Here is a 57,302-nt window from a genome sequence, read left to right as displayed (position 1 = left end):
GTCCTCGCGCGACCGCTCGCGCGAGCAGTATCTGCTCGCACGCGGATTCCGCGGCGCCTAGACTGCTGCTTGACCGACCCGGGCCGGCACGGCCGGGTCAAATGACGTTACAACCCGATCTGCCAGCAATCGGGTGGCTGTAGTAAGTTAGGTCGGTAAAGATCCGGCCGTCATGTGAAGCGGTTTCCAGGCGAGGCCGGTCAGCGAGGGTAGTCAATTGAACGACATGGCAAAGAACCTGATCCTGTGGCTGATCATCGCAGCCGTGCTGGTAACGGTGATGAACAACTTCTCCACTCCGAACGAGCCGCAGTCGCTCAACTACTCGCAGTTCATCCAGGAGGTCAAGGACGGCAAGGTCGAGCGTGTGACCGTCGACGGTTACATCATCACCGGCCGCCGTGTCGACGGCGAACCCTTCCGCACCGTGCGCCCGGCGATCCAGGACAACGGTCTGATCGGTGATCTGATCGACAGCAAGGTGGTGATCGAGGGCAAGCAGCCCGAGCAGCAGAGCATCTGGAGCCAGCTGCTGGTGGCCAGCTTCCCGATTCTGGTGATCATCGCCGTGTTCATGTTCTTCATGCGCCAGATGCAGGGCGGCGGCGGTGGCCGTGGCGGGCCGATGAGCTTCGGCAAGAGCAAGGCGCGGCTGCTGTCCGAGGACCAGGTGAAGACCACCCTGGCCGACGTCGCCGGCTGCGACGAGGCCAAGGAGGAGGTCGGCGAGCTGGTCGACTTCCTGCGCGATCCGGGCAAGTTCCAGCGCCTCGGTGGCCACATCCCCCGCGGCGTGCTGATGGTCGGCCCGCCCGGTACCGGCAAGACCCTGCTGGCCAAGGCCATCGCCGGCGAGGCCAAGGTGCCGTTCTTTACCATTTCCGGCTCCGACTTCGTCGAGATGTTCGTCGGTGTCGGCGCCTCGCGCGTGCGTGACATGTTCGAGCAGGCCAAGAAGCACGCGCCATGCATCATCTTCATCGACGAGATCGACGCCGTCGGTCGCCATCGCGGCGCCGGTCTCGGCGGCGGGCATGACGAGCGCGAGCAGACCCTCAACCAGTTGCTGGTGGAGATGGACGGTTTCGAGATGAACGACGGCATCATCGTCATCGCCGCCACCAACCGTCCGGACGTGCTCGACCCGGCGCTGCTGCGCCCGGGGCGCTTCGACCGCCAGGTGGTGGTCGGCCTGCCGGACGTGCGCGGTCGCGAACAGATCCTCAAGGTGCACATGCGCAAGGTGCCGCTGGGTGACGACGTCGAGCCTTCGGTGATCGCCCGCGGTACGCCCGGCTTCTCCGGTGCCGACCTGGCCAACCTGGTCAACGAGGCCTCGCTGTTCGCCGCGCGCAACGGTAAGCGCATCGTCGAGATGAAGGAGTTCGAGCTGGCCAAGGACAAGATCATGATGGGCGCCGAGCGCCGCTCCATGGTCATGACCGAGGACGAGAAGCTGATGACCGCCTACCACGAGTCCGGTCACGCCATCCTCGGCTGCCTGTTCCCCTCCGACCCGGTGCACAAGGTCACCATCATCCCGCGCGGCCGTGCCCTGGGGGTGACCATCTCCCTGCCCGAGCGCGATCACCACGGCTACAGCCGCATCTGGCTGCACAACAAGCTGAAGATGATCTTCGGCGGGCGGATCGCCGAGGAAGTCATCTTCGGTCACGATAAGGTCACCAACGGCGCCACCGGCGACATCGGTCAGGCCACCCGCATCGCGCGGACCATGGTCACCCAGTGGGGCATGTCCGACAAGCTGGGCTTCCTGTCCTACGCCGATGAAGAGGAAGAGGTTTTCCTCGGTCGCTCGTCCGGGCGCGGCAGCAGCGTGTCGGCGGAAACCGCCCGGCTGATCGATGAAGAAGTGCGCGCGGTGATCGACGGCAACTACGAGCAGGCCGAGCAGGCCTTGCGCGACAACCTCGACAAGCTGCATGCCATGGCCCAGGCGCTGATGAAGTTCGAGACCATCGACTCCGAGCAGGTCGCCGACATCATGGACGGTCGCGAGCCGCGCGAGCCCAAGGGCTGGAACGATTCCGGCAGCGGCTCCTCGGGCAGCAGTGCCCGGCCGCAGGCGGAGGCCGAGCCGCGTGCCGACAAGCCGCTCGGCGGCCCGGCCGGAGAGCATTGATCCCCCGATGACTACGCGTTCCTTTCGCGGCCGGCTGCCCTGTGGCAGCCGGCCGCTCGATCTGTCCCGCCCGCAGGTGATGGGCATCCTCAACGTCACCCCCGACTCGTTCTCCGACGGCGGCCGCTTCGATCACCTGGATGCCGCGCTGCGCCATGCCGAGGCGATGGTGCGCGCCGGCGCCACGCTGATCGACATCGGTGGCGAATCGACCCGTCCCGGCGCGCCGCCGGTCTCCGAGGCCGAGGAGCTTGAGCGGGTCTGTCCGGCCGTCGAGGCGATTGCCCGCGAGCTGGACGTGATCATCTCGGTGGATACCTCCACGGCGGCGGTGATGCGCGAGTCGGCGCGTCTCGGCGCCGGGCTGATCAACGACGTGCGCTCGCTGCAGCGCCCCGGTGCCCTGCAGGCGGCGACGGACAGCGGCTTGCCGGTGTGTCTGATGCACATGCGCGGCGAGCCGGGCAACATGCAGGATGACCCGCAGTACCCGGACATCTACAGCGAAGTGCACGACTTTCTCGCCGAACGCCTGGCCGCCTGCGCGCAGGCCGGCATCGCGCGCGAGCGTATCGTGCTGGATCCGGGCTTCGGCTTTGCCAAGACCCAGGCGCACAACCTGCGCCTGTTCCGGCAGCTGGAGCGGTTGCACGAGTTCGGTTTGCCGCTGCTGGTCGGCGTGTCGCGCAAGAGTATGATCGGTCGGGCGCTGGATCGCCCGGTCGGTGAGCGGCTGTACGGCAGTCTGGCGCTGGCCGCGCTGGCCGTGGCCAAGGGCGCCCAGATCGTGCGGGTGCACGACGTGGCCGAGACGGTGGATGTGGTGCGCATGATTGCCGCCGTGGAATGGGCGGATTGACAGCAGGATGATGGAATGAGCAGAAAATATTTTGGTACCGACGGCATTCGCGGACGGGTCGGCGAATTTCCGATCACCCCGGAGTTCATGCTCAAGCTGGGCTGGGCCGCGGGCATGGCGTTCCGTCGCCAGGGCCACTGCAAGGTGCTGATCGGCAAGGACACGCGGATCTCCGGCTACATGTTCGAGTCGGCCCTGCAGGCCGGGCTGATTGCCGCGGGAGCGGACGTGATGCTGCTCGGGCCGATGCCTACCCCGGCGGTGGCCTACCTGACCCGCACCTTCCATGCCGACGCCGGCATCGTCATCAGTGCCTCGCACAATCCGCACGACGACAACGGCATCAAGTTCTTCTCCGGCAAGGGGACCAAGCTGCCGGACGAGGTCGAGCTGATGATCGAGGAGCTGCTCGATGCGCCGATGGGTGTGGTCGAGTCGGCGCAACTGGGCAAGGCGGCGCGGATCAACGACGCCGCCGGCCGCTACATCGAGTTCTGCAAGAGCAGCGTGCCGACCAGCACCGATTTCGCCGGCCTCAAGCTGGTGCTCGACTGCGCCCATGGCGCCACCTACAAGGTGGCGCCCAGCGTGTTCCGCGAATTGGGTGCCGAGGTGGCGGTGATCGCCGCGCAGCCGGATGGTCTCAATATCAACGCCGGGGTCGGCTCCACCCATGTCGAGGCGCTGCAGAAGGCGGTACTCGAGCAGGGCGCCGACATGGGCATCGCCTTCGACGGTGACGGCGACCGCGTGCTGATGGTGGATCACACCGGCGCCGTGGTCGATGGCGACGAGCTGCTGTACATCATCGCCACCGATCTCCAGGAGCGCGATCGTCTGCCCGAGGGCACCGGGGTGGTCGGCACGCTGATGAGCAACCTGGGGCTGGAGCTGGCTCTCGCCGCGCGCAGCATCCCCTTCGTGCGCGCCAAGGTCGGTGACCGCTACGTGATGGCCGAGATGCTCGAGCGGGGCTGGGTGCTGGGGGGCGAGAACTCCGGGCACATCGTCTGCAAGCAGCACGTCACCACCGGCGATGCGATCATCGCCGCGCTGCAGGTGCTGCTGGCCCTGCGCCGCCGCGAGCAGAGCCTGGCCGAAGCGCGTCACGGTCTGCACAAGTGTCCGCAGGTGCTGATCAACGTGCGCTTCGGTGGCGGCCAGGATCCGGTGGCGCATCCGGCCGTGCAGGAGGCCTGTGCGCGGGTGACCGAGCAGATGGCCGGCCGTGGCCGTGTGCTGCTGCGCAAGTCGGGTACCGAGCCGCTGGTGCGGGTGATGGTCGAGGGCGATGACGAAACCGTGGTGCGCGCGCACGCGGAAACCCTGGCTGCGCTGGTGAGAGAGCTATGTGCTTGATTTCGCTTGCCAGTTCCTCGGCGCTTGAGTAACATCTGCGCCCACTTTGCACGACGAGGTTTTGCATGCGCCGCCCCCTGGTCGCTGGTAACTGGAAGATGCATGGCACCATTGCCAGCGTCTCCGAGCTGATCAAAGGTTTGCGCTTGCTGGCTCTGCCGGGCGGTGTGGACGTGGCGGTGATGCCGCCGTGCCTCTACATCACGCAGGCGATTGCCGGGCTGGCGGGCAAGAATGTTGCGGTGGGTGCGCAGGACTGTGCGGTCGAGCCGATGCAGGGTGCGCTGACTGGCGAGATTGCCGCCAGTCAGCTGGCTGATGCCGGTTGCCGCTATGTGCTGGTTGGTCACTCCGAGCGTCGGCAGCTGCTGGGTGAGAGTGATGGTGTGATCAGTCGCAAGTTCGCTGCGGCGCAGTCCTGCGGGTTGATACCGCTGCTGTGCGTGGGTGAGACCCGCGAGCAGTACGAGGCCGGCGAGACGCTTGCAGTGGTGATGCGGCAGATCGGTGCGGTGATCGAAGCGCTCGGTGTGGGCGCTTTCGCCAAGGCGGTGATCGCCTACGAGCCGGTCTGGGCCATTGGTACCGGGCTCACGGCAACGCCGGAGCAGGCCCAGCAGGTGCATGGTGCGATTCGTGCGCTGCTGGCGGCAGAAAATGCCGCGGTTGCCGAGGGTGTAAGAATTCTTTATGGCGGCAGTGTCAAGGCCGCCAGTGCGGCCGAGTTGTTCGGCATGCCGGATATCGATGGGGGGCTGATTGGTGGTGCCTCCCTCAATGCGGACGAGTTCGGTGCGATTTGTCGTGCCGCAGGAAGCTGAAGATGCTCGAGACTGTGATTATTGTGGTGCATCTGCTGGTGGCGCTGGGCCTGGTTGCCCTGGTTTTGCTGCAGCAGGGCAAGGGTGCTGATGCTGGGGCGTCCTTCGGTGCTGGAGCTTCGGGTACCGTGTTCGGTAGCCAAGGTTCGGCCACCTTCCTGAGTCGTTTTACTGCTACACTCGCTGCCGTTTTTTTTGCTACCAGCCTCGGTTTGGCCTTTTTTGCTAAAGACAAAGCTGATATGCTTAAAACAGATGGATTGCCGGATCCGGCAGTACTAGAAGTTCCAAGCAAGCCCGCTGCAGAAGATGTTCCGGTGCTTGAAGTGCAAAAGCCGGCTTCTTCGGATGTGCCGGCAGGCGTAGAGCAGAAGCAGTAACAGGCGGTTTGCAGTAAAGAGTTTGCCGAGGTGGTGGAATTGGTAGACACGCTACCTTGAGGTGGTAGTGGCCATAGGCTGTAGGGGTTCGAGTCCCCTCCTCGGTACCATACAAGAAGGCCCGCGCAATGCGGGCCTTGTTGTTTCTGGAAGGTTATGGTTGACCGTTCGGTGACAAGTCTGTATAGTTTTTCAACTCAGACGCGGGGTGGAGCAGTCTGGTAGCTCGTCGGGCTCATAACCCGAAGGTCGTAGGTTCAAATCCTGCCCCCGCAACCAGTTTTACAAAAAGCCCCTTTTTAGGGGCTTTTTGCTAGTTGGAAGATTTGTACCATTCTTTATGGCTAAGAGTGGTTACCTACGGGATGGGCGTTTCGCCCATTTTTTGTTTGTACAGCATGCGGAGGCGACCAGGTGTCGAGCAAGCTAGAACAGTTGCAGGCCTTGCTGGCCCCGGTGGTCGAGGCTCTCGGGTACCAGTGCTGGGGCGTCGAATTCATTTCTCAAGGCCGGCATTCCCTGCTGCGGGTCTATATCGATAATCCCGACGGTGTCCTGATCGACGACTGCGAAAAGGTCAGTCGGCAGATCAGTGGCGTGCTGGATGTCGAGGATCCGATCAGCGGCGAATACACCCTGGAGGTTTCTTCTCCGGGGATGGATCGCCCGCTGTTCACTCTCGAGCAGTTCGCTGCCCACGTCGGTGAACAGGTGAAGATCCGGCTGCGCTCTCCCTACGAGGGACGACGCAATTTCCAGGGCTTGCTGCGTGGCGTGGAAGAGCAGGATGTGGTCGTTCAGGTGGACGAGCATGAATACCTGCTGCCGATCGATTCGATCGACAAGGCCAACATCATTCCCCGTTTTGACTGAGGCGCGGATCCAGCGGGTCCCAATGGATTGCGAAAGGCGAGGCGTACGATGAGCAAAGAAGTACTGCTGGTAGTAGAGTCGGTGTCCAATGAAAAGGGCGTACCGGCCAGCGTGATTTTCGAAGCGCTGGAGTTGGCTCTGGCCACTGCCACCAAAAAACGTTTCGAGGACGAGGTCGAACTGCGTGTGTCGATCAATCGTCAGACTGGCAATTATGAAACCTTCCGCTGCTGGACCGTGGTCGACGAAGACGACCTGGAGAATCCGGCGGCCGAGCTGACCCTCGCCGACGCGCAGGAGAAGCAGGCGGGCGCCAAGCTGGGTGACGTGGTCGAGGAGAAGATCGACTCCATCGAGTTCGGTCGCATCGCCGCGCAGACCGCCAAGCAGGTGATCGTGCAGAAGGTTCGCGAGGCCGAGCGCGCCCAGGTGGTCGATGCCTACCGCGAGCGCGTCGGCGAGATCATCTCCGGCACGGTGAAGAAGGCCACCCGCGACAGCGTGATCGTCGATCTGGGCAACAACGCCGAGGCCCTGCTGGCCCGCGAGCACATCATTCCCCGCGAGTCCTTCCGCGTCGGCGCGCGCATGCGCGCCCTGCTCAAGGAAATCCGCAGCGAGAACCGCGGTCCGCAGCTGATCCTCTCGCGCACCGCGCCGGAAATGATCATCGAGCTGTTCCGCATCGAGGTGCCGGAGATCGCCGAGGGGCTGATCGAGATCATGGCCGCGGCCCGCGACCCGGGTTCACGCGCCAAGATCGCGGTGCGCTCCAAGGACAAGCGCATCGATCCGCAGGGTGCCTGCATCGGCATGCGCGGTTCGCGCGTGCAGGCGGTTTCCGGCGAACTGGGTGGCGAACGCGTCGACATCGTGCTGTGGGACGACAACCCGGCGCAGTTCGTCATCAACGCGATGTCCCCTGCCGAAGTGGCGGCGATCATCGTCGATGAAGACACCCACACCATGGACATCGCCGTGGCCGCCGACAACCTGGCCCAGGCCATCGGCCGCAGCGGACAGAACGTGCGTCTGGCCAGCCAGCTGACCGGCTGGACCCTCAACGTGATGACCGAGGCCGATATCCAGGCCAAGCAGCAAGCCGAAACCGGCGACATCCTGCAGCGGTTCATCGACGACCTGGGAGTGGACGAGGAGCTGGCCGAGGTGTTGGTGGAAGAAGGCTTCACCACCCTGGAAGAGATTGCCTACGTGCCCATGGAGGAGATGCTCAGCATCGAGGGCTTTGATGAAGAGATCGTCAATGAGCTGCGTGCCCGGGCCAAGGACCGTCTCCTGACCAAGGCGATCGCCACTGAAGAGAAGCTCGCGGACATCCATCCGGCAGACGATCTGCTGGAACTGGACGGCATGACCAAGGAGCTGGCTATCGAGCTGGCCCTGCGTGGCGTGCCGACCCGCGAAGACCTGGCCGAGCAGTCGATTGACGACCTGCTCGAGATCGACGGCATGACTGAAGAACGTGCCGGCAAGCTGATCATGGCCGCCCGAGCCCATTGGTTCGAGTAAGTGGTCGCGGCCTGAGGAGAGAAGTGCATGACGCAAGTCACGGTGAAAGAACTGGCCCTGGTGGTCGATACACCGGTAGAGCGCCTGCTGCAGCAAATGCGTGAGGCAGGTCTGCCGCACAACCGCGCCGAGCAAGTAGTGACCGATGAAGAGAAGCAGAAACTATTGGCGCATTTGAAGAGCAGCCACGGTGAGAAGCTGGAAGAACCCAGCAAGATCACCCTGAAGCGCAAGACCACCAGCACCCTGCGGGTGGCTGGCAGCAAGACCATCAGCGTCGAAGTGCGCAAGAAGAAGACCTTCGTCAAGCAGGAGCCGGCCGAAGTCGCCGCCGAGCAGAAGCGCGAGCAGGACGAGAAGCGCGCGGCCGAAGCGGCGGCGCGTCCGGCGCCCGAAGCCAAGCCCGAGGTCCGCCCCGAGGTGGCAGCGCCGCGCCGTAGCGCCGATGCCGAAGACGCGCGGATTCGTGCCGTGGCTGCCGGCCGCCAGGCCAGTGCCGCCCAGGTGGCCGCTGCCGTGGCCGCTCCGGTCGCGGTGGAAGCGGCCCAGCCGGGTGCCGCCGAGCGTGCCCGTGACGAAGCCCGTCGCGCGGCGCCCAAGCGCAACGAGGATGACGAGCGCCGCGAGCGCAAGCAGGCCCAGCCGCGTCCGTCGCTGAAGGAAAAGGCGCCGACGCCGCGTGTTGCTCCGCGCAGCACCGAGGAAGAGAGCGATCGCTTCCGGCGTGGCGGCCGTGGCGGCAAGAGCAAGCTGAAGAAGCGCAACCAGCACGGCTTCCAGAGCCCGAGCGGCCCGATCATTCGCGAAGTGAACATCGGCGAGACCATCACCGTGGCCGAACTGGCCGCGCAGATGTCGGTGAAAGGCGCCGAGGTGGTCAAGTTCATGTTCAAGATGGGCACCCCGGTGACCATCAACCAGGTGCTCGACCAGGAAACCGCGCAGCTGGTGGCCGAAGAGCTGGGCCACAAGGTCACGCTGGTCAGCGAGAACGCCCTGGAAGAGCAACTGGCCGAATCCCTCAAGTTCGAGGGCGAGGCCGAGTCGCGCGCGCCGGTGGTCACCGTCATGGGTCACGTCGACCATGGCAAGACCTCGCTGCTCGACTACATTCGTCGCACCAAGGTGGCGACCGGTGAAGCGGGTGGCATCACCCAGCACATCGGTGCCTACCACGTGGAAACCGACCGCGGCATGGTCACCTTCCTCGACACTCCCGGTCACGCCGCGTTCACCGCGATGCGTGCCCGTGGTGCCAAGGCGACCGACATCGTCATCCTGGTGGTGGCGGCCGACGACGGCGTGATGCCGCAGACCGAGGAAGCCATCCAGCACGCCAAGGCGGCGGGTGTGCCGATCGTCGTGGCGGTCAACAAGATCGACAAGCCGGGCGCCGATCTCGACCGGATCAAGCATGATCTGGCCGCGCGTGAAGTGATCCCGGAAGAGTGGGGCGGTACCACCCAGTTCATCCCGGTTTCGGCCAAGGTCGGCACCGGCATCGACGAACTGCTGGAGGCCGTGCTGCTGCAGGCCGAGGTTCTCGAGCTGACCGCCACGCCGAGTGCTCCGGGTCGTGGTGTGGTGATCGAATCGCGCCTCGACAAGGGTCGCGGTCCGGTGGCTACCGTGCTGGTACAGAACGGTACCCTGCGCCAGGGCGACATCGTCCTCGCCGGCGTCAACTATGGCCGCGTGCGCGCCATGCTTGACGAGAACGGCCAGCCGATCAAGGAAGCCGGCCCGTCGATTCCGGTCGAGATCCTCGGCCTGGACGGCACTCCGGATGCGGGTGACGATCTGACCGTGCTCTCCGACGAGAAGAAGGCGCGCGAAGTCGCCCTGTTCCGTCAAGGCAAGTTCCGTGAGGTCAAGCTGGCCCGTGCCCACGCCGGCAAGCTGGAAAACATCTTCGAGACCATGGGTCAGGAAGAGAAGAAGACCCTCAACATCGTCCTCAAGTCCGACGTGCGCGGCTCGCTGGAGGCGCTGCAGGGCTCGCTGGCCGGTCTGGGCAACGAGGAAGTGCAGGTGCGTGTGGTCGGCGGCGGTGTCGGTGGCATCACCGAAAGCGACGCCAACCTGGCGCTGGCCTCCAATGCGGTGATCTTCGGCTTCAACGTGCGTGCCGACGCCGGTGCGCGCAAGATCGTCGAGCAGGAAGGTCTGGACCTGCGCTACTACAACGTCATCTACGACATCATCGAGGACGTCAAGAAGGCGCTCACCGGTATGCTCGGCAGCGACGTGCGCGAGAACATCCTCGGCATCGCCGAAGTGCGTGACGTGTTCCGCTCGCCGAAGTTCGGCGCTGTTGCCGGCTGCATGGTGGTGGAAGGCAACGTCCACCGCAACCGTCCGATCCGCGTGCTGCGCGACGACGTGGTGGTCTTCGAGGGCGAGCTGGAATCCCTGCGCCGCTTCAAGGACGACGTCGCCGAAGTACGTGCCGGCATGGAATGCGGTATTGCGGTGAAGAGCTACAACGACGTGCGCGTCGGCGACAAGATCGAAGTGTTCGAGAAGGTCCAGGTGGCTCGCAGCCTCTAAGCATCAGCGAGTGCTGCAAACACAAGCCGGAGGCTCCATCAGGAGGCTTCCGGCTTGCGTTTTTCAGCTTCAGGCTTTTTTTCCACGGATAACTGTCATGGCCAAAGAATACAGCCGTACCCAGCGTATCGGTGACCAGATGCAGCGCGAACTGGCTCAGCTGATCCAGCGCGAGATCAAGGATCCGCGCCTGGGTCTGGTGACCCTGACCGGCACCGAAGTCAGCCGCGATCTGTCCCATGCCAAGGTGTTCTTCACCATCATGGGCCAGGACGACGACGAGCAGAAGATCGCCCTCAACCAGAGCATTCTCAAGGATGCCGCCGGCTACCTGCGCATGCTGCTCGGCAAGTCGCTCAAGCTGCGTACCGTGCCGCAACTGCATTTCCTCTACGACGAGAGCGTGCGCCGCGGCGCCCATCTGTCGGCGCTGATCGAGCGTGCGGTGGCCGAGGATCGTCACCAGCACGACGATCCGGACGCAGGCAAGGAGTAAGGCGTGGCCCAGGTGAAACGAATCCGCCGCGCGGTCAGCGGCATCCTGATCCTCGACAAGCCGCACGGCTTCAGTTCCAACGCCGCACTGCAGAAGGTGCGCTGGCTGCTCAATGCCGAGAAGGCCGGGCATACCGGTAGTCTCGACCCGCTGGCGACCGGCGTACTGCCGCTGTGCTTCGGCGAGGCGACCAAGTTCTCCCAGTACCTGCTGGATGCCGAGAAGGGCTACGCCACGGTCATGCATCTGGGCGTCACCACCACCACCGGCGACGCCGAGGGCGAGGTACTCGAGCGTCGCGAGGTGACCGTCGGTCGGGAGCAGCTGGAAGCCCTGCTGCCGCGTTTCCGTGGTCCGATCCAGCAGGTGCCGCCGATGTACTCGGCGCTCAAGCGCGACGGCCAGCCGCTGTACAAGCTGGCGCGTGCCGGCGAGGTGGTGGAGCGCGAGGCGCGTTCTGTTACTATTGAACGTCTTGAGCTGACCCGTTTCGAGCCGCCGTTTGCCGACCTGTCGGTAACCTGCAGCAAGGGCACCTACATTCGGACCCTGGTCGAGGATCTCGGCCAGGCGCTGGGCTGCGGGGCGCATGTCGCCGAACTGCGCCGTACCCAGGCCGGGCCGTTCAGCCTGGCCCAGGCGGTCAGCCTGGACACGCTGCTGCAGGCGCACGAAGAAGGCGGGGCCGAGGCCCTCGACCGCTTCCTGCTGCCGGTGGACAGCGGCCTGGAGCACTGGCCGCTGCTGCAGCTGTCGGAGCACAGCGCGTACTACTGGCTGCACGGGCAGCCGGTGCGAGCCCCCGAAGCGCCGAAATTCGGCATGCTGCGGGTGCAGGATCACGAAGGGCGCTTCATCGGTATCGGTGAAGTGACCGACGACGGGCGCATTGCGCCGCGTCGACTGATTCGGTCCTGAGGACCGAACGAGGGTGGCTGTCAGCAGGCACGGTCATACCTCCATCATGAAAACGGGGATATTCCCCGGCCTGTTACCTCAGAGGAAAGCCCACCATGGCACTGAGCGTTCAAGATAAAGCCCAGATCGTTAGCGAGTACCAGCAAGCTGAAGGCGATACCGGTTCTCCGGAAGTGCAGGTTGCCCTGCTGACCGCCAACATCAACAAGCTGCAGGGTCACTTCAAGGCCAACGCCAAGGACCACCACAGCCGTCGTGGTCTGATCCGCATGGTCAACCAGCGCCGCAAGCTGCTGGATTACCTGAAGGGCAAGGATGCAACTCGTTACAGCGCGCTGATCGCGCGTCTGGGCCTGCGTCGCTAAGACGTAGCTGAGCTGGAAGCTGGGAGCTGGGAGTTCGAAGTTGAAAGTAAGGGCGATGCCCACTTGCAGCTTCGGGCTTCCAGCTTTTGACTTTCCGAAGGGGTGATCCGGGTCCGACTCCCGCCACTCCACCGATTTCCCCAAAGGCAACACAGAGAAGGAAAACACCGTGAATCCGGTTATCAAGCAGTTCCAGTTCGGTCAGACCACCTTCACCCTCGAGACCGGCCGCATCGCCCGTCAGGCCAGCGGCGCCGTGCTGGTCAGCACCGACGACGTCAGCGTGCTGGTCACCGTGGTCGGCGCCAAGCAGGCCGATCCGGGCAAGGGCTTCTTCCCGCTGTCCGTGCACTACCAGGAAAAGACCTACGCCGCCGGCCGCATCCCGGGCGGCTTCTTCAAGCGTGAAGGCCGTCCGAGCGAGAAGGAAACCCTGACCTCGCGCCTGATCGACCGCCCGATCCGCCCGCTGTTCCCCGAAGGCTTCATGAACGAAGTGCAGGTCGTCTGCACCGTCGTGTCGACCAACAAGAAGTCCGATCCGGACATCGCCGCGATGATCGGCACCTCGGCTGCCCTGGCCGTGTCCGGCATTCCGTTCGACGGCCCGATCGGCGCCGCCCGCGTCGGCTACCATGACGAGCTGGGCTACATCCTCAACCCGAGCTACGAGCAGCTGCAGAGCTCGCGTCTGGACATGGTGGTGGCCGGTACCGAAGAAGCCGTGCTGATGGTCGAATCGCAGGCCGAAGAGCTGACCGAAGACCAGATGCTGGGCGCCGTGCTGTTCGCCCACGAGGAATTCCAGAACGCCATCCGCGCCATCAAGGAATTCGCTGCCGAAGCCGGCAAGCCGCGCTGGGACTGGCAGGCTCCGCAGGCCAATACCGCGCTGATCGAAGCGGTCAAGGCCGAGTTCGGCGAGGCGATCTCCAACGCCTACACCATCATCGTCAAGCAGGACCGCTACGCGGCCCTCGGCGCCCTGCGCGAGCAGGTGATGGCCAAGTTCGCCGGCGAAGGCGAAGGCCAGTTCCCGGCCGGCGAGGTCAAGGAAGTCTTCGGCCTGATCGAATACCGCACCGTGCGCGAGAACATCGTCAACGGCAAGCCGCGCATCGACGGCCGCGACACCCGCACCGTGCGTGCGCTGGACATCGAAGTCGGCGTGCTGGGCAAGACCCACGGCTCGGCGCTGTTCACCCGCGGCGAGACCCAGGCCCTGGTCGTGGCCACCCTCGGCACCGCCCGCGACGCGCAGCTGCTGGACACCCTGGAAGGCGAGCGCAAGGACGCCTTCATGCTGCACTACAACTTCCCGCCGTTCTCGGTCGGCGAGTGCGGCCGCATGGGCAGCCCGGGCCGTCGCGAAATCGGCCACGGCCGTCTGGCCCGTCGTGGCGTCGCCGCCATGCTGCCGACCCAGGCCGAGTTCCCCTACACCATCCGCGTGGTGTCGGAAATCACCGAATCCAACGGCTCCAGCTCGATGGCTTCCGTGTGCGGCGCTTCCCTGGCGCTGATGGACGCCGGTGTGCCGGTCAAGGCGCCGGTGGCCGGCATCGCCATGGGTCTGGTCAAGGAAGGCGACAAGTTCGCCGTACTGACCGACATCCTCGGTGACGAAGACCACCTCGGTGACATGGACTTCAAGGTAGCCGGTACCGACAAGGGCGTCACCGCCCTGCAGATGGACATCAAGATCCAGGGCATCACCGAAGAGATCATGGAGATCGCGCTGAACCAGGCTCTGGAAGCGCGTCTGAACATCCTCGGCCAGATGAACCAGATCATCGCCAAGCCGCGTGCCGAGCTGTCGGAAAACGCGCCGACCATGATCCAGATGAAGATCGACTCGGACAAGATCCGCGACGTCATCGGCAAGGGCGGCGCCACCATCCGCGGCATCTGCGAAGAGACCAAGGCCTCGATCGACATCGAGGACGACGGCAGCGTGAAGATCTACGGCGAGACCAAGGAAGCCGCCGAGGCTGCCCGTCAGCGCGTGCTGGGCATCACCGCCGAAGCCGAGATCGGCAAGATCTACGTCGGCAAGGTCGAGCGCATCGTCGACTTCGGCGCCTTCGTCAACATCCTGCCGGGCAAGGACGGTCTGGTGCACATCTCGCAGCTCAGCGACAAGCGCATCGAGAAGGTCACCGACGTGCTCAAGGAAGGCGAAGAGGTCAAGGTGCTGGTGCTGGACGTGGACAACCGCGGCCGCATCAAGCTGTCGATCAAGGACGTGGCGGCGGCTGAAGCCTCCGGCGTCTGATCGATTTGATCGCGTGACAGGAAAGGCCCTTCGGGGCCTTTTTTGTTGTTCGCGATTTGGCTCGGCGGCTGCGCTACCGCCGGCGCTGACTGTCGATCGTGGTCAGGCGGTTGCCTTCGAAGCGCAGGAAGTAGTACATGCCGCTGCGCGGGCCGTAGACCCATTCCTCGATGCGCACTTCCTCGTAGTTGCCCCAGTCGTCGCCGCGCCGCCGATAGCCGATGGTGTCGCGGCTGTTCGGCTCGCCGCACTTGTCCAGCACCTCGCTGGCGTGGTCGCCGGTGCTGACCAGGTCGCGGTCGCAGCGCAGGGTGGAGGCGCTGAGCGGGGCACTCAGGGCCACCAGCAGCAGGCAGAGGAAAGCTTTCACGACTGAACCCTCGCGACGGGGAAGAGGCCGGTGCGGGGGGCGCCGGCAGAGGTATTGATTGGACCCTCGTGGTGGTCAGTTTACTCGCTGTCCAGGTGCAGGGGCACGGCGATCCGCTGCTCTCCGGCGCCGGCCGCGGCGCTGCCGACTTCCAGCAGATAGATGCGCTCGTCGGCCAGTTGACCCTGCTCGACCAGCCAGGCCTTGATCGCCCGCGCGCGATCCTGGGCCAGTTGGCGCAGCAGCGCCTGGCTCTGTGCCCAGGACTCGAGCACCGCCTGCTCCAGCTGTGCGGCCCGTTCGGGCTTCTTCAGCTCGCGCCATTCGGCGGGCGGCTGCTGCTTGAGGCGGGCGCGGTAGATGCCTTCGAGCAGGATCGCCTGCATGTCGTCCGGAACCTCGAGCTGGCTGGCGTCGGCCGGCACCTTGTCGCCGCGCCGCTGCAGCATGCGGTACCAGACCTCGCGGTACTCGCGATCCAGGCGCTGCCTGGCCAGCAGCGGGCCGTCGGTGGCCTGCTGGCTCATCCCCTCCACTTCCAGGCGCAGGGCGGGGCGCTGCTGCAGGGCCTTGGCCAGCTTGCCGAGGTTGTCGCGGGCCGGCTCGTCCAGTGCGCTGGAGCCGGCGGCGAAGATCACGCTGTCGAGGGACTCCTCGCCGCCGTCGACCAGTCCGGCGATCAGCTTGAACGGCGCCTGCACCGCGCGCAGCACCAGGTTGCGCAGGGTCTGCCAGACGATCGGCACCACGCTGAACTCGGGGTTGTTCAGATCGCCCTGTACCGGCAGGGCGATGTCGATGTTGCCGTGACTGTCCTTGAGCAGCGCCACCGCCAGGCGAACCGGCAGGTCGGTGGCGCTGGGGCTGTCGACCCGCTCGCCCAGCTGCAGGTCTTCGAGCAGCACCTTGTTGTCGGCGTCCAGCCGGCCCTTCTCGATGCGGTAGTGCAGGTCGAGGTTGAGGCGGCCCTTGCGGATCTTGTAACCGGCGAACTTGCCGGCGTAGGGCGTCAGGGTGGTCAGCTCCACCCGTTGGAAGCGGGTGGCGATGTCGAGCTGCTCCAGTGGCGAGAAGGGTGTCAGGTGGCCCTTGATGGTCACCGGCGCGTAGCGGTCGACCTTGCCGCGGATATCCACCGTGGCGGGCTTGCCGGACTGGTTGTCGAGCGTGCCGATGCGACCGTTGAGCTGCTGGATGGCGGTGGCGAAATCGGGGGTCAGCGAGAAGTCGGCGAAGTTGGCCGAGCCGTCGCTGATCTCCACCCCGCCGACCCGCACATGCAGTGGCTTGCCCGGCGTCGCCGGCGGTGCCTTGGGCGGCTGCACAACCAGCAGCTCCTTGACGTTGGTGCTGAGGTCCTCGTTGATGATGAAGCGTGCGTAGGGCTGCTGCAGGCGGACCTTGCCGATCTGCAGCTGCTCGCCATGGCGGTAGTCGAGATCGTCGAGATCGATTTTCTGCCAGCGCACGAAGTCGCGACCCTTGAGGGTGTCGAGGGTATGCAGCTGGCTGACCTCGGCGTGGCCGCTGACCGTGAAGGCTAGCGGGGCGATGTTCTGCAGGTCGACGACCAGATCGCCGCCGAGCATGCCGCTGCGCAGTTCCAGGTGGACGAACGGGCTGATATAGGCCTGGGCCGGGCGCAGGTCGAGGTCGCGGGCGAGCACCTTGAGCTGGCTGCCCAGCGGCTTGAGGCGCACCGCGCCGCTGGCCTCGAGGTGGCCCTGCGCCCCGATGCCGCTGGCCAGCCGGAGGTTGAAGGGCTGTTCGCCGCTGCTGGCGAAGCCCTGCAGGTCGAGATCCAGCGGGCCGATCTCCAGCGGCACCGGCGGCTGCGCGACGCGATCCTCGAGATGGGCGCGCCAGCCGCGCAGTTGCACGTCATTGAGCGCCACCTGCCAGGGGCCGCTACTGGCCGGTGCGGCGGCCTGGACGGATGGCTCCGCGGGAGCGGCGGCGGTTGCTGTATCGGCCTGGGGCTCGGCCTCCTCTGCGCTGCGCCCGGCTGTTGCCGGTTCCGTCGTGGGCGCCGGGGACGGGACGCCGGTTGCGCGATGTTCCTGGAGCGCGGCCAGCTGGCGCTCGAGCAGCGCCTGCCAGTCGAGGCGGCCGTCGGCCTCGCGGGCTGCCCAGGTTTCCAGGCCCTGGCTGCGCAGTTGGCCGATGACCACCCGGCGCCCGGCCAGGTCCAGCGCGGTGTCGGCGATCGCCAGGCTGGCCAGGGTGAGCTGTGGTTGCTCCGTGAGTCCGTGCAGCGTCAAGGCGGTCAGCTGCAGCCGGCCGCCGTCCAGTTGCAGCTGCGGACCAGGGGTGAACTCCAGGCGCTCGGCGGCGACGTGCAGCTGGTCCAGGCCGAGCAGCGGCCTGCCGCCCGCCTCATGCAGTTGCAGGCTGTCCAGCTGCAGCTGGCTGTTGCCCAGCTGCAGGCGCAGGCCCTCGGTCAACTCCAGGCGGTAGTCGCTGGCCAGGCTGGCCACCCCCTGTTGCAGCTGCAGCGGCACAAGTCGGCGCAGGTAGGGCCACCAGGTCGTCAGGCCGATCTCGCTGATGTTCAACTGGCCCTCGGCGCGCAGCGGTTGCAGGCCCAGGCGGCCCTGCAGGTCGAGGCGTGCCCCGCTCGAACCGCTGGCCTTGAGGGCGAACTCGCCGTTGTCCTGGGCGCGGGTGCCGAAGTGCTGCAGTTCGAGGTCGAGGGCGTCGTAATGGAGTTCGACCGGCGGCTGCGGGCGCTCGTCGAGCAGATGCAGACTGCCGCCGCTCAGCGTGAGGCGGTCGACATACAGCGGCAAGGGGGCGCCGGCTGGCGGTGCCGGCTCGTCGCGCGGCGCCGGCAGCTTGAACAGCTGCAGCAGGTTGAACGGCCGGTCCGCGGCGAACAGCAGCTCGACATGGGGTTGCTCCAGCTGCAGTTCCAGCAGGTGCAGCGCCCCCTGCCACAGGCTGTCGACCTGCAGGTTGGCGTACAGGCGGGCAAAGGCCAGCTGCTCGGCGCCGGGTTCGCCGATGCGCAGGTTGTGCAGGGTCAGTTCGAGGCTGAACGGATTGAGCTCGATGCGCTCGAGGCTGGCCGGCACCGTGGCGTATTCGGTCAGCTTCTGGTTGGCCAGCTTGAGCCCCAGCCAAGGCAGCAGGAAAAAGCCGAGCAGGGCATACAGGAGGGGAACTAGCACCACAGCGGCAAGGCCGCGCTTCAATCCTTTGGGCATGGCAAGACGCTTCGATCAAGACGTGGAGTGCCTTGGAGTATGGCATGCCTGCAGGGCCGTGAAGGGTGCAGCCCCGGCAGTTTGGCGCTGTCGCCCCGATCTGCCGGGGCGCCAGCGCACCCGCCCGCGCTTCAGAGGTGCAGGATCAGGGTCTTCAGCGGGTGGTGGCCATCGGTGGAGGGGAAGTCGGCGGCCGGGGGCAGCACTTCGACTTCGCGCACCGGCCGGCCGCTCTTGCTGGCGCAGCGCAGTACCTGGTCGCGCCATTCGTCCAGCTCGACCCTGGCCAGGTTGTTGCAACACACCAGCGTGCCGCCCTCGGCGGTGGCCAGCAGGGCCGGCTTGAGCAGGCTCTGGTAGTCGCGCAGCAGGTCGACGGTGCCGAAGGCGCTGCGCGCCCAGGCCGGCGGATCGAGGAACACCAGGTCGAACTGCTCGGCGGCCAGGCGCGGGTAGTCCGGCAGGCGCTGGCCGTGGCGGCGGGCCACCGGCAGACCGGCGAGCTGGCGGATGGCCGGGAAGTAGTCGGAGGTGATGAAGCGCATGGCCGGCAGCTCGGGATTGAGAGCGGCATTCTCGCGGCCAACCGCCAGATTGCCTTCGGCGAAGTCGAGGTTGGTCACCGCGCGGGCAGCGCCGGCCGCGGCGCACAGGCCGACGCCGCAGGTATAGGCGAACAGGTTGAGCACCGACTTGCCGGCACTGTGGCGCTTGACCCAACCACGGGCGTTGCGCAGGTCGAGGAACAGCAGCGGATCCTGGCCAGCATGGCGGGCGCGCACCCGGTAGTTGAGGCCCCACTCGTGGCCGATCAGGTCGGCCAGGGCCTCGGGCTCGGCGCGGTACAGCGGATCCGTGCGGTCGATCCGCGAGTTGGCCTGCGAGCGGTCGTTGTAGACCGGCAGCAGGGCCTCGCCGAGGAACTCCTGGCAGGTGGCGAACAGCTCCAGCAGGGCGTCGCGCTCGAGCGGATGGTGGAAGCTCTGCACCAGCAGTTGCGCGCCGTAGCGGTCGACGGTCAGGCCCGGCGCGCCTTCCTGGCTGCCGTGGAACAGCCGGTAACAGTCGGTGCCCTGGCTGTGCAGTTCGGCGATCAGGGCCTGGCGGGCGGAGAGGGCGGCGCGCAGCGCCTGGTTCAAGGCGGACATGCGCGTCTCCTCTGAGTGTTGGGCGCTTATTCTATCAGCGGTCCGCACGCCGGCCTGCGGGTTTTTCCGTGGTCACGGTTCAGTGGTTCAGGCGGGCGGTGATCAATTGCTCGACCACCGCAGGGTCGGCCAGGGTCGAGAGGTCGCCGAGGTTGTCCAGTTCGTTGCAGGCGATCTTGCGCAGGATGCGCCGCATGATCTTGCCCGAGCGGGTCTTCGGCAGCCCGGGCGCCCACTGGATCAGGTCGGGGCGGGCGAAGCTGCCGATTTCCCGGGCCACCAGTTCGCACAGCTCCTGTCTGAGCGTCTCGCTGGGCTGGGCATCGACCATCAGGCTGACGAAGGCATACACGCCCTGGCCCTTGAGGTCGTGGGGATAGCCGACTACCGCGGCTTCGGCCACCGCGTCGTGCAGCACCAGGGCGCTCTCCACCTCGGCGCTGCCCAGGCGGTGGCCGGAGACGTTGAGCACGTCGTCGACCCGGCCGGTGATCCAGTAGTAGCCGTCCTCGTCGCGGCGCGCACCGTCACCGGTGAAGTAGTAGCCGGGATAGGGTTTGAAGTAGGTGTCGAGCATGCGTTGGTGGTCGCCGTACACGCTGCGGATCTGGCTCGGCCAGCTGGCCTTGATCGCCAGCAGGCCGGCGCCCGGGCCATCGATCTCGTGGCCCTGCTCGTCGAGCAGCACCGGCTGTACGCCGAAGAACGGCAGGGTCGCCGAGCCGGGCTTGAGCAGGGTGGCGCCGGGCAGCGGGCTGATCATGATCGCCCCGGTCTCGGTCTGCCACCAGGTGTCGACGATCGGGCAGCGGCTGTCGCCGACCACGTGGTAGTACCACTCCCAGGCTTCCGGATTGATCGGCTCGCCCACCGAGCCGAGCAGGCGCAGGCTGGCGCGCGAGGTGCGCTGCACCGGCGCGTCGCCCTCGCGCATCAGCGCGCGCAGGGCGGTCGGCGCGGTGTAGAAGATGTTCACCTGGTGCTTGTCGACCACCTGCCAGGGGCGCGAGGCGTCGGGATAGTTGGGCACTCCCTCGAACATCAGGGTGATCGCCCCGTTGGCCAGCGGGCCGTAGATGCCGTAGCTGTGGCCGGTGATCCAGCCGATGTCGGCGGTGCACCAGAAGACTTCGCCGTCCTGGTAGTCGAACACGTACTTGTGGGTCATGGCGGCGGCGAGCAGGTAGCCGCCGCTGCAGTGCAGCACGCCCTTGGGTTTGCCGGTGCTGCCCGAGGTGTAGAGGATGAACAGCGGATCCTCGGCGTCCATCGGTTCGGCGGGGCAGTCGGCGTCCACCTGACCGAGGATCTCGTGGTACCAGTGGTCGCGGCCCGCCTCCCAGACGATGCCGTCGTGGCTGCGGGCGACCACGATCACGTGGGCGACCTGCGGACATTCGCGCAGGGCCTGGTCGACGTTGGCCTTCAGCGCGATGTGCTTGCCGCCGCGCAGGCTGGCATCGGCGGTGATCACCAGGCGACAGTCGGCGTCGAGGATGCGGTCGCGCAGGGCATCCGCGGCGAAGCCGCCGAACACCACCGAGTGCACGGCGCCGATGCGCGCGCAGGCCAGCATGGCGCAGGCGGCTTCGGGGATCATCGGCAGGTAGATGCACACCCGGTCGCCCTTGTTCACGCCCAGGTGCTTGAGCGCATTGGCCAGGCGGCAGACCTGCTCGTGCAGCTCGCGGTAGCTGAGGTGGCGCGATTCGGCGGGATCGTCGCCCTCCCAGATGATCGCGGTCTGTTCACCGCGCCGGGCCAGGTGGCGGTCGAGGCAGTTGTAGGCGACATTCAGCTGGCCGCCCCTGAACCAGCTGGCCTGGCCCTTGGCGAAGTCGCCGTGGTGCACGCTGCGCCAGGGTTTGAACCAGTCGAGGAACAGGCGCGCCTGCTCGGCCCAGAACGGCTCGGGTTGCTCGATGGATTGCCGGTACAGCCGCTGGTAGTCGTCGGCATGCACGGCGGCGTGGCGGTAGGCCGCGGCCGCGACGGGGTGGACACGGATCTCGAACATGGCGGCGATCCTGCGTGGTCGTGCGCGATGCCCTTTAGCGTGGACCCGGATGGGGTGGCTTTCAAGTGACGGCCCGCCGTGGGGCGGCGGGCCGCAGACGCGGGATCAGCCGCGATGGCGGGCGCGGAAGAACTCGATCAGGCCCTGGGTCGAGCCATCCTCGGCCGGACTCTGCTCCAGGCCGGTGAGACGTCCGTAGAGGTTCTTGCCCAGCTCCTTGCCCAGTTCCACGCCCCACTGGTCGAAGGCGTTGATGCCCCAGATCACGCTCTGCACGAACACCTTGTGTTCGTAGAGGGCGATCAGTGCGCCGAGGCGCTGCGGGCTGACGCGCTCGAGGACCAGGGTGTTGCTCGGCCGGTTGCCGGGGATCGCCTTGTGCGGCGCCAGGCGCTGCACTTCCTCCTCGCTCAGGCCCTGGGCGCGCAACTCCGCCTCGGCCTCGGCGTGGGTCTTGCCGCGCATCAGCGCCTGGCTCTGCGACAGGCAGTTGGCGTACAGCCACTGGTGATGGTCGGCCAGCGGGTTGTAGCTGGTCACCGGGACGATGAAGTCGGCGGGAATCAGCCGGGTGCCCTGGTGCAGCAACTGGTGGTAGGCGTGCTGGCCGTTGCAGCCGACGCCGCCCCAGATCACCGGGCCGGTGCCGCAGCTGACCGGACTGCCGTCCTGGCGCACGCGCTTGCCGTTGGATTCCATGTCCAGCTGCTGCAGGTGCTGGTTGAAATTGCGCAGGTGGTGGTCGTAGGGCAGGATCGCGTGGCTGTGGGCATCCCAGAAGTCGCTGTACCAGACGCCCAGCAGGCCCAGCAGCACCGGCATGTTCTCGGCGAACGGCGCGCTCTGGAAGTGCTGGTCCATCTGGTAGGCGCCGGACAGCAGTTCCTTGAAGTTGCCCATGCCGATGGCCAGGGCGATCGGCAGGCCGATGGCCGACCACAGCGAGTAGCGCCCACCGACCCAGTCCCACATCGGGAAGATGTTTTCTTCGGCGATGCCGAACGCCACGGCGGCCTGGCGATTGCTCGATACGGCGATGAAGTGGCGGTGCAGGTCGCTCTCGCGGGCGCCCTGGGCGAGCACCCAGCGGCGCGCGGCCTGGGCGTTCTTCAGCGTCTCGAGGGTGCCGAAGGACTTCGAGGAGACGATGAACAGGGTGGTTTCCGCGCGCAGCCCGGTGGTCAGCTCGTGGAACTCGCTGCCGTCGATGTTGGCCAGGTAGTGGCAGCGTACGCCGCGCTGGGCGAACGGCAGCAACGCTTCGGAGACCAGCTGCGGGCCGAGGAACGAGCCGCCGATGCCGATGTTGACCACGTCGGTGATCGGCTTCTCGGTGAAGCCACGCCACAGGCCGTTGTGGATGCGCTGCACCAGTTCGGTCATCTGGCCGAGCACGCGGTGCACCTCGGGCATCACGTCGACGCCGTTGACCATTACCTGCTCGCCGATCGGTCGGCGCAGCGCGGTATGCAGGGCCGGGCGGTTTTCCGAGGCATTCAGCGGGGCGCCGGCGAACAGCTGCTCGATGGCCTGGCGCAGGTTCATCTGCTCGGCCAGCTCGACCAGCAGCGCGTGGCTGCGCGCGTCGATCAGGTTCTTCGAATAGTCGAGAAACAGCCCGCCGCTGTTCAGCGAGTAGCGCTGGAAGCGTTGCGGGTCGGCGGCGAAGGCCTCGCGCAGGTTGAACGTCTGCATCTGCCCGCGCTGGGCGCGCAGGGCCTGCCAGGCCGGTTGTTGGGTGGCATCCAGCGGCTTGAGGTAGTGGGGCATCGACTGATCCGGTGTCTGGGCGTGGGGCGTGGAAAGTGACAAGCCCGGAGCGGGTCCGGGCTTGTCGGTGCTGCGTGCCGCGCGGTCAGGCGACCTGGACGGGGATCGCGTGGCTGGTGTGGCTGAGCGCGTTGCCCGGGGTGAAATACAGCATGCGCGGCTTGTGCTGGGCCAGCTCGGCCTCGCTGTAGTGGGCGAAGGCGCAGACGATCACCCGATGACCGACGTCGGCCTTGTGCGCGGCGGCGCCGTTCACCGAGATCATCTTCGAGCCTTCCTCGGCGCGGATGGCGTAGGTGGTGAAGCGCTCGCCGTTGTCGATGTTGTAGATCTGGATCTGCTCGTATTCGCGGATGCCGGCCAGATCCAGCCATTCGCCATCGATGGCACAGGAGCCTTCGTAGTCCAGTACGGAATGGGTCACTTCGGCGCGGTGCAGCTTGGCTTTGAGCATGATGCTATGCATGGCGGGTTCCTCGTCAGGCCGTGGCGTCGAGATCCACGAACAGGTTGTCGATCAGCCGGGGAGCACCGAGGCGGGCTGCGGCGAGAATCACCAGCTGGCGGTCGGCCGGTGTGGCCGGGCACAGGGTGAGCGGGTTGCGGATTTCCAGGTAGTCCGGCACGAAGCCGGCGGCAGTCAGCCGGGCGCGGGCGCCGTCGAGCAGGGCGGCATGGTCGCTCTCGCCGCGCCGCAGGGCGGCAGCGATATCGCTGAGGGTCTGGTACAGCTGCGGCGCGATGGCGCGCTGCTCCTCGTTGAGGTAGCCGTTGCGCGAGGACAGCGCCAGGCCGTCGGCGGCGCGCACGGTGGGCTCGCCGATGATCTGGATCGGCAGGTTGAGATCGCGCACCAGCTTGCGGATCACCGCCAGCTGCTGGAAGTCCTTCTCGCCGAAGATCGCCAGGTCGGGCTGGACCATGTGGAACAGCTTGGTGACCACCGTGGCGACGCCGTCGAAATGGCCGGGGCGGCTGCCACCGCACAGGCCCGCGGAGACGCCCGGGACGCTGACCAGCGTCTGCCCGGCCATGCCGTCGGGGTACATTTCCTCGACGGTGGGCGCGAACAGCAGCTGGCAACCGGCTTCGAGGAGCCTTTCCTGGTCGGCGGCGAGGGTGCGCGGGTAGCTGTCGAGGTCTTCGCCGGCGCCGAACTGCAGCGGGTTGACGAAGATGCTGGCTACCACGAAGTCGCAGCGCTGGGCGGCCTTGGTCACCAGGGCGGCGTGGCCGGCATGCAGGTTGCCCATGGTCGGCACCAGGCCGATGCGCTTGCCTTCGCTGCGCGCGCGGGCGACGGCGGCGCGCAGTTCGCGAACGGTCTTGACGGTGATCATGCGGAGAAACCGTGTTCTGGAGCGGGGAATTGGGCGGTCTTGACGGCCTGGGTGTAGGCAGCCAGGGCATCCTGGATGCTGGCCTGGCCGGCCATGAAGTTGCGCACGAACTTCGCCGGGCGCGGGTTGAGGCCGAGCATGTCGTGCAGCACCAGTACCTGGCCGTCGGTGTCGACGCCGGCGCCGATGCCGATCACCGGAATGCGTACCGAACGGCTGATCTCGGCGGCCAGGGCACTGGGCACGCATTCGAGCAGGAGCATGGCCGCGCCGGCCTGCTCGAGGGCAAGCGCCGCCTCGCGCATCTCGCGGGCGCGGGCCGCGTCGCGGCCCTGCACCTTGTAGCCGCCGAACACGTTGACCGACTGCGGGGTGAGACCCAGATGCACGCAGGCCGGGATGCCGTTCTCGGCCAGACGGCGCACGCTGTCGGCCAGCCAGGCGCCGCCTTCGAGCTTGACCATGTGCGCGCCGGCGCGCATCAGTGCGGCGCTGCTGTCCAGCGCCTGCTCGAGGGTGGCGTAGCTCATGAACGGCAGGTCGGCGAGGATCAGCGCGCCCTGGTTGCCGCGCTTGACGCAGGCGGTGTGGTAGGCCATGTCGGCCACGCTGACCGGCAGGGTGCTGTCGTGGCCCTGCAGGACATTGCCGAGCGAATCGCCGATCAGCAGCACCTCGACGCCGGCCGCGCAGGCGGCGGCGGCGAAGGTCGCGTCGTAGCAGGTCAACATGACGATCTTCTCGCCGTTCTGCTTGAGACCGCGCAGAGTGGTGAGGGTGACATCAGCCATCAAGAAATCCTCGTTGGCGCACAGAAAGCGGGCGCGGGCAAACGGTGCCTATAGTCCCGATGGGGGGCGGTGAAGTCAATGTGCGCTGTTACCCATTCACCCGGCCGTTACCGCCGGCTTGTCACCGTCGCCCAGGCGCTCGAGGCCCTCGAACGGGCAGTTGGCCAGCAGTGTCTGCAGCGCCTGGCCGTCGGGCAGCACCAGGTCGGCGGCGATCTCCGCCAGCGGGTAGAGCACGAAGGCCCGCGCGTGCATATGGTAGTGCGGCACGCAGAGGCGCTCCTCGTCCAGTTGCAGGTCGCCGAACAGCAGGATGTCCAGATCGAGGGTGCGCGGCCCCCAGCGCTCGGTCTTGCGCACGCGGCCCTGTTCGCGCTCGATGGCCTGCAGTGCGTCGAGCAGTTCGAGCGGGGCCAGCTCGCAGTCCAGTGCCGCCACGGCGTTGACGTAGCGCGGCTGGTCGGGCGGGCCGAGCGGGTCGCTGGCATACAGCGAGGACACCGCAGCCAGCCGGCAGCGCGGCAGCTGGCCGATGGCGGCGAGGGCCGCCTGCAGCTGCTGAACCGGCTCGGCCAGGTTGCTGCCCAGGCCGATATAGACGCGTGGCATCGCGTGGTTACTCCTGCGACTGGCCGCTCGGCGCGCGCTTGCGCGGATTGCGCCGGCGCTTGCGCGGGGCCTTGGCGCCGTCGGGGCCGCTGCTCAGCTCGCGGATCATGTTGCGTCGCTCGCCGTCACTGACTTCCTGGTAGCGGGTCCACCAGTCGCCGAGGTCGCCGGTTTCTTCGCCGGCGCTTTCGCGCAGCAGCAGGAAGTCGTAGCCGGCGCGGAAGCGCGGGTTTTCCAGCAGCAGGTCGGCGCGGCGGCCCTGGCGGCGCGGCAGGCGTTCCTGCATGTCCCAGATTTCGCGCAGCGGCAGGGAGAAGCGCTTGGGAATAGCGGTGCGCCGGCACTGCTCGCCGATCACCTCGTGGGCGGCTTCCTGCAGCGCCGGAATCGGCGGCAGGCCGCTGGCCTGCAGGGCGGCGGCACGCGCGGGCAGCGCCGGCCAGAGCAGCGCGGCGAACAGGAACGCGGGGGTGACCGGCTTGCCGAGGCGGATGCGTTCGTCGGTATTGGCCAGCGCCTGACGGATCAGGCTGCCGACATACTCCGGCTCGCGCTTGAGCGCGGCGGCACTGGCCGGGAACAGCGGCGCGAACAGGCCGTACTCGCAGAGCAGGTCGAAGGTGCGCTCGCCCTGGCCGGCGAGAAACAGCTTGAGGACCTCGTCGAACAGGCGCGAGGCGGGAATGTCGTTGAGCAGGTGCGCCAGCTGGCGGATCGGTGCGGCGCTGTGCTTCTCGATGTCGAAGTCGAGTTTGGCGGCAAAGCGCACCGCGCGCAGCATGCGCACCGGGTCTTCCTGGTAGCGCTGGGTGGGATCGCCGATCAGACGCACCAGGCGGTTGCGGATGTCGTGCATGCCGTGGGCGTAGTCGAGGATGCGCTCGCTGGCCGGATCGTAGTACAGCGCGTTGATGGTGAAGTCGCGGCGCTGGGCGTCGTCTTCCTGGCTGCCATAGACGTTGTCGCGCAGGATGCGCCCGCTCTCGTTGCGCGCCGCCAGATGGCTGTCCTCGTCGTCCTCGCCCTGCGGGTGATTGGTACGGAAGGTGGCGACCTCGATGATCTCGCGGCCGAAGTGCACATGCACCAGCTTGAAGCGCCGGCCGATCACCCGGGCGTTGCGGAACTCGGCACGCACCTGTTCGGGCGTGGCGCTGGTGGCCACGTCGAAGTCCTTGGGCTCGACCCCCAGCAGCAGGTCGCGCACGCAGCCACCGACCAGGTAGGCCTGGTAGCCGGCTCGCTGCAGGCGATCGACCACGCCGACGGCATTGCGGCTGATCTGTTCGTGGCGCAGCGGGTGCTGGCTGCTGCCGAGAACTTCCGGCGTCGTGCGGACGGCGCGCGCGCGGCGCAGGGGGGAGCGGATGGACTGGAACAGCTTTTTCAGCATGGGCTACTGGTTACCGGATAGGGCGGGGGCAGGATCGGCCCCGCGCAATGGAGGCGAATTCTAGCACTGGCCGGTGGCGATGGTGAACGCGGGAGGGGCAAACGCGGAGGAGGTCGCGCCCGCGAAGGCGCACTTCGCGGCGCAAAGCACAAGGGGGAGCCTAGGCTCCCCCTTCAAGTCGGTCGTGCTTTGTTCTTTTTATGGCTACAGGCTTGTTGTTTTTGTTGATGGCCTGTCCGGACCTCGCGGTCCGCTGGCAGTCCCAAGTCGGGACCCAAGAACAAACGGATTACTTTGGACGCTGATGTTGCCACTCCCCTCGCGGGGTCAACCGGTTGCGGACGCTGCCTCGGGGCAGTTTTATTGTTCTCGTGCCGGTCGAGGGAGAACCCGTCGGGCAATTCCTCTCCAAAAGAATCAGTTTGCTGCGCCTCCACCCTGTTGTTCTTGTTGTGTTGGAGCCGTTACGTCTTGTTTTTGTTGTGTTGGTTCAGCGTTGTTGTTTTTGTTGTGCGATTACTAAAGCAGATGCTGTGCCAACTTTTAAAATTCCTTTTAAATCAATGGTTTGTGATTTTCAGGGGCTGCCGGCGGGGTGAAAAAAACCGGGTTCCCGTTACCGATGAACCCGGTGGCTGTTACGTGGCGGAGGCGGGGTAACACCTCGGAGCCTGTTCACGATCTGCTGCGCGTCGGTCATGCTGCGTTGCGATCGGTTTCGGAATGCTCATTTACCACTCGTAAACTCCGCTTCCTCAACCGATTTCGCCTTGCCTGGCGCTAGCTCGCGCGGTCGTGAGCGGGCTCTCAGGAGTCGGCCGAGGCCCCCGACTTGCGCCGCGGGATGCCCAGGCGCTGACGGCGTTCCCACAGGCATTTGCGGCTGATGCCGAGCTTGCGGGCCAGTTCGGTCTCGGTCATGTGGTCCTGGTGCTCGAGGACGAAGTGCTGGAAGTAGTCCTCCAGCGACAGGTTCTCCGCCGGTTCGCTGGCGCTGCTGGCGGAGGGCAGGGGATGCAGGTCGTCGACGAAGTTGTCCAGCAGGTCTCCCAGCTCGACATCGATGCCCAGCAGGTCGAGCGGGATGCTCGGGCTCTCGCAGAGGATCACCGCGCGCTCGATGGCGTTTTCCAGTTCGCGCACGTTGCCCGGCCAGTTGTAGTAGCGGATCGCCTTGAGCGCCTCGGCGGAGAACTGCAGCGGCTCGCGGCCCATGCGCGCGCACTGGCGGGCCAGGAACACCCGGGCGATCTCCAGCACGTCGTCCTCGCGCTCGCGCAGCGCCGGCAGGCGCAGCGAGATGACGTGCAGGCGGTAGTAGAGGTCCTCGCGGAACTGGCCGTTCTTGGCCAGGTTCTTCAGGTCGCGGTGGGTCGCGGCGATCAGGCGCACGTCGACCTTCTGTGACTGCACCGCGCCGACCCGGCGGATCTCGCCTTCCTGGAGGACGCGCAGCAGGCGGGCCTGGGCCTCCAATGGCAGCTCGCCGATCTCGTCGAGGAACAGGGTGCCGCCGTCGGCAGCCTCGACCAGGCCGGCACGCCCGGCGGTGGCGCCGGTGAAGGCGCCCTTCTCGTGGCCGAACAGCTCCGACTCGATCAGGGTTTCCGGGATCGCCGCGCAGTTCACCGAGATCAGCGGCGCCTTGGCGCGTTTCGACAGGTTGTGCAGGGCGCGCGCCACCAGCTCCTTGCCGGTGCCGGACTCGCCTTGGATCAGCACGGTGGAGTCGGTCGGCGCGACCTTGCGGATCTTGCCGTAGAGATCCTGCATGGCTGCACAGTTGCCGATGATGCCGATCTCGCCGCCCGCCGCGACCGGTCCATCGGCGGGCTCGGTCGTGGCACTGGCGGTCGCCGGCTCGGCGCTGCGGGCTTGCTGGCGCTCGCGCAGGATGCGCGCGACGGCCTGGAGCATTTCGTCGTGGTCGAAGGGCTTGGCGATGTAGTCGATCGCGCCGAGCTTCATCGAGTCGACCGCCGAGCGCAGGCTGGCGTAGCTGGTCATGATCAGCACCGGGGTACCGGCAGCCAGGCCGATCAGCTCGGTGCCCGGGGCGCCGGGCAGGCGCAGGTCGCTGAGCACCAGATCGAAGCTGGGGATGCTGTAGCGCTCCTGGGCCTCCTGCACCGAGCCGGCCTCGCTGACCTGGTACTGGTTGCGCTCAAGCAGGCGGCGCAATGCCGAGCGGATGATGGTTTCGTCTTCGACGATAAGGATATGTGCCATGTCTGTTCAGCTCTCGCGGCGTGCTCGGAAGCGGCTGGAAACTGTCTGTGCCGGTCTCTGCGGACGGCTTCGCGGGGGCGCCTGGCGGGGGCGGCGGGCTGACCGCCCGGTTGCACCTCGCCGGAGCGGTACGCTTGCAGTATCCATCGGCTTCACGGGTTCTCGGGGGCCGTCGGGCCGCCATAGCGCGGCAGGGTGATCCGGATGCGCGTGCCAAGCTGGCGCTGCGGATCTGCCGGGCTGTCGATGGTTATCAGTCCATAATGCTCCTCGATGATCGAATAGACCAGTGCGAGGCCCAAGCCGGTCCCTTTGCCGGGGTCTTTGGTGGTGAAGAAGGGCTCGAACAGGCGGTCGACGATCGACTTGGGAATCCCCGAACCCTCGTCCTCGACAGTCAGCTCGATGGTCTGCTCGCTGGCCTCGGTGCGCACGCGGATGGCGCCGCCGGGGGGCGAGGCGTCGCGGGCGTTGGACAGCAGGTTGATCAGCACCTGGGCCAGGCGCTGCGGGTCACCCTCGATCCAGTGTTGCGGGTCGCACAGGTTGAAGTACTGCACGTCGTAGTCGCGGTTGAGCGACAGCAGGCTGATCGCCTCGCGGGCCACTTCGGCCAGGCACACCGGTTCGCTGGCCTGCTGGCGGCCGCCGGCGTGGGCGAAGCTCATCAGCGACTGGACGATGCGGGTGATGCGCTTGGTCTGTTCGATGATCTGCTGGCTGGTCTCGATGATCTCGGCGTCGCCCTCGCGCTCCTCGCGCAGGTTCTGCGCCAGGCAGGCGATGCCGGTGACCGGGTTGCCGATCTCGTGGGCCACCCCGGCGGCTAGGCGACCGATCGAGGCCAGGCGCTCGGAGTGGATCAGCCGATCCTCGAGCAGCTGGGTTTCGGTGAGGTCCTCGACCAGCAGCACCAGGCCGCTGTTGCCGGGGGCCAGCGGCTCGTCGATGGCCGCCTTGTGCAGGTTGAGCCAGCGGGTCTGGCCGTCGAGGGCCAGGCGCTGCTTGTGAAGGTGCTCGTCGGGGGCATCGATGAAGGTGCTCAGCAGCTCGCGCCACGGCTCGGGCAGCGTATCCAGACGCGAGCCGACCACGCGCTGCGCCTCGATCCCGGTGAGCTCTTCCATGGCCCGGTTCCACTTGAGGATCTCCCGGTCCTTGGCCAGCGAGCAGACGCCCATCGGCAGCTCCTGCAGGGTCTGCCGGTGGTAGCGGCGCAGGGCGTCGAGCTCGGCGGCCAGGCCGGTGAGGCGCGACTGGTAGTCTTCCAGGCGGCTCTCGATGAAGTGGATGTCCTCGGTGACGTAGCTCTCGCTGCCCGACTTGTAGGGCAGGAAGTTCTCGACGATGTCCTGGGCCACGCTCGGCCCCATCAGCCCGGACAGGTTGGCCTCGAGACGGTCGCGCAGGCGGCGCAGGGCGTAGGGGCGCTGTTCGTCGAAGGGCAGCTGCAGATCGCGCAGGGCCTGCTCCACCTCGCGCTGGGCGGTGCGTGCGCCGAGCGGCTTGGCCAGTTCGGCGGCGAACTCCTGCGGCGAGGTGGCGACCAGGTCGCGGCGCTGCGGACGGCGCACGTTGTCCACCGCGCAGGCCTCGGCGGCGCTCTGCTCCTCGCTGCTGGGTTCGGTGAACAGCGAAACCAGGGTGAACGCCAGCACGTTGGCGGCCAGCGAGGCGATCGCCGCCAGGTGCCAGCTGGTGTCGTCGAGCACGTAGACCAGGTCCAGCAGCGGCAGGTAGAAGCCCGGCACCTCGCCGATCAGCGGCAGCAGCATGGTCAGCAGCCAGACGCTGGTGCCGGCGATCAGCCCGGCGATGTAGCCGCGGCGGTTGGCGGTCGGCCAGTACAGTACCGACAGCGCGCCGGGCAGGAACTGCAGGGTGGCGACGAAGGACACGGTACCCAGGTGCGAGAGGTTCTGGCCCGAGGCGATCAGCTGGTAGAAGCCGTAGCTGGCGGCGATGATCGCGACGATCAGGCCGCGGCGGGTCCACTTCAGCCAGCGGTAGATGTTGCCCTCGGCCGGCGGCTGGTACAGCGGCAGCACGAGGTGGTTGAGCACCATGCCCGACAGGGCGAGGGTGACGACGATGACCAGGCCGCTGGCGGCGGACAGGCCGCCGACATAGGCGGCGAGCACCAGCCAGGGATTCTCCACGGCCAGACCGATGCCGAGGGTGAAGTATTGCGGTTCGGTGGCGACGCCGAGCCTGAGGCCGCTCCACAGGATCGGCGGCACCGCCAGGCTCATCAGCAGCAGGAACAGCGGCAGGGCCCAGCTGGCGGTGACCAGGCCGCGCGGGTTGAGGTTCTCGGTGAAGGCCATGTGGAACATGTGCGGCATGACGATGGCCGAGGCGAAGAACACCAGCAGCAGGGTGCGCCAGGGGCCTTCCTGCAGCGGCGTGTGCAGGGTGGTCAGGGCGGTCTGGTTCTGCAGCAGCCACTGCTCGAGGTCGTTCGGTCCGCCGAACACGCCGAACAGCGCGTACAGGCCGATGGCGGTCATGGCGCACAGCTTGACCAGCGACTCGAAGGCGATGGCCATCACCAGTCCCTCATGACGCTCGCGGGTGGCGATATGGCGGGCGCCGAACAGGATGGTGAACAGGGTGAGCAGCGCGCAGAAGCCGAGCGCCACCAGTTCGCGGATCGGCTCGCCGGTGATGATGCCGACGGTATCGGCGATCGCCTGGATCTGTAGGGCGAGCAGTGGCAGCACTGCGATCAGCATGAACACTGTGGTCAGGGTGCCGGCCCAGGTGCTGCGAAAGCGGAAGGCGAACAGGTCGGCCAGCGAGGCCAGCTGGTAGGTGCGGGTCAGGCGCAGGATCGGGTGCAGCAGCACCGGGGCCAGCAGGAAGGCGCCGGAAAGGCCCAGGTAGATGGCCAGGAAGCCGTAGCCGTACTGGTAGGCCAGATCCACCGCGCCATAGAACGCCCAGGCACTGGCGTACACGCCCAGCGACAGGGTGTAGACCAGCGGGTGGCGCACCAGCGAGCGGAGCACGCCGCCACGCTCGGTCAGCCAAGCGATGCCGAACAGCACCAGCAGGTAGACGGCGCTGATCAGCAGCAGGTGGGTCAGGTTAAAGCTCGTCGGCATCGCGCTGGCTCTGGAGGATGAAGGTGACGACGATCAGGATCAGCCAGAGCAGGTAGGGTCGGTACCAGGCGCCGTTGGGGTCGATCCACCAGTCCATGATGGCCGGGGAGAACAGGTAGATCCCCACCACCAGGAGCAGGACCAGCCGGTAGATATACATGGAGTGCCTCGTCGTTGGATGACCGGATGGTAACGGAGGCGGGGACGAAGCAGAAGCATGCGGTAACACAGCGCGGTTTGCGCTGTTACCGCACCAGCGCCTCGGCCAGGCTCGGCTGGCGCAGGATGGCGGCCGGATTCCAGTGGCGCACGCCCCAGCTCAGCACCTCGCGGGCGTTACCTTGCGCCAGTTCGGCCGGCGGCTGCTGGCCGAGGGCGCGCAGGGCGCGGCTCAGCAGGGCGGGCGCCTGGTCGGCCGGCAGCGGCGGCGAGCGGTAGGACTTGCCCAGCTTGTGGCCGTCCGGCTGCAGCAGCAGGGGGATGTGCAGGTAGCGCGGCTGCGGCAGGCCGAACAGTTCCTGCAGGTACAGCTGGCGCGGCGTGGAGTCGAGCAGGTCGGCGCCGCGGACGATGTCGGTGACGCCCTGCCAGGCGTCGTCGAGCACCACCGCCAGCTGGTAGGCGTACAGGCCGTCACGGCGGCGGATGACGAAGTCGCCGACCTCGCGGGCGAGGTTCTGGGCGAACTCGCCCTGCACGCGGTCGACGAAGCGGTACTCTGCATCCGGCACGCGCAGGCGAATGGCGGCATCCGTCGTTGATCGCCGGGCGTCGCGGCAGGTGCCGGGGTAGATCGACTGGCCTTCGAGCTGCTTGCGCGAGCAGGTGCAGGCGTAGGCCAGGCCGCGGGCCAGCAGCGCGTCCACCGCGGCGGCGTAGGCGCCATGGCGGGCGCTCTGCCGTTCCACCGCGCCGTCCCACTCGAAGCCGTAGGTTTCCAGGGTGCGCAGGATGGCGTCCTGCGCGCCGGGGACTTCACGGGGGGGGTCGAGGTCCTCCATGCGCAGCAGCCAGCGGCCGCCGGCAGCGCGGGCGTCGAGGTAGGAGGCGAGGGCGGCGACCAGCGAGCCGAAGTGCAGGTAGCCGCTGGGCGTGGGGGCGAAGCGGCCGGTGTAGGCGGAGGGTGTGCTCATCGGCAGGCGCGGCGTGACATGGGGGTGCGTGTACCCGCACGGGCGGCGGGCAGCAGAAACAGCACGGGGCGCCGTGGCGCCCCGTTGCGGGTCAGGAACCCAGCTGCTTTTCCTTGATTTCGGCAAGGGTCTTGCAGTCGATGCACAGGGTGGCGGTCGGCCGCGCCTCGAGGCGGCGGATGCCGATCTCGACGCCGCAGGAGTCGCACCAGCCGTACTCGTTGTCCTCGATCAGCTGCAGGGTTTCGTCGATCTTCTTGATCAGCTTGCGCTCGCGATCGCGGGTGCGCAGCTCCAGGCTGAACTCTTCTTCCTGGCTGGCGCGGTCGGCCGGATCGGGGAAGTTGGCGGCCTCGTCCTGCATGTGGTGCACGGTGCGGTCGACCTCCTCCATCAGCTCCAGCTTCCACTGGTTGAGGATGCCGGTGAAGTGGGCGCGCATCTTGTCGCCCATGTACTCCTCGCCCTTGGTTTCCTGGTAGGGCTCGAAGGCGCGGATCTTTGTGCTTTTGTCTTGGGTCTTGGTCGGCATGATATGTCCGCCTCTCACGTTCGCTAATCCCGTACGCAGGTTGTGTCCATCTTCGGCAGTCTAGCCGTGCCTGCGTTTGCAAGCGGGCGAACCTACCAGAATCCCCAGGCGGACGCCAGCCCGGCGCTCGCGGCGTCTGCCATGCTGGGCAACAGTTGGCTAGAATCCCCCTTTGCCTGATCCCGGAGGGCCGCATGGCTCCGCTCTTCAGCGCGCGCAGTCGCGCCATCGAACCCTTTCACGTCATGGCCCTGCTGGGTCGTGCCCACGAGCTGCAGGCCGCCGGCCACGACGTGATCCACCTGGAAATCGGCGAGCCGGATTTCGCCACCGCCGAGCCCATCGTGCGTGCCGGTCAGGCCGCCCTGGCGGCCGGACATACCCGCTATACCGCCGCGCGCGGCTTGCCGGCGCTGCGCGAGGCGCTGGCTGGCTTTTATGCCCAGCGCTACGCAGTGAGCATAGACCCCGAGCGCATCCTCATCACCCCCGGCGGCAGCGGTGCCCTGCTGCTGGCCAGCGCCCTGCTGGTGGACCCGGGCAAGCACTGGCTGCTGGCCGATCCCGGCTATCCGTGTAACCGCCACTTCCTGCGCCTGGTTGAGGGCGATGCGCAGTTGGTGCCGGTGGGGCCGGAGTCGAACTACCAGCTGACCCCGGAGCTGGTCGAGCAGCACTGGAATGGCGACAGCGTCGGCGCCCTGCTGGCCTCGCCGGCCAATCCCACCGGCAGCGTGCTCAGTCGCGAGCAGCTGGCGGGGTTGTCCAGCGCCCTGCGCGCGCGCGGCGGCCAGCTGCTGGTGGACGAGATCTACCACGGGCTGACCTATGGCCTGGATGCGCCCAGCGTGCTGGAGGTGGACGACGAGGCCTATGTGCTCAACAGCTTCTCCAAGTACTTCGGCATGACCGGCTGGCGCCTGGGCTGGCTGGTGGCACCGGAAAACGCCGTGCCGTCACTGGAGAAGCTGGCGCAGAACCTCTACATCAGCGCGCCGACAATTGCCCAGCATGCCGCGCTGGCCTGTTTCGAGCCGGACACCCTGACGATCCTCGAGGCGCGCCGCGCCGAGTTCGCCCGCCGTCGCGACTACCTGCTGCCGGCCCTGCGTGCGCTGGGTTTCCGCATCGCCGTGGAGCCGCAGGGCGCTTTCTACCTGTACGCCGACATCTCGGCGTTTGGCGGCGACGCCTACGCCTTCTGCCAGCATTTCCTCGAGACCGAGCACGTGGCGATCACCCCGGGGCTGGACTTCGGTCGCCATCTGGCCACCCGTCACGTGCGCTTCGCCTACACCCAGAGCTTGCCGCGCCTGGAGCAGGCGGTCGAGCGCATCGCCCGCGGCCTGAAGAGCTGGAATCCCCATGCAGTTTGATCCGCCGCTGGAGGAGGGCCGCCTGCTGCGCCGCTACAAGCGCTTTCTCGCCGACATCGAGACGTTGCAGGGCGAGGCGTTGACCATCCACTGCCCAAACACCGGCTCGATGCTCAACTGCATGGCCGAGGGCGGGCGGGTCTGGTTCAGCCGCTCGAACGATCCGAAGCGCAAGCTGCCGGGCACCTGGGAGCTCAGCGAGACGCCGCAGGGGCGCCTGGCCTGCGTCAACACCGCACGCGCCAATGCCTTGGTGGCGGAGGCGTTGCGCGCCGGGACGATCGCCGAACTGGCCGGTTTCGCCGGACTCCGGCGCGAGGTGCGTTACGGCGCGGAAAACAGCCGGGTTGATTTCTGTCTCGACTTTGCCCACGGCAGCGCCTTCGTCGAGGTCAAGAGCGTCACCCTGGGTTTCGACGCCACGCCGGTGGCGGCCTTCCCCGACGCGCGCACCGAGCGCGGCAGCAAGCACCTGCGCGAGCTGGCGACGCTGGCGCGGCAGGGGGTTCGCGCGGTACAGCTGTATTGCGTGAATCTCACCGGCGTCGAAGCGGTACGCCCGGCGGCGGAGATCGACCCGCGCTACGCCGCGGCGTTGCGGGAAGCGGTGGACGCCGGCGTGGAGGTGCTGGCCTACGGTGCTGAGCTGTCGCCCGCGGGTATCCGCTTGAGCCGGCGGCTGGAGGTCATTCTGTAGGATGCACGCTGCGCACCGTTGCTATATAGCGGGGCGTGCCGCGCGCCTAAACATCCACCCAGATGCCGTCGTCCTGCTCGCGGCAGGGCAGGGTCTCGAGGCTTTCCCCGGCGCAGGGGCCGGCCACGCATTCGCCGGACTCGATGAGAAACAGTGCGCCGTGGGTCGCGCACTGGATCAGGCTGGCGCTGTCGTCGAGGAACCGGTCGGGCTGCCATTCCAGCGGGATGCCGCGATGCGGGCAACGGTTGCGGTAGGCGTAGGCGCGTCCCTCGCGGCGCACCAGCAGCAGGCTGCTGCCGTCGATGACGAAGCCGCGGCTGCTGCCCTCGGGCAGTTCATTGCTGTTGCACAGGCGCTGCATGTGGGTTCCCCTGCAAAGCAGCCGATTATCCGCGCGGGCCGGCGTGTCTGCCAAGTCGGCGGGCTGGCCGTGGCCGCCGCGGCCTCTTATGCTGCTGCGCTGTGCCTTCTGGAACATCGACTCCCGTGACAACTCCCCCCGCCTCCGGCCGCGCGCTGATCCCGGCCCTGCTGCTCCTGCTGGCGCTGGCCTTCTGGTTGGCCCTGGCGCTCGGTCCGCTCAGCCTGCCGCTGGGCGACAGCCTGCGCGCGCTGCTGCGCCTGGCCGGCCTGCCGCTGGACGGCAGCGACCTGGCGCAGGCCGAGCTGATCATCGGCCAGATCCGCTTGCCGCGGGCGCTGCTCGCGCTGGTGGTGGGGGCGGTGCTGGCGCTGTGCGGGGTGGCGATGCAGGGCCTGTTCCGCAACCCGTTGGCCGATCCCGGGCTGGTGGGGGTGTCCAGTGGGGCGGCGCTGGGTGCCGCGCTGGCCATAGTCGGCGGCGCCCTGTTCGGCGGCACGCCGGCGTGGCTGGTGCCCTGGTTGCTGTCGGCCTGCGCCTTTGCCGGCGGCCTCGGGGTGACCGCGCTGGTCTACCGGCTGGGACGGCGCGACGGCCAGACCAGCGTTGCGACCATGTTGCTGGCCGGCATCGCCCTGAGTGCGCTGGCCGGCGCGGGCATCGGCCTGTTCAGCTACCTGGCCGACGATGCCACCCTGCGCACCCTGACCTTCTGGAACCTCGGCAGCCTCAATGGCGCCAGTTATGCGCGGCTGTGGCCGCTGCTGCTGGTCGGCAGCGGTGTGGCGCTGTGGCTGCCGCGGCGGGCCGCGGCCCTGAATGCGCTGCTGCTCGGCGAGTCGGAGGCGCGCCATCTCGGCTTCGAGGTCGAGCGCCTGAAGCGCGAGCTGGTGCTGTGCACCGCGCTGGGGGTCGGCGCCGCGGTGGCGGCGGCCGGGATGATCGGCTTCGTAGGTCTGGTGGTGCCGCATCTGGTGCGCCTGCTCACCGGGCCGGATCACCGCCGCCTGCTGCCGGCCGCTGCGCTGGCCGGAGCGAGCCTGCTGCTGCTTGCCGACCTGGCCGCACGCCTGCTGCTGGCGCCGGCGGAACTGCCGATCGGCACCCTGACCGCGCTGCTCGGTGCGCCCTTCTTTCTCTACCTGCTGCTGCGGGAGCGCTTCTGATGTTGCGTGCCGAGCAGTTGGCGGTCTGCCGTGGCTCCTGCACGGTGCTGGCGGATATCGACCTCGCCCTGCGTCCCGGCGAGGTGTTCGGTGTGCTCGGCCCCAACGGGGCCGGCAAGAGTACCCTGCTCGGCGCCCTCAGTGGCGAGTTGGCGCCGGCGCACGGGCGGGTATTGCTGGATGGGCGCGACCTGGCCGCCTGGCCGGGGCGCGAACGGGCGTGCCGCCTGGCCGTGCTGCCGCAGAGTTCGACCCTGGGTTTCGCCTTTCGTGTCGAGCAGGTGGTGGCCATGGGCCGTCTGCCGCATGCCAGCGGGCAGCAGCGCGACGGGGAGATCGTCGCCGAGGCGCTGGCCGCGGCGGATGCCAGCCACCTGGCCGGGCGCAGTTATCTGGCCCTGTCCGGTGGCGAGCGCCAGCGCGTGCATCTGGCGCGCATTCTGGCCCAGTTGTGGCCGGGGGCGGCGGGCCAGGTAGTGCTGCTCGACGAGCCGACCTCGATGCTCGATCCGCTGCACCAGCACAGCATCCTGCAGGTCGTGCAGGCGCTGGCGGCGCGCGGCGTGGCGGTGCTGGTGATCCTCCACGACCTCAACCTGGCGGCGCGCTATTGTGATCGCCTGCTGCTGCTCCAGCGCGGGCGCGTGCATACGCTCGGCACGCCCGAGCAGGTGCTGCAGTGTGCGCCGCTGCAGGCGGTGTTCGGCCTCGAGGTGCTGGTGCAGCGCCACCCCGAACGCGGTCATCCGCTGATCATCGCGCGCTGAGGAGGACCGTCGATGCGCATCCTGTTGCTCTGTTGCCTGGCCCTGCTGGCCGCCTGCCACAGCCTGCCGCCATTGCCGGCCTGGCAGAGTCCCGGGGGGCGCACCCATGCCGACCTTGGCGTGATCCGCGACCTGCGCACGGGCGAGCGGCTGACCCCGGCGCAGCTTGTCGAACGCCTGGCGGGCGCCGAGCGGTTGCTGATCGGCGAGCAGCATGACAATCCGGATCACCACGCCCTGCAGCTGTGGCTGCTGCAGGCGCTGGAACAGCGGCGCGCGCCGGGCAGCCTGCTGCTGGAGATGTTCGAGCCCGGCCAGCAGGCGCGGGTCGACGCGGTGCGTGGGGCGGTCAGGCGCGGTGACTGGCCTGCCGACCTGCCGCAGGCACTGGCCTGGCAGCGGGGTTGGGACTGGCAGCAGTACGCCGGCCTGATCCGTCACTCCCTGGCGCAGCCGGAGCCGTTGCTGGCGGCCAACCTCGACCGCGCCGAAGTAGGCCAGATCTACCGCTCCCTGCCGGTATTGCGCGGGGAGGCCGCCGTGGCGCCTGCCGTGCGCGCGCAACTGCTCGAGCAGATCCGCGAAGCGCACTGCGGCCAGCTGCCGGAAAGCCAGCTGCCGGCGATGCTCGCCGTGCAGCAGCAGCGCGACCGGCGCATGGCCGAACGTTTGTTGGCGGCGCCGAAGCCGGCGATCCTGCTGGCCGGGGCCTTCCATGTGCGCCGCGATCTGGGTGTGCCTTTGCATCTGGCCGACCTGGGGGTTGCCGGGGGACTGCAGGTGCTGCAGTTGGCCGAGGTGGGCAGGCCGGTCGCGGCGACCCAGGCCGACTTCGTCTGGTACACGCCGGCCCTGCCGGTGCGAGACTATTGTGCCGGTCTGGGTGGCTGAGTCGGCCGCGCCGCGCGTCAAAAAAGCGTGGTCGCAGGCGGGGGCTTCGCCGATATTTCGGGCCGCAATTAATGCGCGAGCGGCCAGTGCGGAGCATGAATAATCGGCCACACTTGGCCTAGGAGGTGAAGCCCATGGCCAATCGCACGCTGCGGGCGCAGCGCCTGGTGGCGCTGTTCATGCTGGGCTGCCTGCTGTTCAGCTACCCCTTGCTGGCACTGTTCGACAGTGACGACCGGGTGTTCGGCATTCCGTTGCTGTTCGCCTACCTGTTCGCCGCCTGGGCGCTGCTGATCGTCCTGATGATGCTGGTCATCGAGCGCTCGAACCGATGAGGGAGCACTGTGCATGCAGCTCGGTGGCCTGATCCTGCTGACCTCCTGCGCCTACCTGGGCATCCTCTTCGCAATCGCCTACTGGGGTGACAAGCGCGCCGACGCCGGCCGTTCGATCATCGCCAACCCCTACATCTACGCGCTGTCCATGGCCGTCTACGCCACCTCATGGACCTTCTACGGCAGCGTCGGCCGGGCGGCGGCCAGCGGCGTCGGCTTCCTGCCGATCTATCTCGGCCCGACCCTGATGGCGGCGCTGTTCTGGCTGGTGCTGCGCAAGATGATCCGCATCAGCAAGGCCAACCGCATCACCTCGATCGCCGACTTCATCGCCGCCCGCTACGGCAAGAGCGCGCTGCTCGGCGGCCTGGTGACGCTGATCGCGGTGATCGGGGTGATCCCCTATATCGCCCTGCAACTGAAGGCGGTCTCCAGCAGTTTCCTGATCCTCTGGCAGTACCCGGAAATCCGCATGCCCAACCAGGGTCAGGCGCTCGGCCCGTTGCAGGACACCGCGCTGTATGTGGCGCTGTTGCTGGCGCTGTTCACCATCGTCTTCGGTACCCGCCACCTGGATGCCACCGAGCGTCACGAAGGCATGGTGGCGGCCATCGCCTTCGAATCGCTGGTCAAGCTGCTGGCCTTCCTGGCGGTGGGCATCTTCGTCACCTTCGGCCTCTACCACGGCTTCGCCGATCTTTTCGCCCAGGCCGCGCGGCTGCCCGACATCGACCGCCTGCTGACCCTCGGCGGCCCCGCCGGCACCTACGGCTCCTGGGCTTCGCTGATCTTCCTGTCGATGCTGTCGATCCTCTTCCTGCCGCGCCAGTTCCAGATCAGCGTGGTGGAGAACGTCAACGAGAACCACCTGGCCAAGGCCATCTGGCTGTTCCCGCTGTACCTGCTGGCGATCAACGTGTTCGTTCTGCCGATCACCTTCGCCGGACTGATGCAGTTTCCCGCCGGCACGGTGGACGCCGACGCCTTCGTCCTCACCCTGCCGATGGCCCACAGCCAAGAGGCGCTGGCGCTGCTGGTGTTCGTCGGCGGGCTGTCGGCGGCCACCGGCATGGTCATCGTCGAGACCATCGCGCTGTCGACGATGATCTGCAACGACCTGGCGATGCCCCTGCTGTTGCGCTGGAAGGCCTTCGGCCTAGCCCAGCGCCACGATCTCTCGGGGCTGCTGCTGGGCATTCGGCGCGGCGCCATCCTGCTGCTGATGCTGCTCGGCTACCTGTACTATCGCGCGGCCGGCGAGGCCTATGCGCTGGTGTCGATCGGCCTGGTCTCGTTCGCCGCGGTGGCGCAGTTCGCCCCGGCCATGCTCGGCGGCATGTACTGGAAGCAGGGCACCCGCGCCGGCGCCCTGAGTGGCCTGTCGCTGGGTTTCCTGCTGTGGGCCTACACCCTGTTGCTGCCGGCGTTCGCCAAGTCCGGTTGGCTGCCGCTGAGCTTCATCGAGCAGGGGCCGCTGGCCATCTCCTGGCTCAAGCCGCTGGCGCTGTTTGGCCTGACCGGGTTGGACGAGATCGGCCACTCGCTGTTCTGGAGCCTGCTGGGCAACCTCGGCGCCTATGTCGGGGTGTCGCTGTTCGGCCGGCAGAGCAGCCGCGAACATGCCCAGGCGCTGTTGTTCGTCGATGCCTTCAAGGTTGCCGGGCGCGGCTCCAGCCTGTGGCGCGGCAGCGCCTCGGTCAGCGAGGTGATCGCTCTGGTCGGCCGCTTCCTCGGCCCGGCGCGCGCCGCCGAGGCCTTCGCCGGCTACGCCGCGCAACTTGGCCTGGCCTCCAGCGCCGAGCTGGTGCCGGATGCCGACCTGGTGCAATTCGCCGAGCAGCAACTGGCCGGCGCCATCGGCACCGCCTCGGCGCGGGTAATGCTGGCCTCGGTGGTGCAGGAGGAGCCGCTGGGCATGGACGAGGTGCTCGGCATCCTCGACGAAGCCTCGCAGGTGCTGGCCTACAGCCGGCGCCTGGAGCAGCAGTCGCACGAGCTGGAGGCGGCCACTGGCGAACTGCGTGCGGCCAACGCGCGGCTGCAGGAACTCGACCGCTTGAAGGACGATTTCATCTCTACCGTGACCCACGAGCTGCGCACGCCGCTGACCTCGATCCGCGCCTTCTCCGAGATCCTCAACGATAATCCGGAGCTGGAGCCGGCGCAGCGCGCGCGTTTCATCGCCATCATCGTCAAGGAGAGCGAGCGCCTGACGCGGATGATCAACCAGGTGCTGGACCTGGCCAAGCTCGAGTCGGGTCGCGCCGAGTGGCACAGCGCCGCGCTCGACCTGACGGAGGTGATCGAGGACGCGGTGGCCACCACCAGCCAGCTGCTGCGGGAGCAGGGCGTGCAGCTCAGCCTCGACCTGCCGGCCCAGGTGCCGCCGGTGCTGGCCGATCGCGACCGCCTGCTGCAGGTGCTGCTAAACCTGATTTCCAACGCGGCGAAGTTCTGCGCCCGCCAGGCCGGGCGCATCGACATCGCCGTGCAGGTGCTGCCCGAGGCGCTGCAGGTGGCGGTACGCGATAACGGTGACGGCATCGATCCGGCCGACCAGCAGACCATCTTCGAGAAATTCCGCCAGGTCGGCGACAATCTCACCGAGAAACCCCAGGGCACCGGCCTGGGCCTGCCGATCAGCCGGCAGATCATCGAGCATTTCGGAGGCCAACTGTGGGTGGAGAGCGCCCGCGGGCAGGGCGCGACCTTTTCCTTTACCCTGCCTTTAGGGGCGCCGACACCTGCCGCCGAACGCTTCTCGGGCCGCGATACGGAGAACAGAGCATGAGCAAGAGCGTATTGATCGCCGATGACGAGCCGAACATCGTCATTTCCCTGGAGTTTCTGCTCGAACAGGCTGGCTACCGGACCCGCGTCGCCCACGATGGCCAGGACGCGCTGGAGGCGATCCAGCGCCAGCCGCCCGACCTGGTCCTGCTCGACGTGATGATGCCGAACCTGAGCGGCTACGACCTGTGCCAGAAGATCCGCGAGAACCCGGCCTGGCAGCACATGCGCATCGTGATGCTGACTGCCAAGGGCCGCGAGGTGGAGGTCAGCAAGGGCCTGGCATTGGGCGCCGATGCTTACATTACCAAGCCCTTCTCGACCCAGGAGCTGCTGGCGCAGGTGCGCGACCTGCTGGCGGACCGCTAGCCGATGCGCCCCTGGCTCGCTTTTGCGTTGCGACTCGCTGGCCTCTGCGCGCTGGCGGGCGGGCTGCTGGGCTTGGTCGGTCTGCTGCTCTGGCTCGACCTGACGGCGGCCGAGCGCAACCTGTTGCAGGCCCTGCTGGTCGGGCGCGGCGCGCTGCTGGTCTTGCTCGGCCTGCTGCTCCTGGCCGTACTCGGTGCGCTGCTGCGGCTCTGGCACTCGGCCTACCCGGCGGCGGCCAAACGCCTGGAAGAGGAGGTCGGGATCATTCACCGGGTCAATCCGCAGCATCGGGTGGCCATCGGCGGTGCCAAGCCGATGCGCCGCCTGGGGCACGCGCTGAATGACTTCGCCGCGGCCTACGACGCGCAGCGGCAGGACGTCGAGGGCCGCATCGCGCAGACCAACGCGCGCCTGGAGCAGGAGAAGAACCGCCTCGCCGCGCTGATGTCCGAACTCGCCCAGAGCGTGCTGGTGTGCAATGTCGAGGGCCGCATCCTGCTCTACAACCCGCAGGCCAGCCAGTTGCTGGAAGGCCGGGAGGCCGGTGCAGTGGGACTGGGTCGTTCGCTGTTCGGCATCCTCGACCAGCGCCTGATCGCCCATGGCCTGGAGAAGTTGCGCCAGGGCCTGGAACAGGGCGCCAGCCCGGTGGCGCATTTCGTTACCGCGCACGCGACTCAGCTGCTGCGCGCACGCATGGTCCCGGTGCTGGGACAGCCGGGCGAATTGATCGGCTTCGTGCTGATTCTCGAAGACGTCACCCAGAGCGTGGAATTGGCCAGCCGCCGCGAGCACCTGCTGCGCCAGCTCACCGAAGGCAGTCGCGCGGCCCTAGCGAATATCCGCGCGGCGGCGGAGACCCTGCAGCAATACCCGGAAATGGATGCCACGCACCGCCAACGCTTCGGCGAGGTCATCCGCGACGAGGCCGAACGCTTGTCCCTGAGCCTGGAGCAGGGTCTGGCGCGCCACGGCGACCAACCCGGCGGCCAATGGCCGTTGGAGGAGATGCTGGCCAGCGATCTGCTCTGCGCCCTGCAACGCAACTTCAGCACCACCCTGGGCCTGAGCGTGCGCTGCCAGGACAGTGGCGAGCCGCTCTGGCTGAGCCTGGACAGCTATTCCCTGGTGCAGGCGCTGACCCAGGTGATGGATGCCCTGGCCGTCGCCTGCGCCATCCATGCGGTCGACCTGAAGCTTTCCACCGTCGGGCGCTTCGCCCGCCTGGCACTGTGCTGGGCCGGCGAGCCGCTCGAGCCGGGCCTGCTGCACCAGTGGGAGGAGCGAGCGTTGAGCTTGGGGGGCGCCGATCCGGCGGGCTGCACCCTCAAGGATCTGCTCGAGCGCCACGGCGGCGAACTCTGGAGTCAGGCCGACCGCGTCAGCGGGCACAACCGCCTCTACCTGCAATTGCCGATCACCTTGCCGCACCCCGCCGCGCCGGCGCCGGTCCTGCAGGGACGGCCGGTGTATTACGACTTCGACCTGTTCAGCCAGCCGGGGCAGACCCCCGAACTCGACGAGCGACCGCTGCGCGAGTTGGCCTACACGGTGTTCGACACCGAGACCACCGGTCTGTCGCCCTCCGAGGGCGACGAGATCATCTCGATCGGCGCGGTGCGTATCGTCAACGCGCGCCTGCTCAAGCAGGAGTGCTTCGAGCAGTTGGTCGATCCGCGTCGGTCGATTCCGCGCGCCTCGCAGCAGGTGCACGGGCTGTCGTCGCAGATGCTCGCCGGGCAGCCGACCATCGAGCGCGTATTGCCACAGTTCCAGCGCTTCGCCGAGGATACGGTGCTGGTCGCGCACAACGCCGCCTTCGATATGCGTTTCCTCCAGCTCAAGGAGGCGCAGACCGGGATCCGCTTCATCCAACCGGTGCTCGACACCCTGCTGCTGTCGGCCTTGGTGCATCCCGGGCATGCGGCCGACGAGCATCGCCTGGAGCAGATTGCCGCCCGCCTCGGGGTGAACGTGATCGGCCGGCATACCGCGCTGGGCGATGCCATGGTCACCGGCGAGGTGTTCCTCAAGCTGATCCCCCTGCTCGCCGAGCGTGGCATCCACACCCTCAGGCAGGCCCGCGAGGCTTCGCGGAAGACCTACTACTCGAAGCTGGAGTATTAGTGGGCGGTAGCAGGACGAAGCGCACTGCAGTTCGAGCAGGCAAAAAAAGACCCGGCAAGAGCCGGGTCAAAACCGTGATTAGCCTGATGAGGAGATAAGCCGAGGAAACGACAACCCCGATTATCGACCAGTCTCGCGACTAGTCGTGATTATGATAATTGGTCTCATTTGAGAGTCAAGTGCATTTGTCGCTACCGAGGCGATGCGTTGCGATTTCCATGGGCATGAAAAAAGGCGACGGGAACGCGTCCGGTCGCCTTGGGATAAGTCGCGGCTGGCTCAGGCGTCGCGGTCGCTGCGCAACTGGGTGACTTCCTGGTTGAGCAGATGGATGCGCCGGGCCAGGCTTTCGATCAGGCTGTGGGCAATCCGCGGGTTGCTGTGCATCAGGCTGATGAACTGCTCCTTGGGGATTACCATCACGGTGCAGGGCTCGCTGGCGATTACCGTGGCGCTGCGCAGTTCGCCAGTGAATACCGCCATGGCGCCGAAGATCTCGTCCTTCTGCACGTCACCGACTCGGTGGCCGTCGACGAAGGCTTCGGCGTGGCCTTCGACGATGATGAATACGTTGTCCGCCTCGTCGCCCTGGTGGATCAGCTCTTCGCCGGCGGCGTAGTGCTGGAAGCCGGTACTAGGGCGCAGGTCGGGCTGGCGCAGACGGGCGAGAGCATCGGAGAGCAGGCCGATCTGGCCGACCAGATACTGGGTGAATAGCTCCTGGCGCCGGCTATCGGTATGGATGTGGGCGAGCACGGCATTGCGCGAGTAGGGACGCAGGCGCACCGGGTCTTCGCAGCTGTAGCGACAGACGGGCAGGTCGAGTCCCTGGCGCAGGCCGAGCAGGTCACCCTCGCAGAGGAAGAACACCGGTCGCTCATCCACCCACGCCTGCAGCAGGCCGCTTTCGATGACATACAGCTGGTTGCCCGCCAGCTCGACACCGATATCCTGCTGGTCGGCGATCTCCAGTGTCGGTCCCGCCGGCTCGAGGCCCTCCAGCAGTTGATTGGGCAGGCTCTGCAGGTGGTTGATCAGTTGATCGGCATAGGCCGGTTGCTCGCCGGTCAGGTACATGGGCGCGATTCCTTGAGGGGGCAGGTCGAACGGTGGCGCCAAGCGCTCACAGACAATAGGGCTTTCGCGATGCCAGGTAAAATGACGACTGCGGAGGTTGTGAGCTAGCTCTTGTTGCGTGGGTCCTGAGCGGTGAGCTGGGCCAGCAGGCTGGCCTTGTGTTCGTGGCTCAGCTCGCTCCAGTGCCGGTCGAGCAGGGCGCCTTCGATCGAGTAGAGCAGCACCCGCGAGGCATTGAAGCCGCGGGCCAGTACCGCCCGGTAGGCGGCGACCGCGCCGCGGCGGCGCAGCTCGCTGGCGCTGTGGATGCCGACGGCATGCAGCCAGAGGGTGGAGGTCTTGCCAAGGTTCTTCAGCTGCAGCAACTCATCGTTCATTCCGCTCCCCCCTTGCCCCGGATCTGTCCGTCGCCCGGCTACGCCTGCCGATCACGCCTAGCAAACAAGTCTAGTTGGCGTCGGGAAGCCCGCGACTACCGTCAGTCGCGGGCTGCAGGGGGTGGTAAACGTCAGAAACCAGGCAGGTGGCTGCGGATGCGCTCGATCAGGCTGTCGAGGCTGGCCGCTTCGTGGGTGGCGATGCGGCCGCTGTGAGTCTGTTCGGCGTCGCTCAGTGGCTCGCGGCCAGCCTCCTGGGCGTGGATGACCTCCAGGGTGGCGTCGGACGGGTCGCGCCCCTCGACCTGGCGCTCGGCCAGCCAGGCGGCGATGACGGCTTCCGGGGCATGACAGTCGAGGATCAGGAAAGGCACGCCGGTCTGCTCGGCCACGGCATGGGCCGCCTGACGCTGGGCCTGCTTGAGGTAGGTGGCGTCCAGCACCACCGGGAAGCCGGCCTGGAGGATGTCGGCGGCGTGCTGGTGCAGGTGGTTGTAGGTGGCCAGGGTCGTGGCGCTGGCGTACAGCTCGGCCTCGTCGGCTGTCGGGAACAGGCGCTTGCGCTCGACGTCCGAGCGCAGACGGATGGCGCCGAAGGCCTCCACCAGGCGCATGGCGACATGGCTTTTGCCGACCGCGGAAACGCCGTGGGTGATGGCCAGGAAGCGGGCCGGGATGGCGCTGTAGCTTTCCGCCAGGGCGGCGTAGTTGCGGTACTGGCGCAGGATCACCACGCGCTCGACCGGATCCTGCTCCTGGGCCAGGCGGAACAGGCTGATCTTGGCGCGGACCATGGCGCGGTAGGCCTTGTAGAACGGCAGCAGGGTCAGCCCCCGGTAGTCGCCGGTCAGTTCCAGGTAGGCATTGATGAAGCGCCGCGACAGCGACTTGAGGCCGCGATCCTCGAGATCCATGGCGAGGAAGGCGGCGTCGCTGATCACGTCGATCAGGCGGAAGGGCTCGTTGAACTCGATGCAGTCGAACAGCAGGACGTGGTCGTCCAGCAGGGTGACGTTGGCCAGGTGGATGTCGCCGTGGCATTCGCGGATGAAGCCGTCGATCTTGCGCTGATCGAGCAGCGGCTGCAGGCGGGTGAAGGTGTCCTCGGCCCAGGCCTCGAGATGCTCGAGCTGGGTCAGGTCGGCGGCGTCCTCGAGCAGCGGGCGGATCTGTTCGAAGTTCTGCCGCACCGGGGCCATCACCGCCTCGGCGCTGCCCAGCTCGTGTTCGACGGGGACACGCTTGGCCTCGGCGTGCAGGTCGGCGATTTCCCGTGCCAGCGCGTCGATGTGCGCGGGCATCAGCTCGCCACGGGCCAGCACGTTGGACAACAGGCCGCTCTGCGGGAACTGGCGCATCTTCAGCACGTGGTCGAGGACCGGTCCGTCGCCACCGAGCTGCGGTGCCTCGAGGCTGCCGGTGACCGGCAGGACCTCCAGGTAGATGTCCGGGGCGGTGCGCTGGTTGAGGCGCAGTTCCTCGTGGCAGAAGTGCTCGCGGGCCTCGCGACTGCTGAAGTCGAGAAAGCCGAAGTTCACCGGCTTCTTCAGCTTATAGGCATAGGGGCCGGTGAGCAGGACCCAGGAGATGTGCGTCTCGATGACTTCGAAGCCCTCTACCGGGTGCGGGTACAGGGCGGGATTCTGCAGGGCTTCGATCAGGGACTGGGACACAGGCGATCCTTTTCATCGGGAACTTGTCTAAACGCTCATTATGGCGACTGTGTCCCGTCGTGCAAACCGTCGGGCGTGCCGTCCGCCTTGGGCTAACTGCGTATAATGCCGAACATGACAAGATCCCGTACCCCCGCTCCCCGCAACTCCCGTTCACGCAAAAAACCGGCGCGCGCGTCCCGGCCATGGTTGGGCTGGCTGCTCAAGCTCGGCCTGGTCGGTCTGGTGCTGTTCGCCGGCCTGATGGTCTATCTCGATGCCGTGGTCCAGGAGAAGTTCTCCGGCAAGCGCTGGACGGTGCCGGCCCAGGTCTACGCCCGTCCACTGGAGCTGTTCGCCGGCCTCAAGCTGGCGCGCGAGGACTTCCTTGCCGAGCTGCAGGCGCTCGGCTACCGGCGTACGCCGAAGGTCCAGGGTCCCGGCGAGCTGCTGGTGAGTGGTAGCCAGGTCGAGCTGCACACCCGAGGCTTCCAGTTCTATGACGGCGCGGAGCCGGCGCAGCGCTTGCGGGTGCGCTTCTCCGGCAACCAGGTGGCCGGCCTCAGTCAGGCCGATGGTGGGTCGCTGGCGGTGGCGCGCCTGGAGCCGCTGCTGATCGGCGGGCTGTATCCGGCGCACAACGAGGATCGCATCCTGATCCAGCTGGATCAGGTGCCGCCGTACCTGCTGGAAACCCTGATCGCGGTCGAGGACCGCGAGTTCTACAACCATTTCGGCGTGTCGCCCAAGTCGATCGCCCGGGCCATGTGGGTCAACACCACCTCCGGTGCGCTGGTACAGGGCGGCAGCACCCTGACCCAGCAGCTGGTGAAGAACTTCTTCCTGACCAACGAGCGCAGCCTGACCCGCAAGGGCACCGAGGCGCTGATGGCGCTGCTGCTAGAGCTGCATTACGACAAGCCGCAGATTCTCGAGGCCTACCTCAATGAGGTCTTCCTCGGTCAGGACGGTCAGCGTGCGATCCACGGCTTCGGTCTGGCCAGCCAGTACTTCTTCGGCCAGCCGCTGAGCGAGCTGCGCCTGCATCAGGTCGCGCTGCTGGTGGGCATGGTCAAGGGACCGTCCTACTACAATCCGCGCCGCTACCCGGAACGGGCGCTGGAGCGGCGCAATCTGGTGCTGGATCTGCTTGCGGAGCAGGGCGTGGCGAGTGCCGAGGAAGTGGCGCGGGCGAAGAAGGCGCCGCTGGAGGTCAGCAGTCGTGGCAGCCTGGCCAACACCTCGTACCCGGCCTTCCTCGACATGGTCAAGCGCCAGCTGCGCCAGGACTACCGCGACGAGGACCTGACCGAGGAGGGGCTGCGTGTCTTCACCAGTCTCGACCCGATCCTGCAGCGCAAGGCCGAAGCGGCCATGGCCGACACCCTCAAGCGTCTGGGTGGACGCAAGGGCGTCGACGAAGTCGAAGCGGCGATGGTGGTGACCAACCCGCAGACCGGCGAGGTGCAGGCGCTGCTCGGCAGTCGTCAACCGCGCTTTGCCGGCTTCAACCGGGCGCTGGATGCGCAGCGGCCGATCGGCTCGCTGATCAAGCCGGCGATCTATCTGGCGGCGCTGGAGCGGCCGAGTCAATTCACCTTGACCAGTTGGCTGGAGGACGAGCCGTTCTCGATCAAGGGGGCCGATGGCCAGGTCTGGCAGCCAAAGAACTACGATCGGCAGGCCCATGGCTCCATCTTCCTCTACCAGGGGCTGGCGCAGTCCTACAACCTGTCGACCGCCAAGCTCGGCCTTGAGCTGGGTGTGCCTGAGGTATTGAAGACCGTCGCGCGGCTGGGGGTCGAACAGGACTGGCCAGCCTATCCATCGATGCTGCTGGGGGCTGGCTCGCTCAGCCCGATTCAGGTGGCGACCATGTACCAGACCCTGGCCAACGGCGGCTTCAGCACGCCGCTGCGCGGGATTCGCAGTGTGTTGACCGCCACCGGCGAGCCGCTCAAAGGCTATCCCTACGAGGTGCAGCAGCGCTTTGATCCGGGGGCCATTCATCTGGTTCAGGAAGCCATGCGCCGGGTGATGCGCGAGGGGACGGCGCGTTCGGTATACAACCAGTTGCCGTCCTCGCTGACCCTGGCCGGCAAGACCGGCACCAGCAACGACTCGCGTGACAGCTGGTTCGCCGGTTTCGGGCAGGATCTGCTGGCGGTGGTGTGGATGGGCCGCGACGACAACGGCAAGACCCCGTTGACCGGGGCGAGCGGTGCGTTGCAGGTGTGGGCCGGCTTCATGCGCACGGCCACCCCCGCGCCGCTGGACAGGACCCCGCCGGACAACGTGACCCTTGCCTGGGTCGATCCCTACAGTGGGCGGGGTGCCGATCAGAGCTGCGTGGGCGCGGTGCAGATGCCGTATATTCGCGGCAGCGAACCGCCGCCTGGCCCGCCCTGCGGAATTCCGCAGCAGTTGCACGAGCCCGTCGAGCAGGTGATGGACTGGGTGCGTGGCTGGCTGGAGCAGTGATGGCACTCCGGGCTGCGGTTGCTTGTCCAATATCGCAGGCGTGCGGCTCGCTGCGGGGTGGTTATGGGTCATTCATGGCAAGGAGACTGGATGTGAACAAGGGTTGGTTGGTGCCGCTGGCGCTGTTGCTGCTGGCAGGTTGTGCGACGCCGGTTCAGCGTGGCTCGATTCCGGTAGTGGAGGCGGGCAGGCCGGTCGGTGCCGGAGGCGTCGCGGTTGCCCGTGCGCCGGCGGTACAGCCGCAGATGGCGCCACGCGCGCAGCCGCAGGACTCCGGCGTGGTGGTCATGGTTCCGGAGGGCGCGGCCTCGGCGCCTATTCAGACGTTCCCGGCGGCGACCTCGGGCGCGCCGATCAGCACCGGCGGCGGTTCCGGCAGTGCGCCGCCAGCGGGCTCTGGCTCGGTCACCCTGGCGGCCGATGAGCGGCTCGATGGGCCGGTGCTGGCGTTGCTGACGTCGGCGCAGCAGATGGAGCGCAGTGGCAACCTCGCCGGGGCGTCGGCCAGCCTGGAGCGGGCGCAGCGTATCGCACCGCGCGAGCCGCAGGTGCTCTATAGGCTGGCCGAGGTACGTCTGGCGCAGGGCGATCCGGTCCAGGCCGAGCAGTTGGCACGCCGTGGTCTGACCTACGCCGGCGGTCGGCCGGCGCTGCAGGCCAGCCTGTGGGAGCTGATTGCCCGGGCACGCGAGCAGCAGGGCGATGCCGCGGGTGCCGCCCAGGCGCGCCAGCGCGCCAAGGTTCAGCTTTGATGGATGCGCGCCTGCCGGCTCTGGCCGATCAACTGCTGCTGATCGAGCGCGAGTTGCGCCTGCTCGGCTGGTGGGCACCGGCGGCGCCGGCGGTGGAGCGTCTGGCCAGTGCCGAGCCGTTCTGCGTCGACACCCTGGCGTTCGAGGAGTGGCTGCAGTGGATCTTTCTGCCGCGCATGAAGGACATCATCGAACAGGGCGTGGGCTTGCCGGCGGCCTGCGCGATCCGGCCGATGGCCGAGATGGCCTGGGCGGTGGAGGGGGCAAGGGTGACGGTGTTGCTTGAGTTGCTGGAAGAGTTCGATCGGCTGATCAATACGGCCGCCTGAGGACGGCCGCGGGATTGCGGGTGGTCGGGCGGATTATTGGCAATGCTCGCCGATGGCCTTTTCCGCCTCGGCGATCTTGGCCTGGCGTTCGTCCTCGCTGACGCGGCGCATCTCGCCATTCACGTCCATGCGCAGGCGCGGGTTGTTGCGCAGCTGAGCCAGGCTGGTGCGCACGCTCACGCAGTAATCGGCGCGCTCCTTTTCCTTGGCGGCGACTTCCTTGCGCACGCGCGCGTCGATATCCGCCTGTGTCGGGTCGCTGTCCTGGCCCGGCGAGGCCGGTGTCGCGACCGGGGTCGGGCTGGGCGGCTGCTTGGCGGGCGGTACTAGGGAGGCCTGGCCGGCCTGTGGCGGCTGCGCGGTGAAGTGGGTGATGCCCTGCGCGTCGACCCACTTGTAGATCTGTCCGGCGCAGGTCGCGCTGGCGCAGCCGAGCAGCAGGCTGGCGAGAAGAAGGGTGCGACGCATGCTGAATCCTTGTCGTGAAGGGGGAAAGTCCGCGCAACTATACCCAAAAGTGCTGCCCGGGCATTCTGCGCTGGGTCACAGCTGGACAGGCTCCAGCAGTCAACTTCGGCTTGACTTGCCGGCGGCTAATCCGAACAATCTGCGATTCGCTGTAGTGAGTCTGACTGTTTCCGGCTCCTCGGCAGACCATGTGGTGCACACCCGCGCCGCCCAAGCCAGGCCCTGTCACGCGTTACCTCGCGCCGGGGTGGGAGTTTTCCGTAACAGCAGGAGCGCTCCCGATACTCGCTAAGTCAGCAGCTGACGTCGCCGGCGACTACCGTTGCCCATGCTCTGCCTGGCAGTTAACCGAACTTCGGTCGCCCCTCCGAGGGTGTTTCTCAGGCGTTCTAGAGGTGAAACGTGGAGCTTTTATCAGGCGCTGAAATGGTCGTCCGCTTCCTGCGCGACGAAGGCGTGAAGTACATCTACGGGTACCCGGGTGGTGCCCTTCTGCATATTTACGATGCCCTGTTCAAGGAAAAGGCGATCGAGCACATCCTCGTCCGCCACGAGCAGGCCGCGACCCATATGGCCGATGGCTACGCTCGCGCGACCGGCAAGGCCGGCGTGGTGCTGGTCACCTCGGGCCCGGGGGCGACCAATGCTATCACCGGCATCGCCACTGCCTACATGGACTCGATCCCGATGGTGGTGCTGTCCGGCCAGGTGCCGAGCACCATGGTCGGTACCGATGCCTTCCAGGAAACCGACATGGTCGGCATTTCCCGTCCGATCGTGAAGCACAGCTTCATCATCAAGCATCCGTCGGAAATCCCCGAGGTGCTGAAGAAGGCCTTCTATATTGCCGAGTCCGGCCGCCCCGGTCCGGTGGTGGTGGATATCCCCAAGGACATGACCAACCCGGGCGACAAGTTCGAGTACGTCTATCCGAAGAAGGTCAAGTTGCGCTCCTACGGCCCGGCCGTGCGTGGCCACTCCGGGCAGATCCGCAAGGCGGCGGAAATGCTGCTAGCCGCCAAGCGACCGATCGTCTACTCCGGCGGCGGCGTGATCATGGGCCATGCGGCTGCGCCGCTGACCGAGCTGGCGCGCCTGCTCAATCTGCCGGTGACCAATACCCTGATGGGCCTCGGCGGCTATCCGGGCAGCGACCGCCAGTTCCTCGGCATGCTCGGCATGCACGGCAGCTACACCGCCAACCTGACCATGCACCATGCCGACGTGATTCTGGCCGTGGGTGCGCGCTTCGATGACCGGGTAATCAACGGCGCACCGAAGTTCTGCCCGAACGCGAAGATCATCCACATCGACATCGATCCGGCGTCGATCTCCAAGACCATCAAGGCCGACGTGCCGATCGTCGGTCCGGTGGACAGCGTGCTGACCGAGATGGTGGCGATCCTCAAGGAAATCGGCGAGAAGCCAAGTCCGGAAGCGCTGGCCAGCTGGTGGAAGCAGATCGAGGAGTGGCGCGGCCACCGCGGCCTGTTCCCCTACGAGAAGGGCGACGGCAGCATCATCAAGCCGCAGACCGTGATCGAGACGCTGTGCGAGGTCACCCGCGGCGATGCCTTCGTCAGCTCCGACGTCGGCCAGCATCAGATGTTCGCGGCGCAGTACTACAAGTTCGACAAGCCCAACCGCTGGCTCAACTCCGGCGGTCTCGGCACAATGGGTTTCGGTCTGCCGGGTGCCATGGGCGCCAAGCTGAACTTCCCGGAGGCCGACGTGGCCTGCGTCACCGGCGAGGGCAGCATCCAGATGAACATCCAGGAGCTGTCGACCTGCCTGCAGTACGATCTGCCGGTGAAGATCGTCAACCTGAACAACGGCTCGCTGGGCATGGTGCGCCAGTGGCAGGACATGGTGTACAGCGGCCGTCACTCGCACTCCTACATGGAGTCGCTGCCTGATTTCATCAAGCTGGCCGAGGCCTATGGTCACGTCGGGATGCGCATCACCGAGCTGAAGGACCTCAAGCCGATGATGGAAGAGGCCTTCGCGCTGAAGGATCGCCTGGTGTTCCTGGATATCCAGGTGGATGCCACCGAGCACGTATACCCGATGCAGATCAAAGACGGCTCCATGCGCGACATGTGGCTGAGCAAGACGGAGCGCACCTGATCATGCGACACATCATTTCCCTGCTCCTGGAAAACGAGCCCGGCGCGCTGTCGCGTGTGGTTGGTCTGTTCTCCCAGCGCAACTACAACATCGAGAGCCTGACCGTGGCGCCGACCGAGGACCCGACCCTGTCGCGTCTGACGTTGACCACCATCGGCCAGGACGAGGTGATCGAGCAGATCACCAAGAACCTCAACAAGCTGATCGAAGTGGTCAAGCTGGTGAACCTGTCGGAAAGTGCGCATATCGAGCGCGAGCTGATGCTGGTCAAGGTCAAGGCCACCGGCGCGCAGCGTGCCGAGATAAAGCGTACCGCCGACATCTTTCGCGGCCAGATCGTGGATGTCACCAGCAGCGTGTATACCGTGCAGCTGGCCGGCACCAGCGACAAGCTCGACAGTTTCATCCAGGCCATCGGCACTGCCTCGGTCCTGGAAGTGGTTCGCAGCGGTGTCACCGGCATCGCTCGTGGCGACAAGACACTAAGCATCTGATTTTGAACAGGCCCGATGGGCCGCACTGCACCGAGGGTTTTCCATGCACGTTTCCTACGACAAAGACTGCGATCTGTCGATCATTCAGGGCAAGAAGGTTGCCATCATCGGCTACGGCTCCCAGGGCCATGCGCATGCCTGCAACCTGAAAGACTCCGGCGTTGACGTGACCGTTGGTCTGCGCGCCGGCTCGGCCAGCGTGGCCAAGGCCCAGGCCCACGGCCTGAAGGTTGCCGAGGTTGCCGAAGCCGTTGCCGCGGCGGACCTGGTGATGATCCTGACTCCGGACGAGTTCCAGGGCCGCCTGTACAAGGACGAGATCGAGCCGAACCTGAAGAAGGGCGCCACCCTTGCCTTCGCTCATGGCTTCTCCATCCATTACAACCAGGTTGTGCCGCGTGCCGACCTCGACGTGATCATGATCGCGCCGAAGGCGCCGGGTCACACCGTGCGTTCCGAGTTCGTTCGCGGCGGCGGCATTCCTGACCTGATCGCCATCTATCAGGACGCTTCCGGCAATGCCAAGAACGTTGCCCTGTCCTACGCCAGTGGCGTCGGCGGCGGCCGTACCGGCATCATCGAAACCACCTTCAAGGACGAGACCGAAACCGACCTGTTCGGCGAGCAGGCCGTGCTGTGCGGTGGTTGCGTCGAGCTGGTCAAGGCTGGTTTCGAGACTCTGGTTGAAGCCGGCTACGCGCCGGAAATGGCCTACTTCGAGTGCCTGCACGAGCTGAAGCTGATCGTCGACCTGATGTTCGAAGGCGGCATCGCCAACATGAACTACTCGATCTCCAACAACGCCGAGTACGGTGAGTACGTCACCGGTCCGGAAGTGATCAACGCCGAGTCGCGTGCTGCCATGCGCAATGCCCTGAAGCGCATCCAGAACGGCGAGTACGCCAAGATGTTCATCAGCGAGGGTGCCACCAACTACCCGTCGATGACCGCCTACCGTCGCAACAATGCTGCCCATGGCATCGAAGTGGTCGGCGAGAAGCTGCGCGCCATGATGCCGTGGATCGCTGCGAACAAGATCGTCGACAAGACCAAGAACTAAGGTCTAAGGCGATGAAAAGACGCGGCTACGGCCGCGTTTTTTCTGCCTGTCATTCTGCTATAAAGCCGTAGGTGGCCGGCCTGTGGCGAGAGTGGTTCCGGTCAGTCGAAACGTCATTGTGAACAAGGTGTGTACCCATGAGCGAACAACCCGGTGAGCCGAACAAGGCGCCCGAAAGCGACAGCCTGCTGCCGATCGATGAGCATGTCGAGGAGGGGCAGGACGCCGAGGGGCGCAAGGTCAGGCATCGTGGTGTCTATCTGTTGCCCAACCTGTTCACCACGGCCAACCTGTTTGCCGGATTCTTCTCGATCGTCAGTGCCATGAATGGCAAGTACGAGATTGCGGCGATCACCATCTTCGTCGCCATGGTGCTGGACGGTCTCGACGGGCGTGTGGCGCGCATGACCAATACTCAGAGCGCTTTTGGTGCCGAGTACGACTCGCTGTCGGACATGGTCGCTTTCGGTCTGGCGCCGGCCTTGCTGGCCTATCAGTGGGCATTGTCCGGCCTCGGCAATGTCGGCTTGACCGTCTCCTTCATCTATACAGCCTGTGCGGCCCTGCGTCTGGCGCGGTTCAATACCCAGATCGGCAAGGTCGACAAGCGTTTCTTCATCGGCCTTGCCAGTCCGGCGGCTGCTGGGGTGGTGGCCGGTACCGTCTGGGCGCTGAAGGATCTGGGTGTCGATGGTGTCGATATGCCGGTACTGGTGGTGCTGCTGTTTGCCCTGCTGGTTGCGGCGGCTGGCGCCTTGATGGTCAGCAATATCAAGTACCACAGCTTCAAGGATTTCGACATGAAGGGGCGGGTGCCCTTTGTTGCCATCCTGGTCGTGGTCCTGGTGTTTGCGGTGATCTTCAGTGACCCGCCGCGCATCCTGCTGCTGATCTTCCTTGCCTATGCCGCTTCTGGGCCGGTCCAGCGCCTGCTGCAGGTACGTCGCCGCAAGCAGATCGAGTAATTTCGAGAATTGTGGTCAGGAGGTGTTGACAGCATTTTTCCAGGCTGTATTATTCGCCTCCTCGCTGCAGTGGCCCCCGGGTTGTCTCAGCGGAAGAGTTACGCAAGTGGTTGAGTAGAAAAGAAAATTTCGAAAAACGCTTGACAGGTTGCAAGGCTGCTGTAGAATTCGCGGCCTCGGTTGAGACGAAAGACTTGATCGAAACGCTCTTTAACAAGTTGAATCAAGCAATTCGTGTGGGTGCTTGTGAGATAAGACTGATGGTCGCAAGATTATCAGCGTCACAAGTAGTCTCGTGAATTCATGAGTTTATTTGCGATTGCTGAGCCAAGTTTAGGGTTTTCTCAAAACCCGCAATGATGTGAACTGAAGAGTTTGATCATGGCTCAGATTGAACGCTGGCGGCAGGCCTAACACATGCAAG

The 57,302-nt window shown here is 66.6% G+C and carries 49 protein-coding genes and 2 tRNA genes (1 of these 51 running past the window's edge); 31 read left to right on the top strand and 20 right to left on the bottom strand.

The genetic code is table 11. From position 1 onward, the window contains the following. The 15 genes from rlmE to pnp form a co-directional block, all read left to right on the top strand. Nucleotides 1-61, top strand: the 3' end of a protein-coding gene (gene rlmE, locus BM297_RS06235) for a 23S rRNA (uridine(2552)-2'-O)-methyltransferase RlmE (RefSeq protein ID WP_092429389.1). It extends 563 nt beyond the left edge of the window; 61 of the gene's 624 nt are visible here — the last part of the coding sequence; its start codon lies beyond the left edge, outside the window; its stop codon occupies nt 59-61. Nucleotides 62-226: 165 nt separating this feature from the next. Then, complete coding sequence (gene ftsH, locus BM297_RS06230) at nt 227-2,143, top strand: ATP-dependent zinc metalloprotease FtsH (RefSeq protein ID WP_092429387.1); 1,917 nt, start codon at nt 227-229, stop codon at nt 2,141-2,143. A gap of 7 nt (nt 2,144-2,150) precedes the next feature. Beyond that, complete coding sequence (gene folP / locus BM297_RS06225) at nt 2,151-3,002, top strand: dihydropteroate synthase (RefSeq protein ID WP_092429385.1); 852 nt, start codon at nt 2,151-2,153, stop codon at nt 3,000-3,002. 15 nt (nt 3,003-3,017) lie between these two features. Then, on the top strand, nt 3,018-4,361 hold the full coding sequence (gene glmM / locus BM297_RS06220; RefSeq protein ID WP_092429383.1) for a phosphoglucosamine mutase: 1,344 nt from the start codon (nt 3,018-3,020) through the stop codon (nt 4,359-4,361). A 65-nt stretch (nt 4,362-4,426) separates the two neighbouring features. Next, entirely contained in the window at nt 4,427-5,182 is a 756-nt protein-coding gene (gene tpiA, locus BM297_RS06215; RefSeq protein ID WP_092429381.1) for a triose-phosphate isomerase, read from the top strand. 2 nt (nt 5,183-5,184) lie between these two features. Beyond that, nucleotides 5,185-5,562 carry a preprotein translocase subunit SecG gene (gene secG / locus BM297_RS06210; protein ID WP_092429379.1) on the top strand — a complete coding sequence of 126 codons (378 nt, stop codon included), beginning with the start codon at nt 5,185-5,187 and terminating at the stop codon, nt 5,560-5,562. 24 nt (nt 5,563-5,586) lie between these two features. Continuing rightward, nucleotides 5,587-5,672: transfer RNA gene (locus tag BM297_RS06205), tRNA-Leu, on the top strand. Nucleotides 5,673-5,764: 92 nt separating this feature from the next. Then, a tRNA-Met gene (locus tag BM297_RS06200) sits at nt 5,765-5,841 on the top strand. Between the two features lie 135 nt (nt 5,842-5,976). Beyond that, nucleotides 5,977-6,435: a ribosome maturation factor RimP gene (rimP, locus tag BM297_RS06195; RefSeq protein WP_092429378.1), complete on the top strand. Its 459-nt coding sequence runs from the start codon at nt 5,977-5,979 to the stop codon at nt 6,433-6,435. A gap of 48 nt (nt 6,436-6,483) precedes the next feature. Further along, nucleotides 6,484-7,965, top strand: coding sequence for a transcription termination factor NusA (gene nusA, locus BM297_RS06190; RefSeq protein WP_092429376.1), 1,482 nt, complete (start codon nt 6,484-6,486; stop codon nt 7,963-7,965). Between the two features lie 27 nt (nt 7,966-7,992). After that, complete coding sequence (gene infB, locus BM297_RS06185; protein WP_092429374.1) at nt 7,993-10,515, top strand: translation initiation factor IF-2; 2,523 nt, start codon at nt 7,993-7,995, stop codon at nt 10,513-10,515. Nucleotides 10,516-10,612: 97 nt separating this feature from the next. Then, nucleotides 10,613-11,011: a 30S ribosome-binding factor RbfA gene (rbfA, locus tag BM297_RS06180; protein ID WP_092429372.1), complete on the top strand. Its 399-nt coding sequence runs from the start codon at nt 10,613-10,615 to the stop codon at nt 11,009-11,011. A 3-nt stretch (nt 11,012-11,014) separates the two neighbouring features. Continuing rightward, nucleotides 11,015-11,929: a tRNA pseudouridine(55) synthase TruB gene (gene truB, locus BM297_RS06175; RefSeq protein WP_092429370.1), complete on the top strand. Its 915-nt coding sequence runs from the start codon at nt 11,015-11,017 to the stop codon at nt 11,927-11,929. Nucleotides 11,930-12,024: 95 nt separating this feature from the next. Continuing rightward, nucleotides 12,025-12,294, top strand: a complete 270-nt coding sequence (rpsO, locus tag BM297_RS06170) for a 30S ribosomal protein S15 (RefSeq protein WP_090308420.1) — start codon at nt 12,025-12,027, stop codon at nt 12,292-12,294. 169 nt (nt 12,295-12,463) lie between these two features. Then, a complete protein-coding gene (gene pnp / locus BM297_RS06165) occupies nt 12,464-14,569 on the top strand; it encodes a polyribonucleotide nucleotidyltransferase (protein ID WP_092429368.1) in 2,106 nt (701 codons plus the stop codon). Nucleotides 14,570-14,642: 73 nt separating this feature from the next. On the opposite strand, the gene BM297_RS06160 is transcribed toward pnp, so the two are convergent. The 15 genes from BM297_RS06160 to dksA form a co-directional block, all read right to left on the bottom strand. Beyond that, complete coding sequence (locus tag BM297_RS06160) at nt 14,643-14,939, bottom strand: DUF2845 domain-containing protein (RefSeq protein WP_092429366.1); 297 nt, start codon at nt 14,937-14,939, stop codon at nt 14,643-14,645. 80 nt (nt 14,940-15,019) lie between these two features. Continuing rightward, nucleotides 15,020-18,145 carry a DUF748 domain-containing protein gene (locus BM297_RS06155; RefSeq protein ID WP_092429364.1) on the bottom strand — a complete coding sequence of 1,042 codons (3,126 nt, stop codon included), beginning with the start codon at nt 18,143-18,145 and terminating at the stop codon, nt 15,020-15,022. A gap of 131 nt (nt 18,146-18,276) precedes the next feature. After that, on the bottom strand, nt 18,277-19,293 hold the full coding sequence (locus BM297_RS06150) for a class I SAM-dependent rRNA methyltransferase (RefSeq protein WP_092429362.1): 1,017 nt from the start codon (nt 19,291-19,293) through the stop codon (nt 18,277-18,279). Nucleotides 19,294-19,372: 79 nt separating this feature from the next. Continuing rightward, complete coding sequence (acs, locus tag BM297_RS06145; protein WP_092429360.1) at nt 19,373-21,310, bottom strand: acetate--CoA ligase; 1,938 nt, start codon at nt 21,308-21,310, stop codon at nt 19,373-19,375. 105 nt (nt 21,311-21,415) lie between these two features. Next, nucleotides 21,416-23,080, bottom strand: coding sequence for a glucose-6-phosphate isomerase (gene pgi, locus BM297_RS06140; RefSeq protein ID WP_092429358.1), 1,665 nt, complete (start codon nt 23,078-23,080; stop codon nt 21,416-21,418). A gap of 85 nt (nt 23,081-23,165) precedes the next feature. Then, nucleotides 23,166-23,546 (bottom strand): aspartate 1-decarboxylase, encoded by a 381-nt coding sequence (gene panD / locus BM297_RS06135; protein ID WP_092429356.1) that lies wholly within the window; start codon nt 23,544-23,546, stop codon nt 23,166-23,168. A gap of 13 nt (nt 23,547-23,559) precedes the next feature. Next, nucleotides 23,560-24,420: a pantoate--beta-alanine ligase gene (gene panC, locus BM297_RS06130; RefSeq protein WP_092429354.1), complete on the bottom strand. Its 861-nt coding sequence runs from the start codon at nt 24,418-24,420 to the stop codon at nt 23,560-23,562. After that, on the bottom strand, nt 24,417-25,211 hold the full coding sequence (panB, locus tag BM297_RS06125; RefSeq protein ID WP_092429352.1) for a 3-methyl-2-oxobutanoate hydroxymethyltransferase: 795 nt from the start codon (nt 25,209-25,211) through the stop codon (nt 24,417-24,419). The genes panC and panB overlap by 4 nt, the downstream gene beginning before the upstream one ends. 96 nt (nt 25,212-25,307) lie before the next feature. After that, a complete protein-coding gene (folK, locus tag BM297_RS06120) occupies nt 25,308-25,820 on the bottom strand; it encodes a 2-amino-4-hydroxy-6-hydroxymethyldihydropteridine diphosphokinase (protein ID WP_092429350.1) in 513 nt (170 codons plus the stop codon). A gap of 7 nt (nt 25,821-25,827) precedes the next feature. Further along, a complete protein-coding gene (locus BM297_RS06115; protein ID WP_092429348.1) occupies nt 25,828-27,213 on the bottom strand; it encodes a polynucleotide adenylyltransferase PcnB in 1,386 nt (461 codons plus the stop codon). A gap of 807 nt (nt 27,214-28,020) precedes the next feature. Continuing rightward, nucleotides 28,021-29,442, bottom strand: coding sequence for a sigma-54-dependent transcriptional regulator (locus tag BM297_RS06110; protein WP_092429346.1), 1,422 nt, complete (start codon nt 29,440-29,442; stop codon nt 28,021-28,023). 152 nt (nt 29,443-29,594) lie between these two features. After that, nucleotides 29,595-32,549, bottom strand: coding sequence for a sensor histidine kinase (locus tag BM297_RS06105; RefSeq protein ID WP_092429344.1), 2,955 nt, complete (start codon nt 32,547-32,549; stop codon nt 29,595-29,597). Next, nucleotides 32,533-32,709, bottom strand: a complete 177-nt coding sequence (locus BM297_RS06100; protein WP_003095129.1) for a hypothetical protein — start codon at nt 32,707-32,709, stop codon at nt 32,533-32,535. Before BM297_RS06100 ends, BM297_RS06105 begins: the two co-directional genes overlap by 17 nt. A gap of 85 nt (nt 32,710-32,794) precedes the next feature. Continuing rightward, nucleotides 32,795-33,682, bottom strand: a complete 888-nt coding sequence (gluQRS, locus tag BM297_RS06095; protein WP_092429342.1) for a tRNA glutamyl-Q(34) synthetase GluQRS — start codon at nt 33,680-33,682, stop codon at nt 32,795-32,797. A 91-nt stretch (nt 33,683-33,773) separates the two neighbouring features. Continuing rightward, nucleotides 33,774-34,214: an RNA polymerase-binding protein DksA gene (dksA, locus tag BM297_RS06090; protein WP_090308375.1), complete on the bottom strand. Its 441-nt coding sequence runs from the start codon at nt 34,212-34,214 to the stop codon at nt 33,774-33,776. Between the two features lie 194 nt (nt 34,215-34,408). On the opposite strand from dksA, the gene BM297_RS06085 reads away from it, so the two are divergent. Beyond that, entirely contained in the window at nt 34,409-35,590 is a 1,182-nt protein-coding gene (locus BM297_RS06085; protein WP_092429340.1) for a pyridoxal phosphate-dependent aminotransferase, read from the top strand. Next, complete coding sequence (sfsA, locus tag BM297_RS06080) at nt 35,580-36,287, top strand: DNA/RNA nuclease SfsA (protein ID WP_092429338.1); 708 nt, start codon at nt 35,580-35,582, stop codon at nt 36,285-36,287. The genes BM297_RS06085 and sfsA overlap by 11 nt, the downstream gene beginning before the upstream one ends. 46 nt (nt 36,288-36,333) lie before the next feature. On the opposite strand, the gene BM297_RS06075 is transcribed toward sfsA, so the two are convergent. After that, complete coding sequence (locus tag BM297_RS06075; RefSeq protein WP_092429336.1) at nt 36,334-36,651, bottom strand: Rieske (2Fe-2S) protein; 318 nt, start codon at nt 36,649-36,651, stop codon at nt 36,334-36,336. A 185-nt stretch (nt 36,652-36,836) separates the two neighbouring features. On the opposite strand from BM297_RS06075, the gene BM297_RS06070 reads away from it, so the two are divergent. The 7 genes from BM297_RS06070 to BM297_RS06040 all read left to right on the top strand — a co-directional run bounded on the left by BM297_RS06070 (nt 36,837) and on the right by BM297_RS06040 (nt 45,096). Then, nucleotides 36,837-37,817 (top strand): FecCD family ABC transporter permease, encoded by a 981-nt coding sequence (locus tag BM297_RS06070; RefSeq protein ID WP_092429859.1) that lies wholly within the window; start codon nt 36,837-36,839, stop codon nt 37,815-37,817. Next, the gene (locus BM297_RS06065) at nt 37,817-38,584 is read left to right on the top strand and encodes a heme ABC transporter ATP-binding protein (RefSeq protein ID WP_092429334.1); all 768 of its coding nucleotides are present in this window, start codon (nt 37,817-37,819) and stop codon (nt 38,582-38,584) included. The genes BM297_RS06070 and BM297_RS06065 overlap by 1 nt, the downstream gene beginning before the upstream one ends. Before the next feature lie 12 nt (nt 38,585-38,596). Next, the gene (locus BM297_RS06060; RefSeq protein WP_092429332.1) at nt 38,597-39,475 is read left to right on the top strand and encodes a ChaN family lipoprotein; all 879 of its coding nucleotides are present in this window, start codon (nt 38,597-38,599) and stop codon (nt 39,473-39,475) included. Between the two features lie 134 nt (nt 39,476-39,609). Then, the gene (locus BM297_RS06055; RefSeq protein WP_092429330.1) at nt 39,610-39,810 is read left to right on the top strand and encodes a hypothetical protein; all 201 of its coding nucleotides are present in this window, start codon (nt 39,610-39,612) and stop codon (nt 39,808-39,810) included. Between the two features lie 13 nt (nt 39,811-39,823). Beyond that, nucleotides 39,824-42,601 (top strand): sensor histidine kinase, encoded by a 2,778-nt coding sequence (locus tag BM297_RS06050; RefSeq protein ID WP_092429328.1) that lies wholly within the window; start codon nt 39,824-39,826, stop codon nt 42,599-42,601. Further along, the gene (locus BM297_RS06045; RefSeq protein WP_092429326.1) at nt 42,598-42,969 is read left to right on the top strand and encodes a response regulator transcription factor; all 372 of its coding nucleotides are present in this window, start codon (nt 42,598-42,600) and stop codon (nt 42,967-42,969) included. Before BM297_RS06050 ends, BM297_RS06045 begins: the two co-directional genes overlap by 4 nt. 3 nt (nt 42,970-42,972) lie before the next feature. Continuing rightward, entirely contained in the window at nt 42,973-45,096 is a 2,124-nt protein-coding gene (locus tag BM297_RS06040; protein ID WP_092429324.1) for a 3'-5' exonuclease, read from the top strand. Between the two features lie 279 nt (nt 45,097-45,375). Here BM297_RS06040 and BM297_RS06035 read toward each other — a convergent pair whose 3' ends face one another. From BM297_RS06035 to BM297_RS06025, 3 genes are all read right to left on the bottom strand, one after another. Further along, nucleotides 45,376-46,173, bottom strand: coding sequence for a Crp/Fnr family transcriptional regulator (locus BM297_RS06035; RefSeq protein ID WP_092429322.1), 798 nt, complete (start codon nt 46,171-46,173; stop codon nt 45,376-45,378). Nucleotides 46,174-46,277: 104 nt separating this feature from the next. Beyond that, the gene (locus BM297_RS06030) at nt 46,278-46,550 is read right to left on the bottom strand and encodes a TfoX/Sxy family protein (protein WP_092429320.1); all 273 of its coding nucleotides are present in this window, start codon (nt 46,548-46,550) and stop codon (nt 46,278-46,280) included. Nucleotides 46,551-46,681: 131 nt separating this feature from the next. Then, entirely contained in the window at nt 46,682-48,223 is a 1,542-nt protein-coding gene (locus BM297_RS06025) for a bifunctional aminoglycoside phosphotransferase/ATP-binding protein (protein WP_092429318.1), read from the bottom strand. Between the two features lie 114 nt (nt 48,224-48,337). Here BM297_RS06025 and mrcB point away from each other — a divergent pair, with 114 nt between their 5' ends. The 3 genes from mrcB to BM297_RS06010 all read left to right on the top strand — a co-directional run bounded on the left by mrcB (nt 48,338) and on the right by BM297_RS06010 (nt 51,764). After that, nucleotides 48,338-50,683 (top strand): penicillin-binding protein 1B, encoded by a 2,346-nt coding sequence (gene mrcB, locus BM297_RS06020; RefSeq protein WP_092429857.1) that lies wholly within the window; start codon nt 48,338-48,340, stop codon nt 50,681-50,683. Nucleotides 50,684-50,775: 92 nt separating this feature from the next. Then, nucleotides 50,776-51,435: a tetratricopeptide repeat protein gene (locus BM297_RS06015; RefSeq protein WP_245768221.1), complete on the top strand. Its 660-nt coding sequence runs from the start codon at nt 50,776-50,778 to the stop codon at nt 51,433-51,435. Beyond that, nucleotides 51,435-51,764 carry a YqcC family protein gene (locus BM297_RS06010; protein WP_092429314.1) on the top strand — a complete coding sequence of 110 codons (330 nt, stop codon included), beginning with the start codon at nt 51,435-51,437 and terminating at the stop codon, nt 51,762-51,764. The genes BM297_RS06015 and BM297_RS06010 overlap by 1 nt, the downstream gene beginning before the upstream one ends. Nucleotides 51,765-51,797: 33 nt before the next feature. On the opposite strand, the gene BM297_RS06005 is transcribed toward BM297_RS06010, so the two are convergent. Next, nucleotides 51,798-52,232, bottom strand: coding sequence for a DUF4124 domain-containing protein (locus tag BM297_RS06005; RefSeq protein ID WP_092429312.1), 435 nt, complete (start codon nt 52,230-52,232; stop codon nt 51,798-51,800). A 402-nt stretch (nt 52,233-52,634) separates the two neighbouring features. Between BM297_RS06005 and BM297_RS06000 the strand changes: the two genes are divergently transcribed. The 4 genes from BM297_RS06000 (at nt 52,635) to pssA (ending at nt 56,878) form a co-directional block, all read left to right on the top strand. Beyond that, on the top strand, nt 52,635-54,359 hold the full coding sequence (locus BM297_RS06000) for an acetolactate synthase 3 large subunit (protein WP_092429310.1): 1,725 nt from the start codon (nt 52,635-52,637) through the stop codon (nt 54,357-54,359). A gap of 2 nt (nt 54,360-54,361) precedes the next feature. After that, nucleotides 54,362-54,853, top strand: coding sequence for an acetolactate synthase small subunit (gene ilvN, locus BM297_RS05995; protein WP_090308324.1), 492 nt, complete (start codon nt 54,362-54,364; stop codon nt 54,851-54,853). A gap of 43 nt (nt 54,854-54,896) precedes the next feature. Continuing rightward, nucleotides 54,897-55,913, top strand: a complete 1,017-nt coding sequence (ilvC, locus tag BM297_RS05990; RefSeq protein ID WP_090308321.1) for a ketol-acid reductoisomerase — start codon at nt 54,897-54,899, stop codon at nt 55,911-55,913. A 137-nt stretch (nt 55,914-56,050) separates the two neighbouring features. Further along, nucleotides 56,051-56,878, top strand: a complete 828-nt coding sequence (pssA, locus tag BM297_RS05985; RefSeq protein WP_092429308.1) for a CDP-diacylglycerol--serine O-phosphatidyltransferase — start codon at nt 56,051-56,053, stop codon at nt 56,876-56,878. Nucleotides 56,879-57,302 lie beyond the last annotated feature (424 nt).

The sequence above is a fragment of the Geopseudomonas sagittaria genome (genome assembly GCF_900115715.1).
Classification (GTDB): domain Bacteria; phylum Pseudomonadota; class Gammaproteobacteria; order Pseudomonadales; family Pseudomonadaceae; genus Geopseudomonas; species Geopseudomonas sagittaria.
The sequence above is the reverse complement of the archived record's forward strand: the minus strand, read 5'-3'. Positions and strand labels throughout refer to the sequence as shown.

Bases quoted from the DNA above. Each gene is read 5' to 3' on its own strand.
- folP (WP_092429385.1), top strand. From the start codon at position 2,151: ATGACTACGCGTTCCTTTCGCGGCCGGCTGCCCTGTGGCAGCCGGCCG.
- BM297_RS06085 (WP_092429340.1), top strand. From the start codon at position 34,409: ATGGCTCCGCTCTTCAGCGCGCGCAGTCGCGCCATCGAACCCTTTCAC.
- BM297_RS06005 (WP_092429312.1), bottom strand. From the start codon at position 52,232: ATGCGTCGCACCCTTCTTCTCGCCAGCCTGCTGCTCGGCTGCGCCAGC.
- BM297_RS06060 (WP_092429332.1), top strand. From the start codon at position 38,597: ATGCGCATCCTGTTGCTCTGTTGCCTGGCCCTGCTGGCCGCCTGCCAC.
- folK (WP_092429350.1), bottom strand. From the start codon at position 25,820: ATGCCACGCGTCTATATCGGCCTGGGCAGCAACCTGGCCGAGCCGGTT.
- BM297_RS06100 (WP_003095129.1), bottom strand. From the start codon at position 32,709: ATGTATATCTACCGGCTGGTCCTGCTCCTGGTGGTGGGGATCTACCTG.
- BM297_RS06115 (WP_092429348.1), bottom strand. From the start codon at position 27,213: ATGCTGAAAAAGCTGTTCCAGTCCATCCGCTCCCCCCTGCGCCGCGCG.
- acs (WP_092429360.1), bottom strand. From the start codon at position 21,310: ATGTTCGAGATCCGTGTCCACCCCGTCGCGGCCGCGGCCTACCGCCAC.
- ilvN (WP_090308324.1), top strand. From the start codon at position 54,362: ATGCGACACATCATTTCCCTGCTCCTGGAAAACGAGCCCGGCGCGCTG.
- BM297_RS06105 (WP_092429344.1), bottom strand. From the start codon at position 32,549: ATGCCGACGAGCTTTAACCTGACCCACCTGCTGCTGATCAGCGCCGTC.
- ftsH (WP_092429387.1), top strand. From the start codon at position 227: ATGGCAAAGAACCTGATCCTGTGGCTGATCATCGCAGCCGTGCTGGTA.
- panC (WP_092429354.1), bottom strand. From the start codon at position 24,420: ATGATCACCGTCAAGACCGTTCGCGAACTGCGCGCCGCCGTCGCCCGC.
- glmM (WP_092429383.1), top strand. From the start codon at position 3,018: ATGAGCAGAAAATATTTTGGTACCGACGGCATTCGCGGACGGGTCGGC.
- BM297_RS06155 (WP_092429364.1), bottom strand. From the start codon at position 18,145: ATGCCCAAAGGATTGAAGCGCGGCCTTGCCGCTGTGGTGCTAGTTCCC.
- panB (WP_092429352.1), bottom strand. From the start codon at position 25,211: ATGGCTGATGTCACCCTCACCACTCTGCGCGGTCTCAAGCAGAACGGC.
- panD (WP_092429356.1), bottom strand. From the start codon at position 23,546: ATGCATAGCATCATGCTCAAAGCCAAGCTGCACCGCGCCGAAGTGACC.
- BM297_RS06150 (WP_092429362.1), bottom strand. From the start codon at position 19,293: ATGTCCGCCTTGAACCAGGCGCTGCGCGCCGCCCTCTCCGCCCGCCAG.
- pssA (WP_092429308.1), top strand. From the start codon at position 56,051: ATGAGCGAACAACCCGGTGAGCCGAACAAGGCGCCCGAAAGCGACAGC.
- BM297_RS06030 (WP_092429320.1), bottom strand. From the start codon at position 46,550: ATGAACGATGAGTTGCTGCAGCTGAAGAACCTTGGCAAGACCTCCACC.
- BM297_RS06055 (WP_092429330.1), top strand. From the start codon at position 39,610: ATGGCCAATCGCACGCTGCGGGCGCAGCGCCTGGTGGCGCTGTTCATG.
- sfsA (WP_092429338.1), top strand. From the start codon at position 35,580: ATGCAGTTTGATCCGCCGCTGGAGGAGGGCCGCCTGCTGCGCCGCTAC.
- dksA (WP_090308375.1), bottom strand. From the start codon at position 34,214: ATGCCGACCAAGACCCAAGACAAAAGCACAAAGATCCGCGCCTTCGAG.
- BM297_RS06035 (WP_092429322.1), bottom strand. From the start codon at position 46,173: ATGTACCTGACCGGCGAGCAACCGGCCTATGCCGATCAACTGATCAAC.
- secG (WP_092429379.1), top strand. From the start codon at position 5,185: ATGCTCGAGACTGTGATTATTGTGGTGCATCTGCTGGTGGCGCTGGGC.
- BM297_RS06040 (WP_092429324.1), top strand. From the start codon at position 42,973: ATGCGCCCCTGGCTCGCTTTTGCGTTGCGACTCGCTGGCCTCTGCGCG.
- gluQRS (WP_092429342.1), bottom strand. From the start codon at position 33,682: ATGAGCACACCCTCCGCCTACACCGGCCGCTTCGCCCCCACGCCCAGC.
- BM297_RS06065 (WP_092429334.1), top strand. From the start codon at position 37,817: ATGTTGCGTGCCGAGCAGTTGGCGGTCTGCCGTGGCTCCTGCACGGTG.
- nusA (WP_092429376.1), top strand. From the start codon at position 6,484: ATGAGCAAAGAAGTACTGCTGGTAGTAGAGTCGGTGTCCAATGAAAAG.
- BM297_RS06075 (WP_092429336.1), bottom strand. From the start codon at position 36,651: ATGCAGCGCCTGTGCAACAGCAATGAACTGCCCGAGGGCAGCAGCCGC.
- BM297_RS06110 (WP_092429346.1), bottom strand. From the start codon at position 29,442: ATGGCACATATCCTTATCGTCGAAGACGAAACCATCATCCGCTCGGCA.
- mrcB (WP_092429857.1), top strand. From the start codon at position 48,338: ATGACAAGATCCCGTACCCCCGCTCCCCGCAACTCCCGTTCACGCAAA.
- infB (WP_092429374.1), top strand. From the start codon at position 7,993: ATGACGCAAGTCACGGTGAAAGAACTGGCCCTGGTGGTCGATACACCG.
- tpiA (WP_092429381.1), top strand. From the start codon at position 4,427: ATGCGCCGCCCCCTGGTCGCTGGTAACTGGAAGATGCATGGCACCATT.
- ilvC (WP_090308321.1), top strand. From the start codon at position 54,897: ATGCACGTTTCCTACGACAAAGACTGCGATCTGTCGATCATTCAGGGC.
- BM297_RS06010 (WP_092429314.1), top strand. From the start codon at position 51,435: ATGGATGCGCGCCTGCCGGCTCTGGCCGATCAACTGCTGCTGATCGAG.
- rpsO (WP_090308420.1), top strand. From the start codon at position 12,025: ATGGCACTGAGCGTTCAAGATAAAGCCCAGATCGTTAGCGAGTACCAG.
- rbfA (WP_092429372.1), top strand. From the start codon at position 10,613: ATGGCCAAAGAATACAGCCGTACCCAGCGTATCGGTGACCAGATGCAG.
- pgi (WP_092429358.1), bottom strand. From the start codon at position 23,080: ATGCCCCACTACCTCAAGCCGCTGGATGCCACCCAACAACCGGCCTGG.
- BM297_RS06045 (WP_092429326.1), top strand. From the start codon at position 42,598: ATGAGCAAGAGCGTATTGATCGCCGATGACGAGCCGAACATCGTCATT.
- BM297_RS06050 (WP_092429328.1), top strand. From the start codon at position 39,824: ATGCAGCTCGGTGGCCTGATCCTGCTGACCTCCTGCGCCTACCTGGGC.